Here is a 57,296-nt window from a genome sequence, read left to right as displayed (position 1 = left end):
GGGGTAAGCTTTTACCCAACTGTTGATAAAATACACTGACTGCACCACCACCTACAACTACACGAGCATTAGAATTATATTTTTGGGCACGCTTTAAACCGCGTTTGATTAAACCCTGATTACGCCATAACTCTACATAGTAAGCAATGAAGATTCGTAAACCGCCCAATCCGCCCCGTAGTTTCAAAAGAGGATTTTTAGCATAGTAAAATTCAAAAGCGTTTTGCAGTGGGTTGCCACCACGTCCACCAACTGGAGCATAAATTTGAATATCCCGCCAAGAAAATACTAGCAGTGTCGGTTTAAATTCATCGATACAGCGATCCAAGGCAAAAGTGTAATCTAAAGGTGGCACTGTTCCCAAATCAAAAATGCGCTGTTCGATATTAGGAAACTGTTTGTGAACGTGATCGCTCAGGTAGACAACCCCAATGGGAAAGATAGGGTTACAAGGAAGGCGAACGTAAAGAATTCGATTTTCCATCATCGGTGTTTTGACTTCCATCTTGCCAATCTTTGGGGAAAGCGAAATAAATTCCAGTTTTAAGGCGTGTTTTTGTTTTGGCTACTCTTAATCTCTTAAATTTGGCTTGACATTTTAGCCAATTATTGATATGGAAACTTTTGATCACAGATGCAGGAATCAATAAAATTGCTTTGTATACCAAATGCAGGGGATCAAGAGAGGCTTTATGAAGACATTTTTCATATAGCTTTACGATAACATTGAGTTCATTCATTAAGCGATGATCCCAGGATGGAAAGCCTGGGATATATGAAACACAAAAATACACTCCTTAATTAGGCTCAAGCTAAAGGGATCTTTGCCATACCTACCCTGTAATTATCTGCCCTAAAGAAGTTAAAACCTTTTTAGGGCAGATATTAAAAACTTAAAAATGTTCACATAGTGTAAAATTGTAGACAAAGCGTAAATATTTACAAGATTTTTAGAACCTACGATATATCTTTAGGTAGAAATTATCTACAAAGAGTTAAGTTGGTAGTCGGAGCTACAGCAACTGGGGATCAGCCAATGCTAGGCTTGGAAAGTGTAATGTAAAATTGTGGCGTAAAGCTCCTCAGCAGTTATGGCTCAAATATTAGATCCTCTACCACCTGAGCAATCGGGAAAAATTCTCTGCTGCTACATTAATGCCACGAGCAAAATACAGGTAGCTCGCATCTCCAATATTCCCAACTGGTACTTTGAAAGGGTTGTTTTCCCTGGACAACGTTTAGTATTTGAAGCTCCGCTAAAAGGTCAAGTGGAGATTCATACAGGGATGATGGCAAGTGCAATTTTATCCGATAAGATTCCGTGCGATCGCCTGATGCTCGAAGAACCTAGTGCTTATGAGTTTGATACAGACTCATCAGATGGAAAAGACCCTATTAATACCAAACTAATGGTGCAGCAAATTAATACAAAAACCGAAGATACTACAAAACCTTTACAAATGGCTAGTTTAGCTTCTGTTGATTAAAAAAAACAATTTGGCTTAATTTCAGGGTTGCTAAATTTAGCAGCCCTTTTTGTTTACTATTTATGTGGGGCATTGGAAATTGGGCATTGGGGAGCCAGCGCCGTGGTGTTAGCGCAGCGTTAGCGTTAGCGAAGCGGTAGCGATAGCGCAGTGTTAGCGAAGCGGTAGCGATAGCGCAGCGTTAGCGACGTAGGAGCGTCGGAACGAGCGTCCGTAGGAGCGTCGGCAGTCCGGTCTTTTCCCATTCGTGAGAGGCTAGCGCCTGCCGTAGGATGCCCGTAGGGCTGTAGGGGGTTTCCCCCAGGAGGAACTGCCGTGCATGGTTTCCCGACTTGAGGCGACTGGCGTCATTGGACATTGGGTATGGTTATTTTCCTTGTCTCCCTTGTCTAGTCCCTGCTCCCCTACCCCCTGCCTCCTCTGCTCCCCCATCTCCCCCTCTCTCGATCTACAATCATTCTTATGAATCTGCCTTCATTTCTTTGGTTGTGGAAAATAGCCGCCTGGTCGATGGGGTTGTCCCTGCTGGCATATCTGATGTTAACAGTCACCGGCATTTGGATGTTTCGGACGAGAACTTCGCAGCAATTCCCTTTTATCACCCCATTTCTGGGTGGAAATAGAGAGGTGCGATCGCTCCACTATACAATGGGCATCAGCATGGTAAGTTTAGTGCTGCTACTTCTGTTAATTGGTATTGTTGGCACTTGGGGACACTTTGGTTCTTTAGGGCACTCGTCACACTTGGTCGCTGGATTGATAGTGGTAGCATTAGTTTTACTGTCTGCTTTTAGTGCTACGCAAATTAGTGCCAGACGGCCTTGGGCTAGACCTTTACACATCGGCGTAAATATTATTCTGTTTGTCGGATTTGCTTGGGTGTCCCTGACTGGTTGGATTGTAGTGCAAAAGTATTTACCCTAAACCGATTTTAAATTTTAGATTAAGAAGTGCCTTGCATGACAATCTATTGAACCATCAGGGCAATTTAAAGAAAGTGTTTCTCTGGAAGCTCTATTGGCATGGAGAAAATAAAAACATCAACAAGTATTCGTGTTTGTCTACCTGAATGCTTGCCTGGTTCCCAGTTAGTATGAATTTAAAGCCAATAATCGTGATTGAGCCGTGACAGCAAACTTAGCCAATACCTCAGCTTCTGTTTTTCGTCTGTCTCCTTTGATTCGGATAACGCTGCTGAGTCTATATATAGCACTCACAGTCCCATTACCCTTCTTATCGCAGGTAACAGTTGCACCCGTACCCCCAGAATTATTGTGGATAGGGATTAGCATCGGCTTAGTTGCCTTGTATGCTGTATTGACTGAACAAGTCATGGTAGATGACCAGGGAATTCAGGTTACTTACCCCGCTTGGGTGCCTCGCTTTTTTCGTAAAGGCTGGTTCTTACCTTGGTCAGAGGTGAAAGAGTTAAAACCCCGCACCACTGGTCAAGGAGGGCTAGTTTATTACTTCCTCAGCCAGGATGGGAAAGCTTATTTACTACCAATGCGTGTAGCCGGATTTGCCCGTTTCGTCCAAATTGTCCAAGCAAAGACAGGCATTGATACTACAGATGTTCGCCCTTTAGCCCAGGCGTGGATGTACTTGATTTTACTACTACTCACACTGCTGTTACTATTGGTCGATGGCTGGGCGATCGCTACAGCCTTAACTACTGCACAATTAACTTAAAATAGGGTATTGGGCATGGGGCACTTGTACTGAGCTTGTCCTGAGCGTAGCCGTAAAGCCTGCGGCATAGCTACGCTTAGAGCGCAGCCTCTCCAAGAGTTGTATTGGTTATTTCTCCCCCATCTCCCCAGTTCCTAGTCTCCATTGCCCCCAATCCCCACTCCCCTTGAATACAGCAAAAGCCACGCTCAGGCTAGAGCAAGTTAATCTGTTTACAAAGCTGAAAACCCAACTTCCCGGTAATCAGCAGGGATACCCTATATTGCAGGATATATCCTTAGAAGTATTCCAGGGCGATCGCATTGCCATTGTAGGCCCAGTAGGCGCTGGTAAAACTTCGTTACTGCACCTCCTCAACCGCCTAATTGAACCCACAAATGGTAAACTGTATTTAGAAAATCAAGAATATCGCCAAATTCCTGTCATTCAGTTACGCCAGATACTTGTACTTGTATTGCAAGAATCCAAGCTGTTGGGGATGACAGTTCAGCAAGCTTTGGCTTATCCTTTAGTTTTGCGTGGTTTGCCCAAACAGACAATTCAGCAACGAGTCAATCACTGGATAGAACAACTGCACATTCCCAGTGAATGGTTAGGGCGAACAGAGGTACAACTTTCTGCTGGACAACGACAACTAGTAGCGATCGCTCGTGCCTTAGTCATCCAGCCTAAAATATTATTATTAGACGAGCCAACCTCTGCTCTAGATGCTGGTACAGCTTCTCATCTAATGCAAGTCTTAACCCAGTTGAGTCAAACTCATCAAACCACGATTCTGATGGTAAATCACCAACTGGAACTAGCCCAAATGTTTTGCACTCGGTTATTACACCTGCAACAAGGTCATTTATTCGCAAATCAAAGAGTCTCTGAGATAAACTGGGTTGAATTACGAGAAAGCTTAATTAAAGCAAAAGCTCAAGACGATTTTGGATTTTAAATTTTGCATCAGTCAGGAAATAGGAATCAGGAGTCGTTTTCTTACTCCCCCTCACCCCAATGCCCTGTTTGCAATGTTTGGGCCATTTACACTTGACTACTACTAAGTGTTGAACGTTGATTACTAAATCTCTCTCTAACTAACTTTGTTGTTTGTGACTGTGAAATATTGATATTCAAAATTTCCATGTTAAAACGGTATCCTACATTGCGGATAGTTTGAATCAAGTTAGGTTGCCGGGGATCAAGTTCAACCTTTTTCCGCAGCGACAAAACGTGAGTATCAATGGTTCGAGGGTTATCGATAGCGTCAGGCCAAGCACGACGCAGCAATTCTGACCTACTCAGAGGCACTCCCCCAGCTTGTGCCAAAACGTACAGCAAACTGAATTCTTGGGGCGTTAAGTCGATAAACTCCCCCTGGAAGCGGACGCGGCGCTGAACTAAATCGATTTGCAAAGTGCCATAATCCAAATAAGCTGGTGCAGTAGGTGTACGCTTCCGGCGAATCAGTGCCTCTACCCGTGCCAAAAACTCTTGCATCCCAAAAGGTTTGCTCAGATAATCATCCGCACCCGCCTTTAAACCTGCGACGATATCACCTTCACTATTACGGGCAGATAGCATTAAAATAAGAGGTTGCTGCTGACGATGCAACCAACGACAAAACTCAATGCCGTCACCATCAGGCAGGTCTGCATCCAAGACTACCAGTGTTGGTTGATGGCTTAAAAATACTTCCCTTGCTTGATAAATACTGGCAGCTTGATGCACACGGTATTCCAGTTGTTGCAAGTGCCAACCCAACAACGACCTCAGATGGGGATTCCCCTCAATGATTTCTATACAAACCGAACCCACGGTGGCAAGATCCCTTAGCGTCGATGCCTTTCAAAGTAACAAGCCCATCTCTAAGGTTTTGTAGCCTTTGTTACTTCAATTGCTATTAGCTTTACATTTCCTCATAAAAAGCGTGGCAATATCTTTAATTTATGCCTTGCCAAAAGGCGATTAGAAATATTATTAAATTTTTATTAAGTTTATCGAAAGTGTTACTAAATTTATTAAAAGTTCTTTTAGCTTAATATTTTGCTTTCAGATGGGTGGAATGTGGGAAATATCTATAACCCAACCAGCTAGCCGTTACTACAACAGCTTTTTAACCTGATGGTGAAAGAAGATTTTTTCGCAAAAATTTAGTGCCCACATCCACGAACATAACACCAATATAATTGGGCTGTTGAGTGTGAAAATTAGAAAAATAACTTAGCAGATAAATAGAATCGATGTTTTCTGGAATAGGATTAAAGTAGCTTGTAGCTGCTATGAGGGTACTGCCCAAAGTAGATGTATTGACTTTGAGTTGATGCCAAAGTGAAATTACAGTTCACATTTGAGCGTGAATCATTTACAATTCTCATTCCAAAGAGATTAATACAGCAGTTATGCTCCAAGACACACAAACCATCCGCTATTACCAAAGACTCACCGACGCCTTCGTCGAGTTATGGAATCGCGGTTATCGCACGGATGATATGCGGATGTATTTGGATGGATATCTAGCCGCACTGCGACATGGCAACATCATTGAACCTTTTCTAATTCATCGCTTAGAAGAGGAAGCCAGCCGCTACTTGCACGATGGATCAAATTTTACAGTGCCGCAACCACTGCCACAACGCGATTACTACTAAGTACCATTTACCTGGCCATTGATAGTAACCCTTAATTACCGCAGATTATTATAGCATATTATCTGTATTCGTCAATGGGTTGCTGTGGTGTGAGATTTTGGAGATATTGTATTGAGAAAACGCATCCCCTCAGCCCTAAACTTGGTCTTGCCAATTCGACTGAGGGGATTTTTGACTAGCCCTGAAATCAATTCCAAGATAGGTCAAGTATTTTTGTGAAAAACCGATTAAAAAACCCTTGAAAGGGCAGAGAAATAGTATCTCCCCTTTCAAGGACATTAAAAACGGCACATTGCCTTGATTGCGAAGCGCAAATTCAGCAGCATACCCTCTGGTTTGCGTAAAGAGATATTACGAGGCTAGTGCTACTTCTACCTTTTCCTGCAATTCACCTTTTTGATACAGTTCAATCAAGATGTCAGAACCGCCAAGGAATTCACCATTGATATACACTTGGGGAATTGTCGGCCAGTTAGAGTATTCTTTAATTCCTTGACGGATTTCAGAGTCTGATAGAACATCAACTGTCTCGAAGGGAACTCCCAAGGTATTGAGAATCTGCACAACGTTGTTGGAGAAACCACATTGGGGCATTAACTTGTTTCCCTTCATGAAAACTAAAATCTTGTTCTGTTGTAGCAAGTTATCAATTTTCTCTTTGAGTTCTGGCGTCATGGTATTTGTGTTTCCTATGTTGCATTCAACGATGACGAGTGAGAAGTTAAAAATTCATAACTCCTAACTCCTAATTCCTAACTCTATGTTTACGAAGCTGGTGTTGCTTGCCAAGCTTCGGGAGTATATGTTTTTACTGCCAAGGCATGAATCGCTTCAGTTGACATAGCTTGCCCCAAAGCACCATAAACTAACTGGTGCTGCTGCACAAGTCCCTTACCTGCAAAGTGCGATGAAACTACTGTTACCTGATAGTGGTCACCGCCACCAGTCAAGTCTTGCACCTGAACCTGGGCGTCTGGCAGTTCCGCCTTGATCATTGCCTCAACCTGCTGCGGACTAATCATCGCTATTCCTGAAAAAACTTACTTTTCTATTATTAACAGATATAGAGCAAATGCCTGTGCCAAGTTCAGGTTTTGGCAAGGCTGGGGATAAACTGCCTCTGAGGTATATTTTTGAGAACGCTGGGTCAAACGGCAGATAATCCTATCTTAGCACTGGGGCGTTCCAAGGTGCTGCTCAGGGAGAGAAGGATGTGAAAGATGGGGGAGATGAGGAAAAACAGGCAACGCCAATTTAATTTATTTTTTTGGGGGTGAGGAAGATAAACCACTACCTTCTCTGGGATAGGGAGAATCTACAAAACCTAATTCAAACAACTGCTTATAGGCTTTCTTGCCTAAATCCCGCGTCGGGTTTTGACTTTTAATTATTTGAATTAACAATGGTACAGCTAATTCTGGCTGATTTTGTGCCCGATGTACCAATGCTAACTGAAAGGTCGCTTCATCTCGCTTTTGGGCTGTTACTAGAGCTTTTTGACGCTGAGAATCAGAAACTCTATTGTCAATTCCCGAAAAGCTAGCGTTTAACTCTTGATAAAAATTAGATAGCTGATTATAAACCTGACGTGCTTCTAGCAGTTTCTTAGCAGCTAAGGGGTAGTTTTGAGCAGAAACGGCTTTTTCTGCCTCTTTCACAAGGCGATCGCCCCCTTCAATGCTCAAAAGGCTGCTATTTTGGGTTATAGGGCGAAGGTTATTGGGATTGTTAGGGTCAATGGGTTGTGGTTGGCTGGTAGTGCCTGGTGACTGTGATACCTGAGCATTCACAGGTGATAGCAGGCTGAGAACTGCTATGACTGATAAAACAGTACGGTGCATCAAGGTAACAGCGGCAGCAGTGTTCATGGGATCAATTAGTGCGACAACTATATAAAAAAGTTATGGAAACTTCGGGTATCTTAACTCTGTTTTGGTCTTGGACAAAGCAAAGACACATCCTAAGTATCTCTGATTTAGGACTGAAAATCGGTTTAATAGAGTTCCCATGACCCTTGTATAGTAATTAACTTAAATCGTCGTAATCAGTGATACCAACAGTGGACTGCGTTAACGTGTTAATTCCTTTGATTCTCCAATTATCGGTTTACTGGCAAGTAGCTTGGGAGTAGTTTTACAAGGCGGTGACGAAGAGTTGATTTGAGAAAAGAATTTAGACTGCTTCAGCATCTGTCTGACTACCGACTTTCCTCGCCAATAATTATCTGAGGTTAACTGGGATATTTGGCAGGAGAATCTTCCCAAAGCACTGCTTGAACTAATTCGCGTAGGCGTAGCCCGCCGTAGGCATCGCACCAAACCACTTAAACATGGCGATGTCCCTAGTCCGGGCTTCCCAAAATTTTATTTTTACCAGTCATGTTTACAAAATCAAGTAAAATCTAAAGACTTTCATTTAACTGTCTGACCAAATAGTAAGAATATTTCTCATCAACTAATTCAGTATGCAGACAATTATTAGCTGTTTGCTCAAAAAAATGCCAATTTGGCTGAATATCCCGTCAAGAAAAGGTAATCTATATATGTATACATCCTCAAAGGTTGCAAAATACCATTAATCTTTTGTGATTTCTTCAGGATGGATATAGCAGTTAGCAATTAGTGCCAAATTTTGAAAACGTACAGTTTCTGAATTATGTACGGTTAATAGTCAAACAATTTTGGATAATGGAATTGACGATAGCGTAGCGTAAAGCCTTCTCTACGAGAGGCTGCGCCAACGGCATGGCTTCTCTACAACACGCTACGCGAACGCTTAGAGCAAGTCATTGAGCGTCTTTTGGATTAACACTTCGGCAACTGTTAGAGACGCTCTTGGGTTCGCTCAGTGCTGACCCCGACCACGTTAGCGTAGCGGCACGAAGTACGGGTATGGGGCTTGAGGATAATGAAATTGACGATAATGGAATTGTTCCGCCCACGCTTGGACGGGGCATGAACCAAAAAAAATCTAAAATCTAAAATCGGCACGGTCAATGGTTAAAAGCCAGTCTTGGAACTTTTGACTAGATTAAGAATTAGTAATTTCTGCAAATGCGTGATTAGTAATTTTTGTTTCTTGATGGCTTAATTGTTGCAGTGCCTTTGCCAAATCAGCCGTCATGTTTTTGGAATCTTGTTTTATACAGCCATGCATGTAATCCGCTACTCTAATTGGGGAGCCAATGTGAATACTCACATCTGTACCCCAATTTGGATAAGGTTGGCTGTAATTAATGCCTATAGGTATGATTTTCACTCCCAGCCCGGAATTACTAGATTCAGCACTTAAAGCAAGACGAGCAATTCCCGGCTTCAACTGGTGAACTTGACCATCACGAAAAATATTACCTTCTGGAAAGATGACCAGGGTTTTTTTCTGTTGAAGTAGCTCAACTCCATGTCGTAGCGTGCGAATTGACGGATGCTTAGAATTTACAGGAAACCCCCCCAAACGTCGGACAAACCAGCCTTGCAAACCTTGACATTCGTCAATAGTCACCATGAATCGCAAGTCTTGTTCTTCCAGACAATCAGCCGTAGCATAGGGTACAAGTAATGCATCCCAACGCGCCCGATGGGTAGGCGCGAGGATCACAGGCCCAGTTGTGGGGATATTTTTTTGTCCGGTTATTCTAATTTGCCCAAAGAATAACGGTAATAGGCAGTGACGCCCTAATAAATATGCCAGAGGACTTAACCAAGGAGAAACCCTTGAGGTAGTACCAGCCACCTCAGAATTTGCTGGTGGGCGCTGACAGGTATCGGATGAAGAGTGAAATTCCATGATGACGGATGCAGCTGATTGACGGGTAAAAATTTAACGAAAAACCTGGTTAGTTACACCGTAGATTCTCTTGCGTGAGTTGTGTCCTACTAGATGGACAGTTTTACCTCTGTCCGTAGTTTACCCTACGCCGCTTAGTGGCAAACCAAGCCTGTAATTGCTGACGACAAGCTGACTCTAGAATGCCTCCGATTATTTGGAGACGGTGATTAGAAGCAGCGCTATCGGGTATGTTAATAACTGTACGAATTGCGCCAGTTTTTGTATCGTCTACTCCATATACAAGCAATCCTAGACGTGCTTGCAGAATAGCACCTGCACACATCGGGCAAGGTTCGAGAGTTACGTAGAGGGTGCATTCATTAAGATGCCAATTTTTTAAAGTTATTGCAGCTGTCTTGAGAGCGAGAATTTCCGCATGAGCGGTAGGATCTTTGTCGCGCTCTTTTCTGTTTTCTCCTTCTGCCAGCAATTTGCCAGTTGGATCAATGATAACAGCACCGACAGGGATTTCACCTGCATTTCCTGCTGCTTTTGCTAATTCTAGAGCATAACTCATCCATTGTTGATGTATAAGATATTCCGTATACTTAGTTAGCATATTCTGATCAATACGCGATCTGCAACTTAATATTCTGACCTCACTTCCATTCCTCTCTCCTAAAAGGAGGAAGCACTGCGTTGGGGAATCAGCGCAGTCTTCTCAAAATCCAAAATTGCCCAACATAGCATCACCAAGGCAACCGTTGAGGGTTAATTTGATTGCTAAATAGCGGACTGGGTTAGAAGGGGATCGAGTTGACTTTGTGTGTCTAGTTGATAGAGGTCATCGCAGCCGCCAATGTGCTGGTTATTGATAAAAATTTGCGGTACACTACGGCGTCCGTTAGCGCGTTCTGCCATTTTAGCTCTGGCTGCTTCGTCGCCGTCAATTTTATATTCAGTAAAATTTACACCTTTCCACCACAGCAGCATTTTGGCACGAATGCAGTAAGGACAAGTTTGCCATGTGTAAAGTTCGACGTTGGCTTTGACTCGCTCTGGATGGCGATTTAAGAGAGGATTAAGAAAGTCCAGCATATTTTCTTAAGCAAGGTTTTAACTATATCTCTAGCCTAGATCATTGCTGGCATTGCCTACTGCCTTGGGGCTGGAACCCACTTTTGAAAACTCTCTAAATGATTCCAGTAAGACAAATATCCAGTCAATGCCCAAATTAGAGCGGCTACTATCAGCACAGCTACGCCAATTAACCGCCAAGTTCGGTTGGTTTTCCAATAGAGAGTTGGGGCTGCAAAAATACCACCTAATCCAGTTAAAATAAAGCCGATTCCCGATAAAAGCGGTTGCTTTGTCAAATTCAAGTTGAGGATGCGGATACCCACTACGATCGCAACTACACCAGCAAAGAAGCCGTAAACTGCTATTGTCAATAAATCCCAACCTTGAGCAAGGGCGATCGCCGCTGCAATAAACAAGATTCCAAATAAGACAGTTGTTTCACCAAAGGCAATGTTAAAGCTACCGATTACTGGCCAGGTGAAGCTCATGTGTAAACCAGTTGTTAGTGCGATCGCACCCGTAATTCCAAACCCAGGAATCCACTGTCTTTGATTAGAACTATCTATACCACGATACACATAGTCAGCCAGTAGAAATAACCCAGCTACCATATTGATCAACATTAGTGTGATGTAGTCGATAAACACGATTCACCTCTTAATTTGACAAGCTCTTGACTCTGCGCCTCGTTTTTCGCTCATTCTTGAGTTTTTAGTGAATTCACTAGCTTTTTTCTTTATTATTTTATACCTAAAGATAAATACTGAAGAAAAGTAATGTTCTAGATATTCACTGCTACCTATTTGTGCTATTTCTTATTTTAGTTACTTTTGAACCCGCTTTATACTGGAGTAAGATAAGTGAAAAAGCAGGATGTCTTAAGTGGCACTTTTGTAACCAGTTAGCAGTAAAACTTAACTTTCCTCCACGTGTATCCGCCCTTTGGTAGACTTGAAAACTGAAATAGCTACATAAAACGACGTAAATTCAGGCAGCTGAGAGGGTAGACTTTGTGGAAAATACACTTGGGTTAGAGATTATTGAAGTAGTAGAGCAAGCCGCGATCGCATCCGCAAAGTGGATGGGTAAAGGCGAGAAAAACACTGCTGACCAGGTAGCAGTAGAAGCTATGCGGGAGCGGATGAATAAAATCTATATGCGGGGTCGCATTGTGATTGGGGAAGGCGAACGCGATGACGCGCCGATGCTATACATCGGGGAAGAAGTTGGTATTTGTACCCAACCAGATGCCAAAAATTTCTGTAACCCTGATGAATTAATCGAAATTGACATCGCGGTTGACCCCTGTGAAGGTACGAATTTGGTAGCATACGGGCAACCTGGTTCGATGGCTGTCTTGGCAATTTCTGAAAAGGGGGGATTATTTGCTGCTCCTGACTTTTATATGAAGAAGTTAGCAGCACCTCCCGCAGCTAAGGGCAAGGTAGATATCAACAAGTCAGCAACGGAAAACCTGAAGATTCTCTCGGAGGCTCTAGACCGGGGTATTGATGAACTTGTAGTAGTAGTAATGAAGCGCGAACGCCACAATGATTTAATTAAAGAAATCCGTGACGCCGGAGCTAGAGTACAACTAATTTCAGATGGTGATGTAGGTGCAGCCATATCCTGTGGTTTTGCTGGAACTAATATCCACGCGCTGATGGGTATCGGTGCTGCTCCTGAAGGTGTAATCTCCGCAGCAGCAATGCGTGCTATGGGTGGACACTTCCAAGGTCAATTGATCTACGATCCAGCAATAGTAAAAACAGGTTTGATAGGAGAAAGCAGAGAAGCTAACCTTGATCGTTTAAAGTCTATGAATATCAATGACGCCGATAAGGTCTATGATGCTCATGAATTGGCATCTGGTAAAACTGTTCTGTTCGCTGCTAGCGGCATTACCAGTGGTAATCTCATGGAAGGTGTGCGTTTCTTCAAGGGCGGGGCAAGAACTCAAAGCTTGGTAATTTCCAACCAGTCAAAAACTGCTCGATTTGTTGATACAATTCACATGTTTGGTGAACCTAAGACTCTCCAACTTAACTAATTTTTAGGGAATGGGGAATGGTAAAAGTAGGGGCAAAGCATTTGGAAAGAAATCTTTCTATAAAACGGAAAAATAGTCACCCAAATGCTTTACCCTTACAGTAGTTAGTAGTTAGTAGTTAGTGATTATTTGTTGGTTGGAAAAACTACCAACCAATAAACAAAAATCCCCCATTCCCAATTCTCACTCAATACCCTATTCCCAACTACCAACTAGTAACTACGATTTAGCAAATGAATATAGCAGTGGTGGGGTTAAGCCATAAAACAGCCCCAGTAGAAGTCCGGGAAAAACTGAGCATTCCAGAACCACAAATTGAAAGTGCGATCGCTCATCTGGTCAGCTATCCCCATATTGATGAAGTTGCAATTCTTAGCACTTGTAACCGTTTAGAAATCTACATTGTTACCAGTGAAGCAGACCAAGGTATCCGAGAAATAACTCAGTTTCTTGCAGAATACAGCAAATTGCCTGTTATTTCCCTGCGACGACACCTGTTTATGCTGCTGCATGATGATGCAGTAATGCATGTCATGCGAGTAGCGGGTGGTTTAGATAGTCTGGTACTTGGAGAAGGTCAAATTCTGGCTCAGGTGAAGACTACTCACAAACTGGGGCAGCAATATAACGGTATAAAAACCATTTTGAATCGATTATTTAAACAAGCGCTGACAGCTGGTAAGCGGGTTCGCACTGAAACTAGTATTGGTACTGGCGCTGTCTCTATTAGTTCAGCAGCTGTGGAATTAGCGCAGATAAAAGTGGCAAATTTTGCTGCTTGTCGAGTAGTAATTCTGGGTGCTGGTAAAATGTCGCGGCTGCTGGTGCAACACCTACTTTCTAAAGGTGCTGTGCAAATTAGTATTGTAAATCGCTCTCGTGAACGTGCCCAAGAATTAGCGAAGCAGTTCCCTCAACAATCTATCCAAATTCATCCGCTATCGGAAATGATGGCAGTAATTGCCGATAGCGATTTAGTGTTTACAAGTACTTCGGCAACAGAGCCGATACTTGACCGGGCCAAATTGGAAATGGTTTTAGAAGTTCAGCGCTCTCTGATGTTATTTGATATTTCTGTGCCGCGTAATGTTCATGCGGATGTGAATGAGCTGGCAAATGTGCAGGCGTTTAATGTGGATGATTTGAAGGCAGTAGTAGCACAAAACTACGAAAGCCGTCGCAAGATTGCACAGGAAGCAGAGCGACTTTTAGAGGAAGAAGTGGAAGCCTTTGATATTTGGTCGCGCTCTCTTGAAACTGTTACCACTATTAGCTGTCTGCGGAATAAAGTCGAAACCATCCGTGAACAAGAATTAGAAAAAGCTTTGTCGAGATTAGGTTCTGAATTCGCTGAAAAACATCAAGAGGTGATTGAAGCATTAACACGGGGAATTGTCAATAAAATTTTACATGACCCGATGGTGCAATTGCGATCGCAGCAAGATGTTGAAGCTAGACGGCACTGTATGCAAACTCTGCAAATGCTGTTCAACCTGGATGCAGGGGAGCAGTTTAGTTAAACTTAACAACAAGATCCCTGACAACTTTTACGAAGTTGGGGATCTAAGCTTTTTAATTAGATATACTTCTAATTAGATATCTATCTAATTAGAAGTTAGTTATGCAACCAGAGCAATTTAACATCTTATTGCGCTTTTTCAAGGCATTAGCAGACGATAGTCGTTTGAAGATTGTAGGTATTTTGGCGAATCAGGAGTGTAGCGTCGAAGAATTGGCGGTGCTACTGCAACTCAAGGAACCGACGGTATCCCATCATTTAGCGAAACTTAAGGAGCTAAATTTGGTGACAATGCGCCCTGAGGGTAATAGCCGTCTGTACCAATTGGATAGCGAGGCTTTACAAAGTATCAGTAAGGAAATTTTCACACCTGAGAAAATAGGATCTTTGATAGAGGATGTGGATACTGAGGCTTGGGAAAGCAAAGTATTGAAAAACTATTTTGAGGGCGAATGTCTCAAAGAAATCCCTGCTAGCCGCAAAAAACGTCTAGTTATTCTCAAGTGGTTAGCAAACCAGTTTGAAGTGGGAGTCAACTACTCTGAACGCCTGGTAAATGACATTCTCAAACGCTACCATCCTGATTGCGCCACCCTACGACGAGAGCTGATTGCTTCCCAGTTAATGCAGCGAGAGAATGGGGTTTATTGGCGGACAACATAGATATAGGAGATATAGGACTCATATTTGATTTTTGAAATACACGCAGTAGCTTTCCTTCTCCTAAAGGGAGAGGCTAACGCCAAGGGAGAAGACTCGCTAACGTAATTCATAATTATGACCTCTGAATCAGGAGTAGCTAGCTAAACAGTTTATTTAGTTACTCTTTGAAAACAGCCTAAAGCGTTTTCTAAATCTTAAGAGGTAGTTTGTTGAAATCTTTGATAAATCAGTTTAGCTATCAGATCAATTTTTTTGTGGATTACTCTAAGGGTATTAAAGTATGAAAATAAACAACAAGTTTAGATATAGATATTTTGTCCTACTTCCGTTATTGATGGCGCAGGCTGGATTAGCTCAAAACCAACAAAAAGAACTGATATCGCAGCTAAAGGTTCCTGAGAACTTGAAAGTACCAACAGGACAGACGCTTGTGCAAAAGGTAAGTGGTAAAGGGACGCAAATTTATCAGTGTAAGGCTAAGGCTGACAATCCCAACGAGTTCGAGTGGACTTTAAAGGCACCACAGGCTGATCTATTCGACGATAAAGGGCAGAAAATCGGCAAGCACTATGCTGGCCCTACTTGGGAAGCAAATGATGGCAGCAAAGTTGTAGGTCAAGTTAAATCGCGTGCCAACTCACCAAACCAGAGTGCCATTCCTTGGTTGCTCCTTGAAGCAAAATCAAATGAAGGTAATGGTATATTCAGCAAAGTGAAATACATCCAACGGGTAAATACTATAGGAGGTAAAGCGCCTACTACAAGATGTGACAAAACTCACACAAATTCTCAATTATCAGTTAATTACAGTTCTAATTACTACTTTTATGAAGCGATGCCTTAGGGACTTCCAGTTAAAAATTTATAAGTCAGCCTGTTTGATTTGCTGTACTACCGGGTCTTGTTTCCCCTTGTGGCAAATTCAAAGTTCGTTTCCAAATGACCCCCTTTTTTTAAGTACCTGCCTTAACCAGTCAGGACTTAATTTTACGGAGCGTTCTTGTTCTAATTTTTGAGCTAACTGAACACTGTTATATGTACGTGGCTCAAGCTCCAAACATTCTTCTAAGAAAACCATGTCAGCTTCTGCCCACCTTGATTTTCCTCCCCGCCCTGGTTTCTCCCAAAGCCCCTCTAAGCCTAACTTTTGCCATCTATGCAACACTTCTCTCACGTTTGGGCAGTCCAGTTAAAGTGTGCTGCTATCTTCTCTACATACCAACCATGTGCGCTCAATCTAATCACTTCGGCTCTGTCTTTCACCTTCTGGGGTACATCTGCCGCTCTCAGGTTCAAAAGAGTTCTATTTTGCTCTCTAGTCAGAAATACTCTTAAATGACTGCCCATATCGCGTTACCTTTGGGACACATTGTACGTATATACTTATCTTTACATAGTTTGGTTTTTTCACCTCGTTCTACTTAGTATCAGCTGTTGTTCACTAGAACAAGCAAGTGTGTATCTATTGTGGTTAACTTTTTTTGAGATTGTTATTTGCCTAAATAAGCTTCCAGAACTTTTGGATTAGTTTGAATTTCTGCGGGTGTACCGTCAGCCAAATTTTGCCCTTCGGCAAGCACCCAAACGCGATCGCACAAGGACATAATCACATCCATATTGTGTTCAATAATCAAAAACGTCATTCCATCTTGACGGTTCCAAGTGAGAATGCGATCGCAAATATCATCAATCAGTTTCGGATTCACCCCAGCTGCTGGTTCATCCAACAAAATTAATTTGGGATTAGTCATCAGTGCCCGTCCCATTTCTAGCAGCTTGCGTTGTCCACCAGACAAGCCACCAGCATAATCGTGTGCTTTTTTTGCCAAGCCCACTGATTCTAACAAAAACATTGCCCGCTCTTGGAGTTGCTTTTCTTCCTTCGCTACGATGTGTGGCTGCAACTGCACTAGCCAAAAATTTTCACCCGTTTGTTTTTGAGCCGCCAGCAGCATATTTTCTAACACCGACAACCGCGAGAGAGTTCGTGCTACCTGAAAAGTGCGGATTACTCCCTGCTGGGCGATTTGATATGGTTGCAAATTGTGAATAGGTTCACCGTCAAAAATCACTCGTCCCTTATCAGGGCGGATGAAGTTCGAGAGGAGGTTAAATAAGGTGGTTTTACCAGCACCATTGGGGCCAATCAAGCCAGTAATGCTGCCTTTGGCAACTTCGATTTTCGCCTCATTAACTGCTTTAATACCACCAAAGCTTTTAGAAAGTCCAGTAGCCACCAAAAGGGGAAGTGAGGATGACTGGTTATTTACCAAGAGTGAGTTCCTCCTTTTTCCCTAAGATACCTTGAGGTCGCCAAATCATCAATACCATCAAAATTAGTCCGATTACCATGATCCGAAATGCACCCAAACGGGCTTCATCAAGGGGAACGATTCTGGGTAATACTTCCCGCGTCAGCGCATCGTAAGCAAAGAAAATTACCGCCCCTAAGATTGTGCCAACATTATTCCCAGAACCACCTAAAATCACCATGATCCAAGTGTCAAAGGTAATCTGCGGTTGGAAATTATCAGGGTAAATCGCGACCAGTTGCCAAGCGAAGAAAGCACCAGCGATACCCGCGATCGCACCTCCAAGCATGAGAGATTGTAATTTATACCAAAAGACATTTTTTCCCAATGCCTTGGGAATTTCTTCATCTTCACGGATGGCTTTGAGAATTCTACCCCAAGGCGATCGCACCAAAATTTCTAACCGCCAGTATACAAATGCTAAAACCAATAGCAGCACCAGCATTAAACCTGCTTTTGGGTTGTAATTATACAGTTCGATCACTCCAGAAATATAAATTGCTGCCGCCAAAACTGCTAATACAATTCCCACACCCAAACGCGACGCAAATTCTTGCTTGTTAGTCATCCTCTGGCCCAAATCAGTAGTCCGAGACATTTGGGTGATGCGAATCCACCGCCATAACGTAAAAAAAGTTATAGCAGCCAACAGCGTCAGCAGCCCAATCATCACAAATCTGACAAACAAATTCGGCTCTGTGGATAAGGGTATGCGATAACTTTGCACACCAAATGCCCCAGAAATCCAGGTGTCACCCACAGGTAAATCCTGATTATTTACTACCAAACGAATTAGTTCGCCCGTACCGATGGTGACAATTGCTAGATAATCTTCCCGCAAGCGTAGAGTTGCAAAACCAATTACTAAACCCAGCAAGGCGGCGACAATTGTCCCAGCTACTGCCGATATTAGTAGGGGGACGCCCTTCAAACTTAACAATATGGTTGTATATGCTCCTAGAGTCATGAAAGCAATATGACCAAAGTTAATTAGCCCGGTAAAGCCCCATTGCAAATTGAGTCCTAGTGCGAATAGAGCGAAAAGTGCTGTAGAAATTGCTAAGAAAATAAGATATTCAACCATGTTTAGGAGTGGGAAGGTGGCAGTTAGGAATTTCTAACAAATAAATTATCCAATCTTCTAGAGTGGGCATCTGGCACCTGCTCAATCTCCCGCCAAGAAATAAATTTCACAGGCTAATAGCTTAAGTCCACTAAAGTAGACTGCCATCGATACCAGCTATTAATCGAGTTTAGTCCTCTTGAGAGGACTTAAGCTATTAGCCATAGGTTTCTAACCTATGGCGGTTTTTGCGACTGGTGTAATATCTCACTTAGGAGTCAAAAGTCGAGAATCAGCAGACAAGAGTTAAAAGTCAAGGCTCAACTTTCGAGTTCAAAGGCTCAACTTTCGAGTTCAAAGGCTCAACTTTCGAGTTCAAAGGCTTAACGTTCAGGTTCAAAGGCTCAACGTTCGAGTTCAAAGGCTCAACGTTCAGGTTCAAAGGCTCAACGTTCGAGTTCAAAGGCTCAACGTTCGAGTTCAAAGGCTCAACGTTCAGGTTCAAAGGCTCAACTTTCGAGTTCGCGGACGCTCCCCTGCCCTCAACGCTTGGCGAATAAATTTTAGCGTAGCTTGAGCATAGTCCTACATTGCCGTTAACCTTTGCTAATTTTGTGGGAATACTATTTATTGTTGGTCTTGGGTTGTAGGAATAATTGACGTATGAATTTGCTGCGACTGAGAATGCATCACTTAATTGAGCAGTTAGCCGATGAGGATTTGCAAGACATTTGGGACGTTCTCGAAGGTTTACATTGTGACTTTTATATGCTCAAAGCGATACAACAAGTTAAGCGATCGCAGCAACCGTGGGATATCTTAACCCATGAAGAAGCGGTACGACTGTTGATGTTTTTCTGATTCAGTAGCGCTTTTAATAGTGCTTAGTAGTAGCCCATAGTTAAAGCTAAGGGATAACTTAGGAAGAAATTTGTTTATTATTCAGAGCTAAAGCCAGAGATTTAGACCCATATGCCCAAGTGTAAGTCTTAGTATTGCTTCTTGACTCAGCACCCACTACTTTCAACTCAGCCCTCTTTTGGTGTCGTCCCTCAAGTTTTGGTTAAGGTAACGCCTAGTGAGTCTGGAAATGCGCTATGCAAGGTCTTTTTTGCTAGACCTGAAGAATTTAGAACCTGCCGCCTACGAGCGGGTGCATGATTTTGTCTTTATTGAGTTAGCCCAAAAGTGGCAACTGAGTGATCTAAAAGAACTACGACACCTTGATAGTGAAGGCATTTTTCACCGCTTTACCCTAGATAATTATCTGATTGGTATAGAAATCAGGGGTGAAATTGTGAAATTTCTGCGTGTCATGCCTATGCCAGATGTTTAAGGATAAGAGTCAAGGGAACACTTAAAACTGTAAACTGTATAAGGCTAGGCAGGGATCGCTATAACCTTACATTAAACTGGTTTTGAAAAACACTTTATTTGAGATTTCCCTATGGATGCTAGGGCACTTTGGCAACGATACCAAAACTGGTTATATTTCCACGAGGGATTGGGACTGTACTTAGACGTGAGTCGGATACGGTTCGATGATGCCTTCGTAGATTCGTTGCGTCCGAAGTTTGACAAGGCGTTTGCGGATATGGCTCAACTCGAGAAGGGTGCGATCGCAAATCCTGACGAGAAGCGCATGGTTGGACACTACTGGCTGCGAAATCCTGATTTAGCGCCAGCTCCAGAACTTACACAAGAAATTGTCCAAACCCTAGAACAAATCGAAGCCTTTGCGGAAAAAGTCCAAACAGGTGCTATTCATCCTCCCAGAGCAAGCCGCTTCACGGATATTATCTCCATTGGAATTGGTGGTTCCGCTCTTGGTCCCCAATTCGTCGCTGAAGCCCTCGCTTCTGATTTCCCGCCCCTGAAACTTCACTTTATCGATAACAACGATCCGGCAGGTATCGATAGCGTTCTCAATCATCTGCGAAATAGCCTCGCCAGCACTTTAGTATTGGTGATCTCTAAATCTGGAGGGACGCCGGAACCTCGCAACGGCATGATTGAAGTTAAAAAAGCCTACGCCGGACACAATTTGGAATTTGCTCAATATGCGGTAGCAATTACCAGCGTTGATAGCAACCTTGATAACCTGGCCAAAGACGAAGGTTGGCTGGCCAGATTTCCCATGTATGACTGGGTAGGAGGACGCACCTCAGAAATGTCTGCTGTGGGGCTAGTACCAGCGGCATTACAGGGGATTGATGTTCGCGCCATGCTAGATGGCGCAAAAGAAATGGATGACGCTACCCGCGTCCCAGATGTGAAAAATAACCCAGCAGCCTTGCTTGCTTTGTCTTGGTACTTTGCGGGCAATGGAAAGGGCGAAAAAGATATGGTTGTTCTACCTTACAAGGACAGCTTATTTTTATTCAGTCGCTATTTGCAACAGCTGGTGATGGAATCCTTGGGCAAGGAAAAAGACTTAGATGGCAACGTTGTCCATCAAGGCATCGCCGTTTATGGCAACAAAGGCTCAACAGATCAACACGCTTATGTCCAGCAGTTACGTGAGGGTGTAGCGAATTTCTTTGCTACCTTCATCGAAGTGTTGGAAGATCGTCAAGGCCCATCCACTGAAATAGATCCCGGAGTTACAACAGGCGATTATCTTTCCGGTTTTCTCCAAGGAACCCGACAAGCGCTTTATGAAAATCACCGCGATTCGATTACAGTCACGATTCCCCAAGTTAACCCCCGAACTGTAGGGGCATTAATTGCTTTGTATGAACGTGCTGTTGGTTTATATGCTAATTTGGTCAACATCAACGCCTACCATCAACCAGGTGTAGAAGCTGGCAAAAAAGCTGCCGCCACCATTCTCGACTTGCAAACACGAGTCGTAGCAGTGCTACAAAAAGAAAAAACTCCCATTTCTCTTGACGAACTCGCCAACAAAGCAGGCGCATCAGATCAAGTTGAGGCAATTTACAAGATTTTGCGTCATATCTATGCCAATCAGCGAGGTGTGGTTTTGCAAGGTGATCTTCACAAACCCGACAGTTTGACCGTTTCTGCTAGCTGATAGCTCTAGTCTAAATATCACATTTTGTCCATAATTGTTGTATCAGCAACAATTTTTTATTGTGAAGCATCCTAGATAGAAGATATATCTTCCGTCTAGGATGCTTCACTGTATAATTCGTAATTCGTAATTAAGAAGACTTTTAAAACATCCTCTTAATTACGAATTCCTCGTTCCTATGCTCTGCATGAGAATGCTAGTGATTGGGGTGGGCTGCGCGATCGCTCGTTATTGCTTTCCATAAAATAAAGTTAAGGCAGCATCAATAAGTAGGATTAATGCTATGACTGAATCAACTGCAAAACAACCTGCGCGTCGAGGTAGAATTTTTCCAGAACGCACTTTACCACCAGAAGAACTTGCTAGACGCAAAGCTGAAGATGAAGTATTTTATCGGCGTTGTCGGGCAATTTTTGAGCGTGTGCGTCCCAATTTGATTAAGGAACACTATGGCTGGTATATTGCTGTGGAGCCAGATAGTGGTGATTACTTCATTGATGCAGATAAAGAAGTGGCAAGCCTAAAAGCTCGTCAAAAGTACCCAAATATCATCCACTTTATGTTTTGTCTAAATGAGACTGGAGCCACAGGCAGAATATGATTCAGGGTACGTTTGGTAATGAGGTGCAGCTATTTTTTGAAATTGAATTGATTACTGCTGATGGATTAAATCTGTCTGTGAATGCCATGTTAGATAATGGTTTTACAGGCTTTATGGCAATTAGTAAACAAGATTTAGACAGTCTTGATTGGTCTTTTATACGTCAGGAATAACTGCGAACTGCACAGGGAGAAGCAAGATTTTATATCTATTTGGGTAAGGTGCTGTTGGATGGACAGGAGTATGAAATTCCTGTTTATGCAGGGGATGAAATTACAGAAGTTTTGTTAGGTTCAGAGTGGCTAAAAATTCTACCATTGGTAGTTAATTACCTGGCTGGGATATTGAGTTTGGGCTAAGTACGTTCGCACTTCAGTTCTTTTGAAACGAACCGCTGAGGCGCAGAGAACGCAGAGGGAAGAAAAGAGATATATTATACTATCTTTAGTTAATGGGTAAATCACGGAGAAAGTAAAAGCGATCGCCTTTCCAATCACTACTTTTTATTCGTCCTAAATAGCCTGTTAAGGGTGAGGAAAGTTCTATCAATAAATCGTAAACTGCTTCATCATTTAGCTTGGGGTTATGAGTGGCATTGGCATTATAATGAACACGAGTTTCTGTAACTGTGAAGCTTTGATGTGTAGCTTTTGAACTTGGGTTATCTTGTTCAGAGAGTTCTTTGACTACTGTGATAATCTGCGATCGCAATTTAATCTCTCTTTCAGCTTTATCAATATATTCATCAATTCTATAGTCAATTTGCCCAGGTTGTAGATATTGCTGTAATTCAACTAAGTTAATAGTACCTGGATATTTTGCTTTGAATTCAACGAGTTTTTGTAAAGTCATAGCATTAATAATACTTACTTCCCATTCTTTACAGGCTTTTAATGTATCTGTAGATGGATTACCAGGGCCAATTACTAATTTAGCTGAAGTTAATAGTTGAGTTTTACCTAAGTGCATCCCACCAAGTTTGAGTAATTCTTCAACAGTACGACTCGGAATCAGCTTACCCGCCTTACACTCGCAAACAATAGGGTAAGGTTTTGAACAAAATAAATCTAAGCCTCCAGCGCCACCTTTGTAAGCATTTTCAACTTTGAAGCCTAAAAACTCTAGACTTTGACGTGCAATGTTTTCAAAATCTGTACCAGCTTGATAGTTGCTTTTGTTCTCATCTTGTTCGATGCTGCGATCGCCCAATTTTGCAATATCATTTATCCAAGCTAAATTTGGATCGGGTTGCTTAATTAGCTTGTCACTACTCCAACCCAGAAATATTTTGATATCGTCGTCTAATTGTTTCGCTGCTGGCTGGCTAATGGTTAAGGATGCGATCGCACTCTGTAATTCTTCTAGTTCAGGATGCAGGGGGGGTTCTAGTTTTTCTAATTGGTGCTTGCGTTGGGCGAAGGTGCGATCATTTAATACTGGGTTGTCTTCAGAAACCGTTAAGGAATTTGGCAAACTAACAAATTTTCCTAGCTTTTCCAGAATATTGGGATTTACTGGTATTTCTTGTAACTGAGATAACTGATAGACACGCAAGTAAGCCAAGAAAAGATACTGTTGTTGTCGTAGTATTTCCTTTAATACTTTTGGTGTCCATATTGTTAATTTAGACAAAATATCTAGTGGCTTAGTCTCGTCTAAAATTTGGCAAAGTTCACATTTAGCCCAAGCTTTAATTGAAGCTGAAGAATCAACAGGATAAAGTGTAAATCTCTGCCCAGGACGAATAAACATCCTGGGTAAAGCTGCAATTGTTCGCCCCTGTATTAAGGCTTCAATATCAAGGGCAGGTAGACACAGCGCTGTTGGAATTGAAAACTGCTGATTCATTTATAGTTAGCTATAGATTTAGAGCGATATTATCAGCATTAGGAATACTTTGAGGAATACTAATAGGTAATCCATCATCAGTTAAATTAGTAGGTTCTTGCCCAGAAGGATCACTGAGAATTTCTCGAATCAAAGGATTGTTGATTGCTAGTTGCTTCTGCTCAATAAAATCAGAAATTTGTTCTTTTGTCAGTTCATAACTTTGATGCTTATAGTAAACGAATAATATGGCCAACAGAGGTTTAATGTCTTGGCTTTGCAACCCTACCCATTCTCCACCCTTTTTTTGCAACAGTATTATCAAATGCTTTCTAGCTAATACTGCATTTGGACTAATTTTCTTTGAACGCACTAAGCAACCGCGAGTTAGATCAAATGTTTTGTAATCAATTAGTCGTCCCAAGGCAGCAGCTATAACCGTGCGGTCTTGCTGAACTACATCTACTCCAATCCTTACTTTTCTCTTATTGCCTATAATTTTAAAATCCATAAAGCCATTATTTGCTGCACTAGGCTCTACTTCTTCAATTGATTCGATTGTTACTCCCTCTACAGTTTCACCTATTAGACTATTGAAAGCAAGCAAAAGAGCATCAGTAATTGTTACTTCTTCTTCCATTAATGAATCAATAGAAGCCTCAACATTTGCGAATTCATTATCGAAGTATGCTTTAACTGGATGGATTGTTGTAGATGTCGATGCTGTTGTAGTATTTGTTGTTGAACTTTTAGAATCATCAATAATAGGCTCGTTAGGTATAAAATTCTCTGCACACCATTTCAAAACTGATCTAACTGTAGGTCTACTCTTACCAAGTTCTCTAAGTTTAGTTTCGTTAAATGGGTAGAGAGGATGAGGTGGTGTTTGTTGATGTTTCTCATAAAAATCTTGTAACCATTGACTAACTAAAGCAAGAATATCATCAGAATTTATAAAGCTTAATTTTATAGGCTGTCTGTCAGTTTGATCACTGACTAATCTATCTATAACTGCTTCAGCTTCTGGTAAAGCCTTGATTTGGTCTTCCCAGGTACGAGGATACATTGCTAATAGTAAAACACCTTGTTTGAGACTGTTATATAAATCCTTAACTAAGTTTGCAATAACTTGTGCTGCTAGAAATCCATTATCAGCAGCATCTGCAATATCTAATTCGTCAAAACAAATCACTGGAACTCTATAATAGCTAGTGATATCTAGAATTTGACGAACAGTGCTTAATGCTTCAGCTTCTCTATCCTCGCTTTTAGGATTTGGCAACCCCATCTCTTCAGCTTGTGATTGTGCTAATTCCAAACCAGATAACCAATAGCTTGCATAATTAATATGGTCTTGAGAAAGTGTCCACAAAATTGCTTTTACTATGTAAGGGTTGGTTATTTCAGGCTTGACTTTGAGAACACTTTCTGTCAAATGAACTATCGCCTTAGTTGAGTGTTGTCTCAACCAACCTGGATACATATTAGTATACTGTTGTGGCGTATATTTCCACTGTTTTGCTTCGTTAATTAAAGCTGCTGCAATTTACTGCCATTGCATTACTTTTTGACTACCAAAAGCTCTGAGACTAGAGGCGACACTTTGCAGAAATAGAGACTTAATTTGATTCAAGTTATCATACTTACTCATATAGATAAATAAGCTACCATCTTCTGTCTGTAATCGGTGGCGAATCCGACTAATAATATGGCTTTTACCTAACCCTTTCTCTGCTGTAATTGTGATACCTACGGTTTCACGTTTTCCTTTACGGACTTTATCAACAGCATCAAAAACTGCATTAGAAGCATGAGTATTAATTGAGGGAACATCAGGAAAACTTTTACCCCAGATTTGTTGCGGTCTGACGACAATATGGCCTGCAAATGGATTTTGATTTTTAATCAAATTATCAATGGTAGATGTGGTGAGAGTCATAGTGGTGTGAAGTTAATGTGTGAAGAGTCAAATAAGAGTTTAAGATTTCAGACGTGTGGCGTAGCAGCGTAATCCATCTAATTCTGTAGCTACCGAATCTTCAATTTTGTCGGGTGCGCTGTCTTCTACACTCCCCCCTTGCAATTGCAAAATATCGTCGGCTTGCGTTTCCAGCAGCCAATCATTAAACTCTGTACGACTAACCCGATCACCTATTGCTCTCCTGATGCGATAAATTGGCACTAGATTATTAAAGTTGTATTCATAGTTCAGCTTGTCGTAGACTTCCAACGCCACTGGCTTAAACTCGTCGTAAGATGCGATTCCTTCTCTTGGAGACGCTACGCGAAGGGAAAGCTCCGCTAACGCACTTTTCCCATTAACTGGTACATTTGCACTAGTTAGTGCAACATCTATCTGACTAATCCACTTCACTAGCGCATTTGCTAACCAATATCCGACATTGGTTTCAAATTTAAACTCGCCACTTCTCAAACCTTCACCCAATACCTCTAAACCCTTGCCAGATGTGAGAGAATATCCCTTTTTGGAAATTGCGATCGCACCCTGATTCTGTAATTCCTCGAATATGCCCTGATAATCTGCTACCTTCTTTGTTTTGGATACAATTCGGTCATGAAGTTGACGTTTGTTCACTTCCTGCTGCGTTCCTCCCAAATTCCACAAAGCCAAAAGGAGACGAGTTCTAATTTGGACTGTATTTTTTGATGTCATATTGAGTGTATTTTTTGACCATAATTATCGAAGTTGCTGTATCTTTTTAATTTATTTACCACCAAAAAATAACCGAGAAATTGCTGAATATTTCCGTGTTTGGGCTAAATTGAATAATAAAAAATCAACAAGATCAGGACTTACGCAGTGAAAATCTGAAACCTCGATTCCCTTTTAAAAAGGGGGGAACCAAAGACCCAATTTTTTAAGGGGGGATCTCTTCTGCGTAAGTCCTAAAAATATTTCCTTAGGATGAATGGAGTTTCTCTCAAAGGCAGGATGAAATACTTGAAAAGATCGATCATCATGACAGAGAAACGCTGTAGCTGTGCAGTTGTGCATTGAGTGGTATATGTTTTTTCGATTCCAGGGGAAATAACAGGAATTCCAACTTTGTTTTTGCAACAGCAAGGCTTTTAGCAAATACAGGTGATGACGAAATCCGATGAACACAATATATAAAGAACGTAAAGTAGTTTCGCGTCTATTTGCAGTGCTGCTTTCAGCATTGTTAACAGTACCCTTGCTGAGTAGCTGCGGAGGCGGTTCCCGAAATGCTTCTGTGCCACCACCTGTTGATGATAGTGTTGGTAGAACAGTGAGCGATCGCAACAATCGAAACCAACCTGAAGCTAAGAAGGGCTTCTCTACAGGGCAGAAAGTGGCGCTTTTGGCAGGAGCAGCAGGACTTTATTACCTCTACAACCAGCATAAGAATGCTTCACAAGAAGGAGCGCAAGGTAAGTACTATCTTTCCAAGAATGGGCGTGTATACTACCGCGATGCTGAACATCGCGCTCACTGGGTAACTGCACCAACAGAAGGAATTCGAGTACCGGAATCTGAGGCACAAAAGTATCGCCAATTCCAAGGCTATAACGGTAGTACTACTGGTCGCGATCTAAGTGGCATCACTTCATCGGCAGCTCCGGCTCTCTAGATAGCGAAGCGTGTGTAAATCATAAAGCGGGTTTCCCGGAGGATAACGCCGATCGCGCACGTCGGAAACAAGAACTAAAATCAGGAGACAGATTATGGTAGATGACTTTTTGCGAAAGGCGAAAGATTTCCTTTTGGGATCGAACGGCGATCAAGTTGACCAAGATGCCGAATTCCGCGATCGCAATGTACGTCCAGCCAGCGAAGACCCCTACGGCGACCCCGCAGATGCGGCATCTTACGGCAACGTTATTCCAGCCAGTCAAGACCCTTATGGCGACCCCGCAGATATCTCGTCTTACGGCAACGTTCGCCCAGCTAGTGAAGACCCTTATGGCGACCCCGCAGACCAAGGCGAGTTTGGTGACGTCCGTCCAGCCAGCGAAGACCCCTATGGCGACCCCGCAGATCAGGATTACCGCCGTTAACGCCAAACCTAACCCCCCAGCCCCAACCCTTGTAGTAAATGGGGAGAATTCAAAGCCTTTCCCCTAAAAGGGGAGAGGAATAGAAGTATGGAAGTGAGGTTTTTCACATTCGGTGAAAAGTGATAAATTTTGGAATAGTTAACAAATAAGGCAGCGGGATTTGAACCTACTGCCTTTTGTTTTTGCTGTGATTTTGAGGTTGCGAAAAAGTCAAACAATCTCACATTTAAAACATTATTGAATAACCTGAGCCGCCGTACTTCAGTACAGGGCAAGATATGGCTAACTGTAAAGATTTCAGTCTCAAGGCGTTTAATTATTTAAACTCTTCGAGTTGATCCACACGTAACCAAATATTAGGTGTTGGCACTTTCCCAAACTTAATCAGGGCGTAATCACCCTTGATATCTACAATTTCACCCTTGGTTTCAAACAAATAAGAAGGAAACCGAGTATCACTGGCTTTTGCTTCCAGACTGTTTTCCAGTTTCTCGCGGATAGCGCGAACCATATCTCCTTTTTTAATTGCCATGAATTCCCCTCTCAAATTTGTAACTTGTTTCATCTGCATTTTAAGAGAGTTAGGAGTTAGAAGTAAAAACTCCTAACTCCTAATTCTTAACTTCTAACTCCCCGTAGTGTTTGACACTGTAGGCAAAAATGACTAGAACGCCCAGCTAGCCTAATCCGTTGAATTGGTGTGCCACAAACTCGACAGGGTTCTCCAGCGCGGTTATAAACCCAGGCAACACCACCATAGTTACCGTTGACACCCTTAACACTTAAGAAATTACTAAAAGTCGTACCACCAGCTTCAATACTGGTTTCTAAAACTTGAATTATGGCTGTTCGTAAACGCTCAATTTGCTTTAGCTGCAAATCTATAGACAAGGTTTCAGGTAAAATTCCACTCTTAAACAATGCTTCATCGGCATAAATGTTACCTAATCCCGCCACCACCGATTGATCCAGTAGCACAGTTTTAATCGGACGGCGGCGGTTTTTAAGTTTGAGAGCTAGATATTCGACAGTAAATTCGGGCGAAAACGGGTCTGCTGCCAGTTTTGCTAAACCAGTCATAATACTTTCTACAGCAACACTAGGCGGAACCCACCAAATTTTACCGAAGGTACGCTGATCAACAAAACGCAATTCCTGCTGCTCCCCAAAGAATAATCTCACCCGCGTGTGCTTATGTAATGGTTCATCTCGATGCAGCCATAGTAGTTGACCAGTCATTCGCAGATGAACCCCTAGCCAACTGCTTGAGGAAGGGGAAGAGGAGGATGAGGGAGCGAGTTCGGCGAGGAGATATTTACCACGACGATGCCAAGTAGTGATGGCATTCTTTTTAATTCCATCAACAAACTCACCAATAGAAAACGGGTAGGCGATGGTGCGATCGAGCAATACATCTCCCCCCGTGATTTCTTGGTTGAGGGTCAATTGATTTAGACCCCTTCGGACTGTTTCAACTTCAGGCAGTTCAGGCATTCAAACTGATTAAGCAAGCAATTTTGATGTACTTGGGGGGGTCAATAAGTAAGATATCAGGTAGTATTTTAGACACTTGAAAGTGACTTGCCGTACTACCAAATAGAAACCGTAAATATCCGCAGGGCGGCTTCTCGTAGATTAGGGTAGGCTAGGATCAAGGATGAATGAACTGAAAGTTTCAGACTTCATACTTCAGACTTCCCTTCATCATCGCATCAAACAACCCCCTTGTAGCTTTGCTGCTTATTTTTTCGCCGGTTTAGCCTTTGGTGCTTCAACCTCCACTAATTCATCTTGGGCAAAATTGTTGGTATTGATACCAGAGTAATTTACCTTGTCAAAGCGGACAATTACAGGGTATTTGATGCCGCTTTGATCTATGGAAGCCACAATTCCTAGATCCTGAAACCAGTAGGATTCAGGGCGGAGAATACGTACTTTAGAACCACGTTGAACCATGATTATTTTCCCTTTTAGTTATCAATACGCCAATCTAGAGGGCTAATTGATTTCACTCTACAACCTGAAGGTCGCAGCAAGAGTCTTTGTTAAGTTATTTGTCTGAATTGGGCATTGGGCATGGGGGACAAGAGGCAGAAGGGCAGGGGGTATGCAAGGTGAGAATTAAAATTACCTCTTTCCTCTCTGCTCCCAGCAAGAACTGCTTCCCCGCTTTCACTCCCCTGGCACATCCCAAATTTGAAATGGTATTATATCCTACTTGACAAGGTACACATTATAGCGTACCTTCGTTCGCAACAGGATCTTTGCACAAACTTATGTTTTACTCAATACGAACACGCTGCCCTCGTTACCTCTGCCGATCCGCAGATCGTTATCTATATAAGTGATATCTAACCAGCCTTGCTGTTGATCACTTTTTATTGCAACATCAATCGCCGGAAATTTTCTACCTGCTTCAATTTGTTGGATAAAAGTTACCGGAGAATTGTATTCTATTAAACGTTGTAAGCCGATAATAGACCGCTCAAATTTCACTTGGACACGCCGCTCTGAAACTGGCTCAAATTTAGCAGCTACGCTGACTAATCCTGACAAATAAGGTAAGCCAGAAATCTCAGCTATGTTGTAAACGCTGGCAGTATCTACCCGGATACACTGATAGATTTGACCCAGTTTGCAAAAAGGAAAACGATCTAAGTTTAAAAGAGCCTTGCTAGTGGTGTATAGTAATCGCCAATTGCCATCTAGCAAATTACTAGCTTCCACCGGACGGGGTGTAGGATTAAAGTCTTCTAAATTGGCGATCGCAGCTAGGATAGTCTGTTTCTGTGCTTGGGTCGCCAATAAACCGCGATCAGTAAGTGCGATCGCATCTATAAGAGCCGCTTTTGCCATCATCGCCTGTCACCTCTAAAATCACTCAGTTTCCATCAGCATAAACAAGATATTCATGACCTATGTGTAGAGCCATAAAAGTTACTAATAATCGCTTGACCTAAGCCATATGCCTATTAAATAAAAAATTTCTATCGGAATGCGGATTTCTCAACTAAAGGGTTGAAAAGATAACTAAATTAATCCGTGTCAAGTGATAGACTCTAAATGTCAACTTACGTATACCTTTTCTTGTCCTCCTCGATATGTTGAACTCTCCATTACGTGAAGACCCCCGTAACCAACGAGCCGATGTCATCCCCTTAAAGCAAGAGTCCTCTTTGTTGGACTGGTTGCAAACCAATGGTCGGATCATAACGCGTGACGTTCACGAACCGGATTTTCAAGATGACGAAGAAGAAATAGACTCCCTAATGGGTGTAGAAGATGGAATTGGCTACGACCTTGATGATGATGACAATATAGGAATCGCCGAGGATTAGCCTTTTCAGGCTAGGGACTTGGTAGTATCCCTAGTTCCTGATATTTAGCTTTATTAAGTGTGGAGTGAAGGGAAACTTCTGTGGACGCTAAATTATCTCCTGAGCAAGGATTAAATATTTCTGGAATCGCTTTAGCCTCTTTATTAGCCATAGGGCTAGGTACAACAGCATTTTGCTTGGATTCAATGGCCAATCGGCTACCCTGGCAAAGTATGTCGTTGACCTTGCCACTACTATTGTGTGCGCTGGGTTCAGGTGCCGTGGGCTATTGGGTAATACCCCTGCTTCAAGCCCTCAAAACTGGACAAATAATTCGCGAAGATGGGCCCCAAGCCCATCTAAAAAAGGCAGGCACCCCAACAATGGGCGGTATATTTTTTATACCTGTAGGTGTGATAATTGCTTGCATATTGTCTAACTTTGCTAAAGACGTGCTTGCAGTTTCGGCATTGACAGTTAGCTATGGATTGATTGGCTGGCTTGATGACTGGCAAATTCTGCGCCGGAAGTCAAATAAAGGTATATCTCCCCAATTTAAACTGGCTTTGCAGGTGAGTTTTGCCGCAGTGTTTTGTCTATGGCTGATGTTTAATCAACCTTCTAATATTACAAATATTGCTTTGCCTTGGGTGAGCTTCACACTACCCTTAGGATTCCTATTTTGGCCTTTAGCAGGTTTTGTGTTAGTTGCAGAAAGTAATGCGACTAATTTAACAGATGGTATTGATGGCTTGGCGGCAGGAACAGTAGCGATCGCACTTTTGGCATTAGGTGCCCTGATTGCACCTACAGCACCTGGGTTGATGGTTTTCTGTGCTGCTTTAAGTGGTGGGTGTTTAGGTTTCTTAGCCCATAATCGTAACCCAGCCCGCGTTTTCATGGGAGATACTGGTTCTTTAGCACTGGGAGGAGCTTTAGCTGCTGTAGGGCTATTGACAAACACCTTAGTAGCTCTGTTCATTCTCAGTGGTATCTTCTTCGTAGAAACTCTTTCTGTGATGGCACAGGTAAGTTATTACAAAGCCACTAAGGGCCCTGATGGCAAAGGCAAGCGCCTTTTCAAAATGGCACCCCTACACCATCATTTAGAACTGACTGGCTGGTCAGAATTGCAAGTGGTTGGAGTATTTTATGTCATCGCTGCTATATTGGCTGCTATCTGCTTGGCGATCGCTCCATTCTGAATCGTTTGAAAAACTGCTCGAATACAAAATGACAACTCCCACATCTTCAGGGAGTTGTTTTTTTATACGGGAAATTTATGAGTTTCTGATTTCTATGCTGGAAAGTCTGACAGTTGATGCCAACTGAAGGGCTACCTATTTCACTGTTTATGGTGTTATGAATTATTAATTACAGGTATTTACATACTCCATAACCCGATTCTTTCCAGTTCGCTTTGCCTCAAGCATCGCTTGATTTGCCCGATTTAGAAAATCCTTAACCGTAATCCCTGGTTCTGATACAGCTATTCCAAAAGAAGCGGTGATGCTTTCGAGGATCTGATTGCCGTCCTTCAATTGCATTTGTTCAATATCTACCCTTAGTTGTTCTACTCGCATCCTGAGCGTTTCCAGCGTCATATTAGGCATCACAATCACAAATTCTTCACCACCCCATCTGCAAGCAATGTCAAAGGAGCGAATAGATTTTAACAGCAGCTTTGCTAATTCCTGGAGAACAATGTTGGCAGTCACATGTCCATAGCGCGAGTTGTAAGATTTGAAGTTATCGATATCAAGGAAAATAACACTAAGAGGTTGTCCTGATCGATCAGCTTCCGCTAGCCTCTGTTCCGTTATGGTTTGCATATAGCTTTGCTTGAATAGTTGGGTCATCCCATCCCGCAAGTTATCATAGGTTAGACGTTGTTTTATCAATAGATTACTCAGTGCAAAGCCTAAAATTCTAGCAATAATCTCAGCAAGTTGCTGAGATTCTGGGCTGATTTCTTCAAGGGCATGGACGTGTAAAATGCCAATTACTTCGCTTTGTCCATATAATGGAACACATAAATGTGCGCCGCTAACAGGCGATATTAAGTGGTTACATATCAGTCTTCCATTACCAAGTGAAGGTGATAAAAGGTTTAATTTTCCTCTCCGCAATGCCCAACAATCTGATAGTGAAAATACTTCTTTACTGCTTATTTTGCCTCCCCAAGTACTATTCATCTGAACATAATTTTTGGAATCAGCAATTATATTGATACAACCACTCATATTAGGAAACAGCCTCTCACAGGCTAAAGCGACCACTTGATAGACTTCATTTTCAGACTCGCAGGAATAAAGGATATCCGCCATATCTAAAAGATATATAAGTTCCCGTTTTTTTACCTCTAATTTCAGTGTTTTCTTTTCCAGCAGCTGATTTAGGTCAGTGAGCAATTGCTGTGATTTTATAGATTCTGTAATATCGATACTGATCCCACCGATGCGCCAAGCGCCCGTTGCATAATCGCTAAATGGAAACTTAAACGATAGCCAGTAGCACGGCTGATCATTACCAGCCATCTTTACCTCTTCAATCAGCTTCAAGGGGCGTAGAGTTTTTAAAACGATTTGATCGTTTTCCATTATCTCCCGCCCCTCTTCTGGATCTGGGAAGAATTCACTATTTCTTTTCCCCATCCATTCTTGTGGATCTAGCGAAAATCTAGACTGTAGCTCCTGGTTGTAGTAAAGAACTCTAGATTGCTCATCTTTGATATAGGCTCCAAACGGGCCCTGATCTAGAAATAGCTGTTGTATCTGCTGCCTGCATTGAAGTTCGCGGGTATCTTCTTGATATCTGGCGATCGCCTCTACAATTTGATAAGCGGTTGGCATCAGGTAAAGTAAGGCAAACAAGGAAATAAACGCCATTAGATCAAGTACACCTAAGTGCAGTAAAGACACTGCTTGATGTGGCTCAAAGACCGCCAAAAGGTGATGAAATCCGCAAAATAGTACGAATCCACCTGATAATAAAAAGGCTAACCAAAATTTAGATGGGATAGTTGCCTTAGTTTTGGCAAAGAAAAACCCTATTACTGTAGGGATACCAAAGTATGAAAATGCAGTGATGCCATGAGCAATTACGCAATTCCAGTAAAAAGGCTGCATTATTAACCTGATATGAAGCTGTCATTCCTTTTAGTGTAATTCTGGTTGGCTCCATATGTAAGAACAAAAGGAATAAGTAAGGGGTTGATGTATTTGTTTTACAAAAAGAGTTATCATAGGTAACTTTCTGAAAGCCTGCTCATTTCACCCCCTTACAAACCTGATTTACCAAGTGAGTGAGTTCGGGCACAATCAGTTTTTCCATTGCCAGGCGTACAGCATTACTAGAACCAGGAAGCGAGAAGATTAATTTATCTTGAAAAACACCAGCAACAGCGCGAGAAGCGATCGCCCGCGAACCAATTTCTTGATAACTTAAAAAACGAAATAACTCACCAAATCCTGGTAAGGTTTTCTCTAGTAATTTCTCAATGGCATCGTAGGTGGTATCTCTTGGTGCAATACCTGTACCACCATTGAAAATTACAGCATCCAAATTTGAGCTTTTAGCCAGACTTTCTATCTGCCCTTGAATTTGTGTTGGTTCATCTTTGATAATTGTGTAGGCTCCTACAGCATGGTTAGCATCAAGGAGTAACTGCTGAATTAGCTGGCCACTTTTGTCTGTTTCTAAAGTGCGTGTATCGCTGACAGTAACCACAGCACAAGTTACCATAATTCCAAGCAAATCTGGATGGGGTTGTTGTGTCATAGGTTAAACTTTTAACTTTTGATAATGGGCAATTGGGCACAGAAAATGGCGCATTGGACATGAAAAAATTACCTATGCCCAATGCCCAATGCCCTATGCCCTATGTCTTATTTTTCAGCTTTGCTAAGTCCGAGATCGTTTTCTTCAGCATACCGTTCCATGAAGCGCATAAAGCGATCCCATTCTTGGGCAGATTTCATCACGTAAACTGCTTCTAATGCTTCCGGTTTTCCGTTGACAAACTTACCCTTAACTTCACGGGTAATTATCTCCCCTTCTTCGTCAATCAAGTACATTCCGGTAATGTCTTCGGTGCTATTTTGATCTAAAATCTTCGGATTGGTAAAAATAAACGTCGCTGTACCACTTTCGCCACTGCGCGATCGCGTCAGGCGCACCTCTGGAGTTACTTCTTCGTCAAGACCTTTAGAAAACTGGATTTTCGCCATGATGAGTGAATTTAAACTTTTGTGATGGTTAATTTAATATTCTCTCATCAATTAGAACACGACAGTCTAGAGGCTACTGTTATTCCTCTTTTTGGTGTATATACTTAAACCGCTGATTTTTCAAGTAACAAAGTTACGGGGCCATCGTTTTCAATTGTAACTTGCATCATTGCACCAAATTGACCTGTTTCCACCTGCAAACCGCTAGCTCTTAACTTGGTAACAAAACGATTATACAAATCTTCTGCTGGTTGGGGAGCGGCTGAACGGTCAAAAGAAGGACGGCGGCCTTTGCGACAGTCCCCGTAAAGGGTAAACTGACTGACTACTAATAAATCGCCGTTAATTTCTTGTACAGATTTTTGCCAATGGTCGTCTCCTTCCTGGTCAGGAAACAGCCGCAATTCCAAGCACTTACGCACCATCCAGTCGATTTCAGCATCAGTATCGGTATTGGATATACCTACGAGTAAATTTAGCCCCCGCTCAATTTTGCCGACAATTTCACCGTTAACTGTAACTTGAGATGATTTAACTCGCTGGATAACAACGCGCATTTTAATCTAGACGTTGATCAACGTTTCAATTTTAGAGCAATGTCTACGACGGGCTACGCCTACGCTATTCTCTCATTTTCATTGCTCAAAATCGATGGCGGAGCCATTAAAAATGCATTCCCAGGTTCCACCTGGGAACGAGTACGAGGATTAAACTCTTAACTCCTCACTCCTAACTTTTATTTTCCAAAGCCTTTACCGCGAGAGGTTGAAGGTAGACAAATACAGTTTTCGAGTTGAGTAATTAAAGCCTCACGATCCAAATTTTGACCAATCAGCACTAGCTGGTTTTTCAATTTACCTTGCCATTCATCATCATCTAAGGTAAAGCGTTTACCACAAAGGTGGAAAATATGACGCTTCGGACTTTCATCAAACCACATAATCCCCTTTGCTCGGAAGATATTTGAGGGTAGCTGGTTATCTAAGAAATACTGAAACTTCCTAATAGAAAAAGGCTTGTCACTTTGGAAAGATATGGAAGTAAAACCATCATTTTCTAAATGGTCAGAATGATGGTGATGCTCGTGATGGTCATGGTGATGATCGTGATGGTCATGACCGCATGTTGAGTGGTCATGATCATCATGAGCGTGATGATCATGGTCGTGATGGTCGTGATCATCCACCACTGTGTCAAAATATTTATCAGACTCAAATAGACCAACACTCAGAATTAGAGGAAGTGGCACTTGCGATCGCGTGGAGCGGATAATTCTCGCTCCTTCCTTAACTTCGTTAATTTTTCTTTCTAACTCATTCAAAGTGGCTTCATCAACCAAATCAGTCTTGTTCAGCACAATTACATCGCCATAGGCAATCTGGCTGTATGCCGCCTCAGAGTTAAATAAATCTAGGCTGTAATTCGCCGCGTCTACTACGGTAATAATCGAATCCAAGCGGGTTAAATCCCGCAATTCTGTACCAAGAAATGTTAAAGCTACTGGTAGCGGATCTGCCAATCCAGTTGTTTCCACTACTAGATAATCTAGATTTTCTTGGCGTTCTAAAACTTTGTAAACTGCATCTACCAAATCATTATTAATAGTGCAGCAGATACAACCATTATTTAGCTCCACCATGTTCTCACCAGTGGAAACAATTAGCTCGTTGTCGATGCCAATTTCGCCAAATTCATTCACTAAAACAGCGGTTTTCAAACCCTGTTGGTTGTTGAGGATATGATTAAGTAAAGTCGTCTTGCCACTACCGAGAAACCCCGTAATAATTGTTACTGGCATTCCTTGTTTGGGCGTATCCATTGCGGAAGAATCGGGTGTAACTGCTGATTGCATAGCGCTGTTATCAAATAGTCAAAAGTAGTAATGTAGCGCAGATAGTCCAGAAAACACTAACATAGGGATGCTGGACTGTCATCCCAGCTGCCTTACCCTATTATTACGTATCTTCTTATTTCAGCATTACTCTGTTATGACCCTAACCCTTTACAATACTCTCACCCGTCGTCAAGAACCGTTTGAAACAGTCGAATCAGGCAAGGTTAAGATGTATTACTGCGGCGTGACGGTGTACGACTACTGCCATTTGGGTCATGCGAGAGCTTGCATTGTTTGGGATGTAATCCGCCGATACCTCCAGTTTATCGGCTATGAAGTCCGATATATCCAAAATTTTACTGATATTGATGACAAGATTCTGAATCGAGCCTGTGTTGAACATTCATCAATGGAAGCTGTAGCCGATCGCTTTATCAAAGCATATTTTGAGGATATGGCGCGGTTAGGGATTAAAGAAGCTGATGAGTATCCCCGTGCTACCCACACAATCAATGGCATTTTGCGGTTAATTCATGAGTTGGAAAATAAGGGTTTTGCTTACCCTGCTGACGGTGATGTGTATTATCCAGTACGAGAGTTTGCTGAGTATGGCAAGCTTTCTGGACGCAAGTTAGAAGATATGCAAGCCGGGAAAAGCGATCGCGTCAACGTCGATGATCCAGAATACCAGAAAAAGAAAGACCCCTTTGATTTTGTTTTATGGAAAGCAGCAAAACCGGGAGAACCTGCTTGGGAATCACCTTGGGGCGCAGGTCGTCCCGGGTGGCATATAGAATGCTCGGCAATGGTGCGCGATCGCTTGGGTGATACGATAGATATTCATGCTGGTGGTACTGACTTAATTTTTCCCCACCACGAAAATGAAATTGCCCAATCTGAGGTTGTGACAGGAAAACCCCTAACACGTTACTGGTTGCATAACGGCATGGTGACAGTAGATGGTGAAAAAATGTCTAAATCTTTGGGCAACTTTATCACTATTCGAGAATTGCTGGATCGAGGAGTTGATCCGATGGCAGTGCGGTTGTTTGTACTGACTGCTCAATATCGTACACCAATTGATTTTAGCGATGAAGCGATCACCGCAGCAACCAACGGTTGGCACACCCTTAAAGAAGGATTATTGTTTGGCTATAAATATGGTAAAGAACTGGGTTGGCCATTGGATACAGTAAATAATCCCATTCTCCATCCCAACAGTGAACTCTTTGAGGGACACGCTGAACAAGTTGGTTGGCCATCGGATACGAAAATGACTTCCAATCTCCACCCCAGCGCTGAAGGTTTTTGCGAAGCTCTCAACAAAGACTTTAATTTCCCTGGTGGATTAGCATGGCTATTTTTCGTGGCTAAGGATCTAATTGGTCAAGGAAATATCCTGATACATGAAGGGAAAACAAACCAACCAGCAGATGAATTACTTCAGGAATGGCAAACACTTGTGACATTGGCTGGAGTGTTGGGTTTAGAAGCTAACCCAGAAGTTGAAACGCCTGTGAATGATGGTTTAAGCGATGCGGAAATAGAAGCGCGAATTCAGCAAAGGCAACAAGCACGTCAAGCCAAGAATTTTGCCGAAAGCGATCGCATTCGTGACCAACTCCAAGCAGAAGGTATTACGCTAATTGATAGCCGTGATGGCACGCGCTGGCACCGGAATTAAAGGGTACTGGGAACTGGGGACTAGGAATTGAATTCTTCCCAATGCCCAATTCCCAATGCCCAATTTCCAATTTCCAATTCCCAATTCCTTAAATTATGTGGTCTGAACTTAAAAAAGCGATCGCTAGTTTCGACATTCCCGCTGATTGGATCGGTATTAGAGCCGTAAAGGAGACTTCTACTACCCGTTTAGTCCGTGACGCCTTACCCCAGATAAACGGCAAATCCTTCACTGTAGGAGCTATGCTGGAAGTTTTAGTTAATGGCTGTCTGGGTTATGCAGCTACTAACTCTCTGGAACTATCTTCCCTACAAGCCGCTGCTCAAACAGCCTATAAACAGGCACTAGCAGCCAGTGAATGGTGGATACATCCCTTCCGTGAAAGTGAGCGCCCTAAAGTCGTTGGTGAATATAAATCTCCATTTCTTGAGCCATTGGATGCTCTGAGTCCGGGAGAAATCAACGATTTACTGGTTCGCATTTGCCAAACGCTGAAAGTTGACGACAAAATTGTACAAACCATAGCCAGTGCCAGCACCACTGAGAGAGAATCTTGGTTTATTAGCAGCAACGGCTCAGAAGTCTATCAAAAAATACTATCTATAGGCACTAATTACGGAGCCACCGCCCAAGATGGAGCGGTTGTACAGCAGCGCAGCAACAACGGCTCACAATCAAACTGTTACCAAGGTGGACTAGAGCTTTTAAAACAAGAAGACTTATGGCATCGGGTGCGGCAAATTGGCGAACAAGCAGTAGAACTCTTGACAGCAGAAGAATGCCCAACCACCCGTACCAATTTAGTTTTAGCCCCAGACCAAATGATGCTGCAAATCCATGAAAGTGTCGGGCATCCCCTAGAAATTGACCGAATTTTGGGAGATGAGCGTAACTATGCTGGAGGCAGCTTCGTTAATAAAAGTGATTTTGGCAACCTAGTATATGGTTCGCCACTGATGAATATTACCTTTGATCCTACCGTGGCTGGTGAATTTGCTAGCTATGGCTTTGATGATACGGGTGCTGTAGCAACGCGGGAGTATTTGGTAAAAGAAGGTGTACTCCAACGGGGTTTAGGCAGTCTGGAGAGTCAAGCAAGAACAGGTGTACCAGGAGTTGCCTGTGCCCGTGCTTCCTCATGGAATCGACCAGCGATCGATCGCATGGCAAACTTGAATTTAGAGCCTTTAAACACTAGCTTTGAAGACATTATTGCTGAGATAGAACATGGCGTTTACATGGAATCTAACCGCTCTTGGTCAATTGATGATCGCCGCTACAAATTTCAATTTGGTTGCGAGTACGCTAAATTAATTGAAAACGGTAAACTCACCAAAACCCTCCGCAATCCTAACTATCGCGCCACAACACCAGAGTTTTGGCACAGCTTAATCCAAGTAGGAAATGCTGACAACTGGCAAATGTATGGTACTCCTTATTGTGGTAAAGGAGAACCAAATCAGGCCATTTGGGTAGGACACGGTTCACCTGTTTGTGTATTTGCTAATGTCGAAGTTTTTGGTGGAGGAAGTTAAAAGAGTGCAAAATTAGGAGTTAGGAGTAGAGACGCGATTAATCGTGTCTGTACAGGAGTTAGGAGTTAAAAGTTAAAAGTTTTGAATTAAAAAATTCTTCAATTTTTAATTTATAATTCATAACTCATCACTCCTAACTTTCTCTCTCTCACTATTACCTATTAATATTTAATATCTATGAAAATTGAGGAATTATCTGCGTTAGAAGTTAGCTTTAATCAACTGATTGGAAATCTCTTGAACAAAAAAGCAGAAAATGAACAATTCACTGTGAGACTAAGCAGTGAAAGAAGTCAATTTACTCGTTTCAATCATGCGAAAGTACGACAAACTGGTTGTGTTGCTGATGGTTGGATCGAACTAACTTTGATGGCAGACCAGCGCAGCAGTGTTCGACAGTTTCCCTTTACTGGAAATTGGGATGTAGATTGGCAGTTAGCATATACTGCTTTGCAAGAACTACGTGACGAACTTATTCTATTACCTATCGATCCATATCTAGTTTTACCATCAGGAACTAATACTAGCCGAGAAATACATTCTGGTAATTTATTGGTAGCAGAAGCAGTAGTACCAACTGTGCTAGAACTAGTTACAGAATTGGATTTTACTGGAATGTATGCAGGGGGAATAGTAATTAAAGCTTATGGTGATTCCAGTGGTCAGAAACACTGGTTTGCTACTGATTCTTTTACCTTAGATTATTCTCTGTTCTCTACATCTGGACAAGCAGTTAAGGGGACATTTGCAGGGAGTAATTGGGATGCATCTGCTTATATAGCCAAAATCAGCGAAGCCAAAAAGCAACTAGAATTGCTTTCTCGCCCAGCTAAAGAATTACCACCGGGACAGTACAAAACTTATTTTGCACCTGCTGCTGTTGGAGATTTATTAATGATGCTTTCTTGGGGGTCTGTGAGTGAAGCTGATATTCAGCAAGGAAACAGTGCTTTAGCTGCTCTATGGCGTCAAGAAAAACAACTTTCGACTGCATTTAGTTTGAAAGAAAACTTTCAGCGAGGATTAGTACCACGATTTAATGAATTAGGAGAAGTTGCAGCACCGGAGTTACCTGTAATAGAAAAAGGATATTTAGTAAATACTCTAGTGAATTCTCGAACGGCTAAGGAATATCAAAAAATTGCCAACGGTGCTAATGTTTCAGAGACTTTACGAGCACCAGAAGTGAGTCCGGGAAATTTGGTATTTGAGCAGATTTTTCCTAGTTTAAATACAGGATTATATGTATCTAATTTGCATTACTTGAATTGGAGCGATCGCCAAACTGGTAGAATTACAGGTATGACCCGTTATGCTTGTTTTTGGGTAGAAAACGGAGAAATTATTGCCCCCATTGAAAACTTACGTTTTGATGAAAGTCTCTATCGCTTTTGGGGAAAAAACCTCATAGATTTGACCAATTTTCAGGAGTTTATTCCCGAAGTAGGAACTTATGAAAGTCGTCAACTTGGAGGTAGTTTAGTTCCCGGTATGCTGGTGGAAGATTTTACATATACCTTGTAATTATGCGTTGACAAGCAATCAAAAGCCAACAGATAGAAATAGGCTCTATCGCTCCCTTTATAGTTCCTAATATTAAATCCATCATCTCAGTATTCTGTCTTAGGTTCAGGAACTACGCAAATCATTTACAAATTTTTACACGGTAACATTTCCATGACAGATTCTAACTACTAAGCGATGCAAAAGCTAATTAACCAATAGCGATCGCAGTGAAGCATATTGAGGATTAGAATTAGGTAGTTTTCTCATTAATCAGTACCTAATATTCTCCTCTTTCAATACAAATATTATTAAACCGCGTCTACCTTGAAAACCATAGTTTGTTGGAATTAGGGTAAAGCTCAGAACTCAAGCCACGACCAAATAATATACTCTGCTTAAAAACTCCAGGTTTCAAAATGGACGAGGTTTAATTAAATTTTCTTAAAGTTCTTCCTTCATAAAAATTGTTGGGTTTCGCTATTGCTTAACCCAATCGATAATTTTTTCTCATCTCTAGTTATAACCTCTATTTTTTCTTGCCAGGAGGTGAATTACGCTGGGTGAGGTTATCAATTTGCAATTGTTGCCGTCCGTTGGTGACAATTCGCAACATATCTTTGAGATCCTGCTCGATATTGCCTAAAATGCCATCGGCATATGCATCAGCACCATCTTCAATTTCTTGAGCCTGAGCGATCGCAGTTTGTCGCATTTGCTCTAACTCTTGCTGACAAGCATATCGCTTGCGGTCAATTTCGGCGAGAGTTTCTTGCATTATTGCTTCACACTCTTGTTGCACTTGTCGCCGCAGTTGTTCAGCTTCTTGTTCTGCCTGTTGAATAATATCGCTTTCAGCTAAAATTTGCGCTCTTTTTGCTTGCGCGGACTCAACTACCTGCTGTCCATACTCTTCCGCTTCTAGCAGAATTTCATCCTTTTGGTCGAGGATGGCTGCTGCTTTTTGAAAAAGTGATGGTAAAGCAAGCCGGATGTAATCAAGCTGATCCAGCAGCTTTTCTTCATCTATGAGAGTGCGTCCCGTCAGCGGAATCCTGAGACTAGAGAGAACCATTTCCTCTAGGCGGTTGAGTTCCTGCTGAATATCTATGCTTCCCTCTCCACTGAGATACTCTTCAGGGGGGGGATTGCTTCCGTTGAGATTGGGTTCAACATTGGAGAGTTGTGATTGTAGCATTGGTATATATCTAGGGCAATGTGTGGGGGAACGAGATGATCGATAGAGCCACCAAACCTTGCAATCTCTTTTACCACACTACTACTTAAAAAACTATACTCATTTGAGGTTGCGAGAAAAACTGTTTCTATTTGGGTAGAAAGAGTTTTATTCGTGTGAGCCATTTGTAGTTCCACTTCAAAATCAGACACAGCCCGTAAACCTCGGAGTAAAACTTGTGCTTGTCGCATTTGAGCATAGTTGACGGTAAGACCGTCGAAGCTGTCTACTTCTACATTAGGTAGATGTTGTGTAGAAAGACTGATCTGATCTAGCCTTTGCTGCACGCTAAAAAGTGGCATTTTGTTGGGGTTCCGTAGTACAGCGACAATCACGCGCTCAAACAGCCGACTACCGCGCTGGATGAGGTCAAGGTGTCCCAAGGTGATGGGGTCGAAGCTACCAGGATAAATAGCAATCACAATTTTAGATATATCAAAGTTGTTTAGGTGATTATATCGAAACTCTTTTGTGTAACTTACTCAAATTTACCATCTTGCGCTCTGAGTAAGAATGCTAAACTCAATTGTTTTAGTGGCACAAGTTATGCTCAACTAGGCGTTAGGAACTATAGCGGTTCTCACTTCGGTGCAATATAGTCGCAACCTCACCCCTGGAGTTTGCTAAGGAGAGGGGTTGGGGGTGAGGTTGAACAACGTATTTCATGCAAACGAAAACCGCTATAAACTCCTAAATATGGATGCTGGATTTTTACCTACGTCCCCATAATGTTGTGGAGGATTTAAGTGTAGTTCCAGTATTCGAGACGTAAGAAACTCCGTACTTAGCAAAGTGCGCGGGTAGTTAACGAACTTTTCTAGGTAATTTTTCATGGCACTGGATTTTTCCATCTTGCCCTTGGCGTTTCAATTTACTTCTCCAGGACCGATTCTGGTGAAAATAGGGCCATTAGCTATCCGGTGGTATGGCTTATTGATTGCCACAGCAGTGTTAATTGGCGTCATCCTTTCCCAGGATTTGGCAAAGCGCCGTAATGTTAATCCGGAGTTGCTAGGCGATTTGTTTTTTTGGTTGTTGATTGGGGCAATTCCTGGCGCACGGCTATATTACGTTTTCTTTGAGTGGTCAAAATATGCCCCGACTCCAGGAAAAATCTTTGCGATCTGGGAAGGAGGTATTGCCATTCATGGAGCAATTCTTGGTGGCGTTTTGGCTGCGTTAATCTTTGCCAAAATTAAGCAGGTTTCTTTTTGGCAACTAGCAGATTTAGTAGCGCCTTCGCTGATTTTAGGGCAGGCGATCGGACGTTGGGGCAATTTCTTTAATTCTGAGGCTTTTGGCGATCCTACTGATTTACCTTGGAAGCTGTATATTCCACCAGACCATCGTCCTCTAGAGTATGCTAGTTTCGATTACTTTCATCCCACCTTCCTGTACGAATCTCTGTGGGATTTAATGGTGTTTACGCTATTAATAACCTTGTTTTTCCGGTCTTTATCCGGTAAGCCACGCCTGAAAGTAGGCACGCTGTTTCTAGTTTACTGGCCAGCCTATAGCTTAGGACGCTTGTGGATCGAAGGTTTTCGCACTGATAGCTTAATGCTGGGGCCGTTAAAAATGGCACAAGTCGTCAGTAGTCTAGGAATTTTATTGGGATTAGTTGGATTAGCTTGGCTTTACTTACTCAAACGCCCTTTACCCGATGTAGTTCCTACTCCTAAGGGAAATGGCGAGAGTGGAAGATGAGGAAGCAGGGGAGAAAGAATAACTAATGCCCAATACAACTCTTGGAAAGGCTGCGCCCTAAGCGTAGCTATGCCGCAGGCTTTACGGCAACTCTTAGAGACGCACTCGCGTTCGCTCAGTACAAGTACTCAATGCCCAAAAAATAAAAAATGCCCCAGAGTATTCTCTAGGGCTTAACCAGGGTGCATCTACCATTACTCTCTACTAGGCAAAGAGGGTGAATCCGGAAAGATACTGAGAAAATACCAAAAAAGTTTTTTGAGGGATTGCCGTGTGTTCTTCTAAAAGTGAATATACAGAAAACCTAAGCTATAAAAAAACACTATATGCCATAGAACCATCTGTGTACATTGTCGGAGCAGGCCCTGGAGATCCGGATTTATTAACGGTGAAGGCGCAAAGACTATTAGCTGTTGCTGATGTGATTTTATTTGCTGATTCTTTAGTACCCGAAGAGATTTTAGAACTTTGCCGAAAAGATGCGGAGATAATTAGGACTGCAAATCAAACTTTAGAAGAGATTTTGCCGATTATGATTGATCGGGTGCGATCGCAGCACAAATCTGTAGTCCGTCTTCATTCTGGCGATCCTAGTCTTTACAGCGCCATCCACGAGCAAATGCACCTCCTAGCAGAGGCAAATATTCCTTTTGAAGTCATCCCAGGTATCAGCGCCTTTCAAGCCGCTGCTGCCAAACTTAAAGTAGAGTTGACTGTCCCTGGTTTAGTCCAAACCATCATTTTGACACGCATTAGCGGACGTACAGAAGTCCCCGTCGCTGAAGAATTAGCCACTCTTGCAGCACATCAGGCTAGCCTCTGCTTATATCTCAGTGCGCGTCACGTCGAAAATGCTCAAGCTAAACTACTCGAACATTACCCAGCCGAAACCCCGATTGCAATTTGCTTTCGCATTGGATGGCCCGATGAAAAAATCAGGGTTGTCCCCCTTAATCAAATGGCAGACTGCACTCATAAAGAAAAACTAATTCGCACTACACTTTATATCATCAGTCCAGCACTCTCGACAGCAACAGGGCGATCGCGTTTATATCATCCCGAACATAGTCATCTATTTCGCTCATCTCATCACTAAATGCTAGGGCATTGGGCATGGGGCATTGGGTATGGGGAAGGAGTCTTTGAGGTGGATGAACGAGTCTTTGAGGTGGATGAATGAGTCTTTGAACCAATGCTTTAGCGCTCTTCCATCACTCTGGTCAAAGAAAAATTTTAGCCAACTTTCAAACAAAAGACAGGAACTGGGTTTGGAGCTTTATTTTCTAACATTATAGCTAAAATCATCTATTTTGGCTGAAAGTCTTGTCCAGCAAGGATTATTGTTTTATGCTCTGGTGAGAGTGATGGAAGAGGGTTAGGGATTTGCAAGAAATAAATTATCCAAATAAACGAACCACAGAGACGCAGAGAACACAGAGAGGAGAAATAAAGAGGATTTTTGCGTCAGTTTTGGAATATTTTTTTATTTGGAAGTCCCTCAACTTTTAACTCTCCCTCATCCCCCTGCTTTCCCACTCCCCATCTCCCTAATCTTTATACTCTGTACTTCTGCGTTTCGATAAACTTAACAATGTGAATAAAATCAAAATTTCCAATTCGGTACTATGCCATTAATTAAAGTGCAAACTTCTGCATCTGCTCCTCAAAAAGCTGAAATTGAGTCAATGCTTTTAAACCTATCAGCCAAGTTAGCGAAACATTTGGGAAAACCAGAATCCTATGTAATGACTGCTTTTGAACCGGGAATCCCCATGACCTTTGCAGGGAATACAGACCCGGTTTGTTACATTGAAATTAAGAGTGTTGGCACGATGAAGCCAGACCAAACCGCAGCAATGAGTCAGGACTTTTGCCAGCAGATTAACCAAACTCTAAATGTGCCTAAAAATCGCATTTACATCGAGTTTGCAGACGCCAAGGGGGCAATGTGGGGCTGGAATGGCACAACCTTTGGTTAATTCCCCGTCTTTTTTGGTCAAGATTAACTTGAACTGGCAGGTGTAGGATAGAGATCCTACATCAATTCGTGATTTTTTTATGTCTGCTACGCCTCTTGTATCTCAGGTTGACTTACACAACCCAGAAAAATCAGAATTAATCCCTCCCCTTCTAGGTGCTTCTCTTGCAGAGTTAAGCACTTGGGTGCAGCAGCAGGGACAACCTGCTTACAGAGGAAAGCAACTGCATGAATGGATCTATGACAAGGGGGCGCGATCGCTAGCTGATATTTCTGTCTTTCCCAAGCAATGGCGCAAAGAAGTAGCAGAAATCCCAATTGGGCGCTCAATTTTACATTACCGCTCTGTGGCACCCGATGGCACAGTCAAATATCTTTTACGATTAACAGACGGTCAAATTATTGAAACTGTTGGCATCCCTACCTTGGGAGAAAGGGGAGAAGGCCCAAAATCTCGGCTGACAGTTTGTGTTTCTACTCAGGTGGGTTGCCCAATGGCGTGTGATTTTTGCGCTACTGGTAAGGGAGGCTACAAACGCAACCTAACACGCCACGAAATTGTCGATCAGGTGTTGACTGTGCAAGAAGATTTTCAGCAACACGGCAGTGGCTACAACGGGGGGAACCCCCGCAACGCGCTGCCTCGGGTTAGCAATGTGGTGTTTATGGGATTAGGTGAACCGTTGTTGAATACTGAGAATGTCCTAGCAGCGCTGAAATGCCTGAATCAAGATGTTGGTATTGGGCAGCGATCACTTACAGTTTCAACTGTTGGTATTCGCGATCGCATCCGTCAGTTCGCGCAAAACAATTTGCAAATTACTCTGGCTGTGAGTCTCCACGCACCTAACCAAGCACTGCGGGAAAAACTCATCCCCAGCGCCCGCGCCTATCCTCTAGAAGATTTGCTAGCTGAATGTCGAGAATATGTAGAAATCACTGGACGCCGCGTTACCTTTGAATATGTTCTCCTTTCTGGTGTCAACGATTTACCAGAACATGCATTAGAACTGGCGAAACGCCTGCGAGGATTCCAAAGTCATGTAAATTTGATTCCTTATAACCCTATTCAAGAAGTAGACTATAAACGCCCCAACCGCGATCGCATTCAAGCATTTGTCAACGTCCTTAAGCAGCAAAATATTGCCGTTACCGTCCGTTATTCCCGTGGTTTAGAAGCCGATGCTGCTTGTGGACAACTCAGAGCAAGTAAAAATTAAACCTCTTGCAGTCAATTTTATGAATAAATTAGGATTAGCCCTTTTAAGGTAAGTCATAAAATCTTAATTCTGGCGATAAAATCTCTACTTTACTCTCTGTGTTCTCTGTGCCTCTGTGGTTAAAAAGTAATTTATGGAACTACTCCAGACGCAGAGAACACAGAGATCAGAAAAATTCTTATCCAAAAATTTTACTCACCTTGAAAGGGAGCATCCCAAATGTGCAAAAACCTTGATAGCCCTCATCCCCTAACCCCGAATCCCAAGCTTGGGAGAAGAGGAATTTCTCCCCTCTCCCAAACGTGAGAGAGGGGCTGGGGGTGAGGGAAGAGAGTTAAAGTAGCCTTCATTGGAATGCTCCCCTTGAAAGGGCTAGTCCTGAACCTGAGAAATTATCTCTATTTATCTATAGTGTAAAACCGCCTGAAATCCTTTTTTTTAGTTACCTGCCGCAGCTAGGTGGATTACGGAAATCCGGCAAACCATGTAAAAAATTTAAATGTATAATTTAATTAAGATGAATATCTAAAAAAGGATATTTTTATGCAAAACCAAGATAATGCACTGGATATAACCTTGATTTAGGAAGCTATTCTCAATGCACTGATATTTAAAGAATGTTATGGACTGGAGATGCCGAAGGAATCGCGCAAGCCCATAACGGTGAATAAAGCATTAGCTTTAGTTAGCTATTTCAAGCCCCTGCATTTATGTATAGGGTAATTGTGAATTATGTTGACATTTTAAGGGTTTAGTGATCGCTCAACCCAACCTATAACAATTGAGGAAATAATTGTATGTTGAATCGCTTATTAATGGTTAAAGCATGGCTACTATTGATTGTGCTTGCAAAAGCTTTATCGATGAATTCTGCTGCATCTGCACAAGTAATTCAGACGAATCCTCAACAAACCGAGTCTTTTCAAGAAAGAATGAGACAACAACAAGAGGAGCGAAATCAGCAAACACAACAGCAGTTTAAGGAAACATGGCTACGGCAAAACCTTCAAGATCCACGACTACAACAACAACAACAGATAATACAACAGCAAGAATTTACACGACAACAGCAAGAATTGATACGCCAGCAACAACTGAGACTACAACAGGAAGAAACAAGACTACAACAGCAAGATTTTACACAACAGCAACAACTGAGAATACAACAGCAACAACTTAGACAAGATCAACAAATTAGACAACAGCAAGAATTTAGATTACAAGAACAGAGACTACAGCAACAATTCAGACAACAGAAGAATAAGCTGTGAAGTGTTCAAAATTTCTGATCAGTAATTTTATTGTTAAAAATTAGAGAAAACATTCTCCAATTTTTAATTTTTATTATCTAGCGATGTGCATAAATTCCTGGCGCATAAGCTTCAATGACTTTGCCAGTGCGAGTGCAAGTAATCATTAAGTAGTCACAACTAGGGCATTGTGTGCGAGTTAATTGACTATCAAAAATATAATAACGTTCTGCTTGTTGGCAGCCACAATTTGGGCAGTAAATCTTTTGTACTGTCTGCATTTTAAAACCCCTGGTTGTAATTATTTTTTATTTGAGAAAACTGCCAGTTAAAGTAGCAAAAATTTTGGTTTGACCCAACTTAACAAACGACCTTAATATTGGCTGATTATTTGAAACAAAATTTAAAGTTTGAAAAATTTTAGATATCTCTGTATATTATCCTAGAATTTAAGTGATATTACCCTCCTACTTTAGATACATAATTTGTTTTTTAATTAAATACTGCTTAGTGATTTACTGATCCCTATGACGAATCCCTTGAGAAAGCCTTCTTTATAGTCATTTCAGACGAATACAAAAAAAGCCGTTCTTGTATTCAAAAATTAAAGCCAAGAAAATACTGTATACTTAGTAACAAAATTTTCATCTTAAGATTTAGTTAATATTTGCTGCCAAGATTTATGAGATTAAGTTTTGGTGAGATAATTTCATCAAAACTGTCTCACTTATGAGAGACCGTAAATTTACGGTTTCTACACAGTTTAAATTCTCCCAGACAACTTTAACTGAATCATCTGTGAGAGTGGAACTACTATACTGTGGCGTCAGTTTACCTACCTTTAACAAGGGGATTTTGCCGCTTATCTTAAACTCTTATTGTTACCCACATCCGACGATAAGGGCTTCATTGCAATATTAGCCTTGAAATTCTATTCCAAGGCTAATATTGCATTGAGTGGACTTCGGCTATCAGCCGGCGGGATGTCGAGTGATATGAACACCATACTTTGACTGTTACAAAAATATGGTAATCACAAGGGGATTTTGCCCCAAGTTTTGTTAATTGAGATGGTAGCTAGATTTACGCGCCCGCTGTACTACTCTCCTCAAGTGGGATGAAAATAATCGTAAATTTCTTGAGCCAAACGCGGCCCAATTCCAGGAACCTCAGCGAGTTGTGGGGTTGTTGCTTGCCGAATATAATCAACTGAGCGAAAATGCCCTAGTAGCTGCTTTTGTCGATGATGTCCTAAGCCAGGAATTTCATCTAAACGCGATCGCTTCAATTTATCACTGCGCTGCTGACGATGGAAACTGACTGCAAACCGATGCGCTTCATCTCGCAACCGCCGCAACAACTGCACCCCTGGTTGTTCTGCATCAGTTGTTAAAGGTTTAGATTCTCCTGGTAAAAAAATCTCTTCTCGCTGCTTTGCTAAACTCACAACTCGTAAGTCTTCTAATAAATTCATCTCTTGCAAAATAGCAACAACTGATGATAACTGACCTTTACCACCATCGATCATGATTAAATCAGGCCAATCTGGATTACCCAAACGTGACAACTGTGGATCGTCGCCATACTTGCGAAACCGCCGTTGAATAACTTCAGCAAGACTAGCGAAATCATCTGAATGTCCCGCCGTCACCGTGGGATTTTTAATTTTGTAGTGGCGATAATGCTGTTTAGCGGGTAATCCGTCGATAAACACGACTTGCGAAGCTACAGCATTTGACCCTTGAATGTGAGAAATGTCATAACCCTCGATGCGGTGGGGTACATCTGGTAAATCAAGAATGGCGGCTAAATCTTGCATTGCTTGGTGATTGCGATCGCCAAATTTCTGCATTCTTTGCAATTCATACTGGGCATTTCGCTCTACCATTTCAATTAATTCTGCCTTAGTTTGCCGCAAAGGAGTCAAGATTGTGACTTTTTTCCCCTTGCGTTGAGTTAAGACATCCGCCAATATCTCGCTATCTGGTAACTCATGCTGCACCAAAATCTCTATGGGTATTTCCACTGAGTCAGCAGTTTGGTAATGTTCCTCTAAAGCTCGTTGTAAGATAGCTCCTGGTTCTGCGTGAGCATCCGCCACAAAGGCTAAACGTCCTACTAATTGCCCAGCGCGAATCTGGAATAGTTGAATGCAGGCGTATTCTTCGTTGGCTGCCAGTGCGATCGCATCCCGTGAAACTGTATCATCTGGTAAGGAAACTTTTTGATTGGCTGTCAGCGACTTTAACCCAGAAATTTGGTCACGAATCCGTGCTGCTGACTCAAAATTCAAGTTTTCCGATGCTGCGTTCATCTGTTGAGTCAAAATATCAATTAGTTCCTGAGTTCGCCCTTGGAAGACCATCGCTATTTTTTGCACAATTTTGCGATATTCTTCTGGTGGCATCATCTGTTGACACACACCAGGACAACGTCCTAAATCATAATTCAAGCAAGGACGATCTTTGAAAAGTGGTTGAGGTCGTTGTCGCTGTGGGAAGATGCGCTTGCATAGGCGGAGAATTTCTCGCAATAAACCAGCGTCAGTATAAGGACCGTAAAATTTATCCTTTTCTTTGCCGAATTGGCGTTTACGGGTAATAAAAATTCGCGGATAATCTTCTGACCAAGTGATGCAGAGATAGGGATATTTTTTATCATCTTTGAGCAGCACATTAAAGTATGGCTGGTGCTGCTTGATCAAGTTGGCTTCTAGCGCTAGCGCTTCGGCTTCAGTATCAGTGACGATGAATTCAATTTCTGTCACCAACTTGACCATCGTGGCGATGCGTTCACTTTTGTTGTAGCCATCCCGGAAATAGGAACGGACACGCGATCGCAACTTACGCGATTTACCTATATATATAATGCGATCGCTTTTGTCCCGCATGAAATAAACCCCCGGTTCCGGTGGAATTTCGGCTAGACGGTTTTCCAATCTTTCTGGCTCTTTAACCAGTGCTAGTATTTGAGTAGATATTGCCACAACCAAAATTAGGTAATCTTTCTCTATTTTAAGAAAAATTATTTTTTCGTGCCGATTTAACAGAGTAATTATCAAGTAAATATAAACTAGGTAGGCTTTTAGGCGGCACATAGAGAAGTCTGAGACTCGGTTTCTAACCTATAGCAATCCTAAATGAGTCGTGAAAATTTCCGATTCGTCTCTCTGCGCTACGGGCAGTTTGCTCAAGTCGGGAAACCCGCCCATGCAACTGCCCTCCTCTGTGCCTCTGCGGTTAATTTATTTTTACAAATGATTTAGGACTGCTATAGTACAGCATGGTCTCTACCATCTCAATTAACAAAAATTGGGGCTTACATCTATTTTCAGGTAAATAGACCACGCGGTAGGGGCGCAAGGCCTTACGCCCCTACGACAGATGTGGTTCAAATACTTGAATTCTGCTGTAACAAGGGATTTTGCTCCTTATTAAACTTTGGACACAGTGTACTAGACGCCCTGCTGCAAGCATCAGAACTTTGCAGCAGATGAGAGTTTGTTTAGTTGTCGGCTACTACTGTCACAATAAAAACTTGGCTTTTTGAATCTATAATTAACATTTTAAAATCGACAATGATTTCTTATTTAAATATTCATTTGTTTAAAAAAATTATTTTGTTATCTTAATTTTAGCTAAATTTATATTTGTATTATTAAATATAATTAAATTTTTCAATGTCACTTCGATAAAATTTAGATAATAAATTATTATAAAACAATAGTTTTGGGGTTGATTTTAACTTATAATATTAAGCGATTTAACGGATTTAGGAAGTTAAATTTACGAATATCATTAGGAATATAGCTATTACAAGAATTTCAGGCACGAGTTGAACTATGAATCTGCAAGACTTTGAAGCCCAATACCGGGAAGCTATGGCTGAAACCCTCAATGATCTGCAAACAGCAGTTTTGTTGTTAGCGCAAGTACAACATAAAATTTCAAAAATTGGCAGTTCTGTACAACATATTAGTGAGCGAGTTGAAGAGTTCATTGCAGACCAAAAAGCGGAATAAATGCACATCCAGTAAAAAAGTTTATCTGTGGCGACAAGTCAACTCTTCTTCAATTGTAAGTATAAGCTCCTTGAGTTTTAAAGGTTTAACAAAATAGCGACGTGCGCCCAAACTCAGAGCTAGTTCTTGATCTGCTTTAAAAGCAAAGGCTGAAACCACAATGATCGGTATTTTTGACAAATCAGGTTTTCGCTGGACTTGTTTTAAGAGCGAATAACCATCAATATCTGGCAATTTCAAGTCTAATAACATTAAATCTGGCTCAAACTTCTCTATAGTTGAGAAAAAAGTAGAGCCTTCTGATAAGCTTTGGACATCGTACCCAGAATAACTTAGATAGTCACTCAATAACATCCTATTGAGATCATGGTCTTCAACTAGCAAAATTCGTCTAACTGTGTGTGACCGTAATGGCTGATCTATATTGAATAATTGTACTGTCATTGCTACCTATTATCTTAAGTAAAAGCCAACAATTATGACCATAAACTAGAACGGGGGTGTATTTAAACTGTAAAACCTATAAAAACTTGACTTCTGTAATCTAGTCAAAGATATTAATAAATTAGATTTAGCTGCACTCAAATACTTAATAATAGTATGCTTGAATATAATCCTAATCAGATATTAAGTTTTTTTTAGCAATTTTGGGAAAATTTACAGTATTAAATAAACGACTAATTTAAAAAATCGAACTTGCCAAGTTGTATTAGTAAAACTACTTAAGTAATACTGGAACTAACGTAGACTAATTGCCCTTGCTAGAAAAAGTTTCATTTGGATGTTAGGTTAAGCAATACTATTTTCAGAAATTGCTGTTACAAATATATTGGTAGGGGCGTAGATATGTAGACCCTTCCAAACGATTCATTTGTTGCAAATATTTTTATAAATAGTATAACCTAGAAGATTAAATCATCTTATAGCTGGAAAGAAGTATTCATAAAAAAAGGGAGCTATTAGCTCCCTTACTTATTTGTAGTTTTGAACCTGCAATCTTAAATGGATGCTTTTTTAAATTTGCGTTGCGTCACAAAGACGCCAGCAACACCTAAAAGACCAATTATTATTGATGGTTCTGGCACTCTCTTTGGAGGAGCCGTGTATCCAGGTGTGTGCCAAGTGTAATACTGGGTGTTAGATATGCCGTCATCAGAGGCTGTAATTTCAGATGCAGTGGGGTTAAAGCTGTAGGCGTAGTAAGTATTATTGCCATTAACTACCTTGGCAATTTCACTAGCTCCGATTCCGCCTTGGTAGGCGTTTAATGCAGCTTGCACGCCAAGGAGGTCTTTGAATGATGTCAGTTGATCTATTTGAGCTTGTAGCGTTAGCTTTGTAGGAAGAGAGGTTAGAGGCGAGTTCAGCGTTAGTTGAAGTAATGAAATCTGAGTTTGAACTTCTGAAGCGCTTGGTAGAATTGTTTTTCCTGGAAATAGTGATGTCAATGTTTGGGTAAGTTTAGTAGAAACTGTATCTAAGAGTTTGGTTTTTACATCCACTTGACCAACCAATTTCAGTTCCACACCCCCATTTTCTCCGAATTGGAAGCTGCCAATGTTAGGGTCTCCTATTCCCAATAAAGGGAAAAAACTCGTTACTAATGATTGGGTACTCGGTGAAAACCCATTCCACACTGACTTAAATGGAGTATAAGTACCCAACAGATCACTCAGCCATTGCGAACCAAAAGTATTCCAGTCACTAGCAGTGACACTGGTAACGGTGGCACTGTAGTTTCCTTGTGTGGCGGTGAAACCAACGTTAGAAGTTGGGTTTTCAGTACTATACCAAAGCTCCACGTTAGAGGAGACATTATCATCACTCAAGGCTTTAGAGGCAGCTATAGTATCATTTGCAATAAACTTGCCATTTAACCCACCAGTATAAGTTTTAATTTCATTTGGGTTATTGAAACTAAAAGATGTAGCGTGTGCTGGAGCAGTGGCAAGAGCGCTTATACCAATAGCCATTGAGACAGCAATTACAAGTTTCTGAAAAGTCATCTTCATTGTTTTCAAGTCTCTGTTAGTTTGGAAGTTAAGTTTTAAACTACTGCTGTTTTTAGGCTTGGGCTGTATTGAATACAGGCTTTTTGGCAATACGGCTGCTCAAAAATCATCCCCGTATTTATTGAATCTTTAGTATCTTAAATGACACTAATAAGCTTAATAAACCCGGAGACTTGATTGGGTAAAGTTCCTGTTAATTATGAATAAAAAAATGAAGAATATTTTGAGACTTATATACGTCTAATTACTTATTTATTTAAAAAATTATAGTTATAAAAAATACTTAGGATAGATTTTGATTTGAGTATAATATAGTCATTCACAGGGGCGGATATCTGTATAGGTGTCAACTTAAGCCTTGGTGAATGGAATTCGCACGCCAGTTGCTCATAGGGAAAACCCCCAGACGCTCTCTATGAGACTAGAGGCAAAAGCAGACTCGTTGGCGCAGCCTCTGGTAAAGTTTTTTAACCAGCGCAGGCGGGTAAAGCCCAATACGCTTGGGTTAAGGACAGGACTTACACAAAATTAAGAAAGAACGAACCACAAAGGGCGCATAGACACGTTCGCAGAGCGTCTCGTAAAGCCTGCGGCATAGCCTCGCTTAGGGCGCAGCCTCTCTAAGGTTGAGAAGTGGCTGACCGCAGGGTAGGACACGTTCGCGCAGCGTCTCGCAGAGAAGAAATAAGAGTTCCAGAGAGTTTTTGCGTAAGTCCTTAAAGGTTTTTGGCGCTAACTGAACTGTATTAGGGTAAAGCCTCGTGTAGACGAGCCAGTGCGTTGGGCGGGCAATGCCCGACTTGTACCTCTATGGGAATCTTGCTAGCAAGAGCGTCTCTCAATGTAAGAAGCAACTGGCGTGCGGTTTCTAACCACCCTTTTCGCATTAAATTGACACCAATGCACAGCTGTGCGCCCCTACTGCGTGTTCCATTTGTAGACTTTGCAGCCAAAAATCCTTGGCGTTCAGCTTGAAAATAAATTTAATCAAGGAACTCAGCCATTCTTTCCACAGCAGTTTCTAACAAAACTGGCTCATGCACCAAAGCAAAGCGGACATACCCTTCCCCGGATTTGCCAAAACCAGCACCTGGGGAAGCGGCTACACCAGTTTGTTTGACTAGCTGGGTACAAAATTCTATAGAGTTTTGACTCCAAGGTGAGGGCAATTTTGCCCAGATATACATTGTGGCTTTGGGAGTAGGAACATTCCAGCCAATGCGGTGTAAAGCAGTAATGAAAGCATCACGGCGCTGCTGAAAAGTAGCAATCGCAGATTTTACCCCAATTTGAGGGCCAGTTAGGGCAGCGATCGCACCATTCAAAATCCCCCGATACTGATTAAAATCAACAGCGGCTTTTACTTGGCGTAAAGCGTTAATTAACTGGGCATTACCGATGGCGTAGCCAATGCGGAAGCCGCCCATATTGTAGGACTTGGAAAGGGTGAAAAATTCAATCGAGACGCTTTTCTCTGGATCAGCTTGCAGAATCGAGGGAACGAGGGATTTTGGATTGGGAAGATTTTTCTCCCAGTGCCCATTCGCCTCAAATACCAAATCTACGTAGGGGAAATCGTGAACCAAGGCAAGATTGTGTTGTTGACAAAAAGCGACAGCTTCTTGGAAGAATGATATTGGAGCGATCGCAGCGGTGGGATTGTGAGGATAACTTAATACCATCATCCGCGACTGAGCCAACACTGGGGCAGGAATATCAGCAAATACTGGTAAAAAAGCGTTTTCTTCCCGTAGTGGCATCGGGTAGATTTGACCACTGGCTAGGTAGACTCCCCCGGCATGAGAGGGGTAACCTGGATCGAGCAACAGGGCAAAATCTCCTGGATTGAGTAAAGCTAGGGGTAAATGGGCTGTGCCTTCTTGAGAACCAATCAGAGGTAGTACCTCAGTTTGGGGATCGACTTTGACGCCAAATTTTTGTTCGTACCAGTTGGCTGCGGCTTGGCGAAACCCAAAAGTCCCGTTAAACAACAGATAGC

58 protein-coding genes and 2 pseudogenes (2 of these 60 cut by a window edge) are annotated in these 57,296 nt (G+C 41.9%); 28 read left to right on the top strand and 32 right to left on the bottom strand.

Annotation, left to right across the window (positions count from 1 at the left end; genetic code table 11):
- Together V7K40_RS28615 and V7K40_RS28610 are read right to left on the bottom strand one after the other, a co-directional pair.
- On the bottom strand, positions 1–505 hold the 5' end (the start) of the coding sequence (locus V7K40_RS28615; protein ID WP_334965770.1) for a photosystem II high light acclimation radical SAM protein. The gene continues 1,088 nt to the left of window position 1, outside the view; the window shows 505 of its 1,593 coding nt (coding positions 1–505); the start codon lies at positions 503–505; its stop codon lies off the left edge, out of view.
- Positions 447–740, bottom strand: a complete 294-nt coding sequence (locus tag V7K40_RS28610) for a hypothetical protein (protein WP_334965768.1) — start codon at positions 738–740, stop codon at positions 447–449. The genes V7K40_RS28615 and V7K40_RS28610 overlap by 59 nt, the downstream gene beginning before the upstream one ends.
- A 351-nt stretch (positions 741–1,091) precedes the next feature.
- Here V7K40_RS28610 and V7K40_RS28605 point away from each other — a divergent pair, with 351 nt between their 5' ends.
- The 4 genes from V7K40_RS28605 (at position 1,092) to V7K40_RS28590 (ending at position 4,119) form a co-directional block, all read left to right on the top strand.
- Complete coding sequence (locus tag V7K40_RS28605) at positions 1,092–1,487, top strand: DUF1830 domain-containing protein (protein WP_334965766.1); 396 nt, start codon at positions 1,092–1,094, stop codon at positions 1,485–1,487.
- Between the two features lie 462 nt (positions 1,488–1,949).
- Positions 1,950–2,411 carry a DUF4079 domain-containing protein gene (locus V7K40_RS28600; protein WP_334965764.1) on the top strand — a complete coding sequence of 154 codons (462 nt, stop codon included), beginning with the start codon at positions 1,950–1,952 and terminating at the stop codon, positions 2,409–2,411.
- Positions 2,412–2,612: 201 nt separating this feature from the next.
- Positions 2,613–3,179, top strand: coding sequence for a hypothetical protein (locus tag V7K40_RS28595; protein ID WP_334965762.1), 567 nt, complete (start codon positions 2,613–2,615; stop codon positions 3,177–3,179).
- Positions 3,180–3,345: 166 nt separating this feature from the next.
- A complete protein-coding gene (locus V7K40_RS28590; protein ID WP_334965760.1) occupies positions 3,346–4,119 on the top strand; it encodes an ATP-binding cassette domain-containing protein in 774 nt (257 codons plus the stop codon).
- A gap of 86 nt (positions 4,120–4,205) precedes the next feature.
- On the opposite strand, the gene V7K40_RS28585 is transcribed toward V7K40_RS28590, so the two are convergent.
- Positions 4,206–4,979: a response regulator transcription factor gene (locus tag V7K40_RS28585; RefSeq protein ID WP_273763788.1), complete on the bottom strand. Its 774-nt coding sequence runs from the start codon at positions 4,977–4,979 to the stop codon at positions 4,206–4,208.
- 584 nt (positions 4,980–5,563) lie between these two features.
- Here V7K40_RS28585 and V7K40_RS28580 point away from each other — a divergent pair.
- Positions 5,564–5,812 (top strand): DUF6761 family protein, encoded by a 249-nt coding sequence (locus tag V7K40_RS28580; protein ID WP_334965758.1) that lies wholly within the window; start codon positions 5,564–5,566, stop codon positions 5,810–5,812.
- 351 nt (positions 5,813–6,163) lie between these two features.
- Here V7K40_RS28580 and grxD read toward each other — a convergent pair whose 3' ends face one another.
- The 7 genes from grxD to V7K40_RS28545 all read right to left on the bottom strand — a co-directional run bounded on the left by grxD (position 6,164) and on the right by V7K40_RS28545 (position 11,307).
- Positions 6,164–6,487: a Grx4 family monothiol glutaredoxin gene (grxD, locus tag V7K40_RS28575; protein WP_298918833.1), complete on the bottom strand. Its 324-nt coding sequence runs from the start codon at positions 6,485–6,487 to the stop codon at positions 6,164–6,166.
- Positions 6,488–6,576: 89 nt separating this feature from the next.
- On the bottom strand, positions 6,577–6,834 hold the full coding sequence (locus V7K40_RS28570) for a BolA family transcriptional regulator (protein ID WP_094332828.1): 258 nt from the start codon (positions 6,832–6,834) through the stop codon (positions 6,577–6,579).
- A 237-nt stretch (positions 6,835–7,071) separates the two neighbouring features.
- Entirely contained in the window at positions 7,072–7,680 is a 609-nt protein-coding gene (locus V7K40_RS28565) for a hypothetical protein (protein ID WP_334965756.1), read from the bottom strand.
- Between the two features lie 1,162 nt (positions 7,681–8,842).
- Positions 8,843–9,598, bottom strand: coding sequence for a 1-acyl-sn-glycerol-3-phosphate acyltransferase (locus tag V7K40_RS28560; RefSeq protein ID WP_334965754.1), 756 nt, complete (start codon positions 9,596–9,598; stop codon positions 8,843–8,845).
- 103 nt (positions 9,599–9,701) lie between these two features.
- The gene (tadA, locus tag V7K40_RS28555) at positions 9,702–10,199 is read right to left on the bottom strand and encodes a tRNA adenosine(34) deaminase TadA (RefSeq protein WP_334965752.1); all 498 of its coding nucleotides are present in this window, start codon (positions 10,197–10,199) and stop codon (positions 9,702–9,704) included.
- 164 nt (positions 10,200–10,363) lie between these two features.
- The gene (gene grxC, locus V7K40_RS28550; RefSeq protein WP_334965750.1) at positions 10,364–10,678 is read right to left on the bottom strand and encodes a glutaredoxin 3; all 315 of its coding nucleotides are present in this window, start codon (positions 10,676–10,678) and stop codon (positions 10,364–10,366) included.
- Between the two features lie 56 nt (positions 10,679–10,734).
- A complete protein-coding gene (locus V7K40_RS28545; RefSeq protein WP_334965748.1) occupies positions 10,735–11,307 on the bottom strand; it encodes a DUF981 domain-containing protein in 573 nt (190 codons plus the stop codon).
- 365 nt (positions 11,308–11,672) lie between these two features.
- Between V7K40_RS28545 and glpX the strand changes: the two genes are divergently transcribed.
- The 4 genes from glpX (at position 11,673) to V7K40_RS28525 (ending at position 15,736) form a co-directional block, all read left to right on the top strand.
- Positions 11,673–12,710, top strand: a complete 1,038-nt coding sequence (gene glpX, locus V7K40_RS28540; protein ID WP_334965746.1) for a class II fructose-bisphosphatase — start codon at positions 11,673–11,675, stop codon at positions 12,708–12,710.
- A gap of 233 nt (positions 12,711–12,943) precedes the next feature.
- Positions 12,944–14,230, top strand: a complete 1,287-nt coding sequence (locus V7K40_RS28535; RefSeq protein ID WP_334965744.1) for a glutamyl-tRNA reductase — start codon at positions 12,944–12,946, stop codon at positions 14,228–14,230.
- 101 nt (positions 14,231–14,331) lie between these two features.
- Complete coding sequence (locus tag V7K40_RS28530) at positions 14,332–14,892, top strand: metalloregulator ArsR/SmtB family transcription factor (RefSeq protein ID WP_334965743.1); 561 nt, start codon at positions 14,332–14,334, stop codon at positions 14,890–14,892.
- A gap of 280 nt (positions 14,893–15,172) precedes the next feature.
- Positions 15,173–15,736, top strand: a complete 564-nt coding sequence (locus tag V7K40_RS28525; protein WP_334965741.1) for a DUF3455 domain-containing protein — start codon at positions 15,173–15,175, stop codon at positions 15,734–15,736.
- A 646-nt stretch (positions 15,737–16,382) separates the two neighbouring features.
- Here the strand turns inward: V7K40_RS28525 and V7K40_RS28520 are convergent.
- From V7K40_RS28520 to V7K40_RS28510, 3 genes are all read right to left on the bottom strand, one after another.
- Entirely contained in the window at positions 16,383–17,165 is a 783-nt protein-coding gene (locus V7K40_RS28520; protein WP_334965739.1) for an ABC transporter ATP-binding protein, read from the bottom strand.
- Positions 17,155–18,288 (bottom strand): branched-chain amino acid ABC transporter permease, encoded by a 1,134-nt coding sequence (locus V7K40_RS28515; RefSeq protein ID WP_334965737.1) that lies wholly within the window; start codon positions 18,286–18,288, stop codon positions 17,155–17,157. The genes V7K40_RS28520 and V7K40_RS28515 overlap by 11 nt, the downstream gene beginning before the upstream one ends.
- Before the next feature lie 292 nt (positions 18,289–18,580).
- Positions 18,581–18,772, bottom strand: a complete 192-nt coding sequence (locus tag V7K40_RS28510; RefSeq protein ID WP_334965735.1) for a hypothetical protein — start codon at positions 18,770–18,772, stop codon at positions 18,581–18,583.
- A gap of 158 nt (positions 18,773–18,930) precedes the next feature.
- Here V7K40_RS28510 and V7K40_RS28505 point away from each other — a divergent pair, with 158 nt between their 5' ends.
- The 5 genes and pseudogenes from V7K40_RS28505 (at position 18,931) to V7K40_RS28485 (ending at position 22,261) form a co-directional block, all read left to right on the top strand.
- Positions 18,931–19,128, top strand: a complete 198-nt coding sequence (locus tag V7K40_RS28505; RefSeq protein ID WP_273763769.1) for a hypothetical protein — start codon at positions 18,931–18,933, stop codon at positions 19,126–19,128.
- A gap of 217 nt (positions 19,129–19,345) precedes the next feature.
- Complete coding sequence (locus tag V7K40_RS28500; protein ID WP_273763768.1) at positions 19,346–19,603, top strand: cytotoxic translational repressor of toxin-antitoxin stability system; 258 nt, start codon at positions 19,346–19,348, stop codon at positions 19,601–19,603.
- 111 nt (positions 19,604–19,714) lie between these two features.
- Positions 19,715–21,301 carry a glucose-6-phosphate isomerase gene (locus V7K40_RS28495; protein ID WP_334965733.1) on the top strand — a complete coding sequence of 529 codons (1,587 nt, stop codon included), beginning with the start codon at positions 19,715–19,717 and terminating at the stop codon, positions 21,299–21,301.
- A gap of 283 nt (positions 21,302–21,584) precedes the next feature.
- Positions 21,585–21,902, top strand: a complete 318-nt coding sequence (locus tag V7K40_RS28490) for a hypothetical protein (protein WP_334965731.1) — start codon at positions 21,585–21,587, stop codon at positions 21,900–21,902.
- A pseudogene (locus V7K40_RS28485) lies at positions 21,899–22,261 on the top strand (aspartyl protease). The gene V7K40_RS28490 and the pseudogene V7K40_RS28485 overlap by 4 nt, the downstream one beginning before the upstream one ends.
- Before the next feature lie 85 nt (positions 22,262–22,346).
- Here V7K40_RS28485 and V7K40_RS28480 read toward each other — a convergent pair.
- The 3 genes and pseudogenes from V7K40_RS28480 to V7K40_RS28470 form a co-directional block, all read right to left on the bottom strand.
- Positions 22,347–23,750 carry a DUF1802 family protein gene (locus tag V7K40_RS28480; protein WP_334965729.1) on the bottom strand — a complete coding sequence of 468 codons (1,404 nt, stop codon included), beginning with the start codon at positions 23,748–23,750 and terminating at the stop codon, positions 22,347–22,349.
- 10 nt (positions 23,751–23,760) lie between these two features.
- A pseudogene (locus V7K40_RS28475) lies at positions 23,761–25,668 on the bottom strand (hypothetical protein).
- A 39-nt stretch (positions 25,669–25,707) separates the two neighbouring features.
- Positions 25,708–26,403 (bottom strand): hypothetical protein, encoded by a 696-nt coding sequence (locus V7K40_RS28470; protein WP_334965727.1) that lies wholly within the window; start codon positions 26,401–26,403, stop codon positions 25,708–25,710.
- Positions 26,404–26,848: 445 nt separating this feature from the next.
- Here V7K40_RS28470 and V7K40_RS28465 point away from each other — a divergent pair, with 445 nt between their 5' ends.
- Together V7K40_RS28465 and V7K40_RS28460 are read left to right on the top strand one after the other, a co-directional pair.
- A complete protein-coding gene (locus V7K40_RS28465; RefSeq protein ID WP_334965725.1) occupies positions 26,849–27,343 on the top strand; it encodes a hypothetical protein in 495 nt (164 codons plus the stop codon).
- 94 nt (positions 27,344–27,437) lie between these two features.
- Positions 27,438–27,770 (top strand): translation initiation factor, encoded by a 333-nt coding sequence (locus tag V7K40_RS28460; protein WP_334965723.1) that lies wholly within the window; start codon positions 27,438–27,440, stop codon positions 27,768–27,770.
- A 316-nt stretch (positions 27,771–28,086) separates the two neighbouring features.
- Here V7K40_RS28460 and V7K40_RS28455 read toward each other — a convergent pair whose 3' ends face one another.
- The 4 genes from V7K40_RS28455 to V7K40_RS28440 form a co-directional block, all read right to left on the bottom strand.
- Positions 28,087–28,302, bottom strand: coding sequence for an NAD(P)H-quinone oxidoreductase subunit O (locus tag V7K40_RS28455; protein WP_334965721.1), 216 nt, complete (start codon positions 28,300–28,302; stop codon positions 28,087–28,089).
- A gap of 86 nt (positions 28,303–28,388) precedes the next feature.
- Entirely contained in the window at positions 28,389–29,264 is an 876-nt protein-coding gene (locus V7K40_RS28450) for a DNA-formamidopyrimidine glycosylase (RefSeq protein WP_334965719.1), read from the bottom strand.
- A gap of 246 nt (positions 29,265–29,510) precedes the next feature.
- Positions 29,511–29,726, bottom strand: coding sequence for a photosystem I reaction center subunit IV (locus V7K40_RS28445; RefSeq protein WP_334965717.1), 216 nt, complete (start codon positions 29,724–29,726; stop codon positions 29,511–29,513).
- A 318-nt stretch (positions 29,727–30,044) separates the two neighbouring features.
- The gene (locus tag V7K40_RS28440; RefSeq protein ID WP_334965715.1) at positions 30,045–30,629 is read right to left on the bottom strand and encodes a PAP/fibrillin family protein; all 585 of its coding nucleotides are present in this window, start codon (positions 30,627–30,629) and stop codon (positions 30,045–30,047) included.
- 242 nt (positions 30,630–30,871) lie between these two features.
- Between V7K40_RS28440 and V7K40_RS28435 the strand changes: the two genes are divergently transcribed.
- Together V7K40_RS28435 and mraY are read left to right on the top strand one after the other, a co-directional pair.
- A complete protein-coding gene (locus tag V7K40_RS28435) occupies positions 30,872–31,108 on the top strand; it encodes a DUF3134 domain-containing protein (protein ID WP_273763753.1) in 237 nt (78 codons plus the stop codon).
- Between the two features lie 80 nt (positions 31,109–31,188).
- Positions 31,189–32,292: a phospho-N-acetylmuramoyl-pentapeptide-transferase gene (gene mraY, locus V7K40_RS28430; protein WP_334965713.1), complete on the top strand. Its 1,104-nt coding sequence runs from the start codon at positions 31,189–31,191 to the stop codon at positions 32,290–32,292.
- Between the two features lie 165 nt (positions 32,293–32,457).
- On the opposite strand, the gene V7K40_RS28425 is transcribed toward mraY, so the two are convergent.
- The 5 genes from V7K40_RS28425 to V7K40_RS28405 form a co-directional block, all read right to left on the bottom strand.
- On the bottom strand, positions 32,458–34,215 hold the full coding sequence (locus V7K40_RS28425) for a diguanylate cyclase (protein ID WP_334965711.1): 1,758 nt from the start codon (positions 34,213–34,215) through the stop codon (positions 32,458–32,460).
- 139 nt (positions 34,216–34,354) lie between these two features.
- Positions 34,355–34,867, bottom strand: a complete 513-nt coding sequence (locus V7K40_RS28420; protein WP_334965709.1) for a MogA/MoaB family molybdenum cofactor biosynthesis protein — start codon at positions 34,865–34,867, stop codon at positions 34,355–34,357.
- A gap of 107 nt (positions 34,868–34,974) precedes the next feature.
- On the bottom strand, positions 34,975–35,316 hold the full coding sequence (psb28, locus tag V7K40_RS28415) for a photosystem II reaction center protein Psb28 (RefSeq protein WP_273763746.1): 342 nt from the start codon (positions 35,314–35,316) through the stop codon (positions 34,975–34,977).
- A gap of 104 nt (positions 35,317–35,420) precedes the next feature.
- A complete protein-coding gene (gene dtd, locus V7K40_RS28410) occupies positions 35,421–35,873 on the bottom strand; it encodes a D-aminoacyl-tRNA deacylase (RefSeq protein ID WP_334965707.1) in 453 nt (150 codons plus the stop codon).
- 179 nt (positions 35,874–36,052) lie between these two features.
- Positions 36,053–37,168 carry a GTP-binding protein gene (locus tag V7K40_RS28405; RefSeq protein WP_334965705.1) on the bottom strand — a complete coding sequence of 372 codons (1,116 nt, stop codon included), beginning with the start codon at positions 37,166–37,168 and terminating at the stop codon, positions 36,053–36,055.
- A 136-nt stretch (positions 37,169–37,304) separates the two neighbouring features.
- Here V7K40_RS28405 and cysS point away from each other — a divergent pair, with 136 nt between their 5' ends.
- The 3 genes from cysS (at position 37,305) to V7K40_RS28390 (ending at position 41,893) form a co-directional block, all read left to right on the top strand.
- Complete coding sequence (cysS, locus tag V7K40_RS28400; protein ID WP_334965703.1) at positions 37,305–38,834, top strand: cysteine--tRNA ligase; 1,530 nt, start codon at positions 37,305–37,307, stop codon at positions 38,832–38,834.
- 95 nt (positions 38,835–38,929) lie between these two features.
- Complete coding sequence (locus tag V7K40_RS28395; RefSeq protein ID WP_334965701.1) at positions 38,930–40,369, top strand: TldD/PmbA family protein; 1,440 nt, start codon at positions 38,930–38,932, stop codon at positions 40,367–40,369.
- 177 nt (positions 40,370–40,546) lie between these two features.
- Positions 40,547–41,893 carry a TldD/PmbA family protein gene (locus V7K40_RS28390; RefSeq protein ID WP_334965699.1) on the top strand — a complete coding sequence of 449 codons (1,347 nt, stop codon included), beginning with the start codon at positions 40,547–40,549 and terminating at the stop codon, positions 41,891–41,893.
- A gap of 508 nt (positions 41,894–42,401) precedes the next feature.
- Here V7K40_RS28390 and V7K40_RS28385 read toward each other — a convergent pair.
- Entirely contained in the window at positions 42,402–43,070 is a 669-nt protein-coding gene (locus V7K40_RS28385) for a DivIVA domain-containing protein (RefSeq protein ID WP_334965697.1), read from the bottom strand.
- On the bottom strand, positions 42,980–43,531 hold the full coding sequence (gene coaD, locus V7K40_RS28380) for a pantetheine-phosphate adenylyltransferase (RefSeq protein WP_273763736.1): 552 nt from the start codon (positions 43,529–43,531) through the stop codon (positions 42,980–42,982). Before coaD ends, V7K40_RS28385 begins: the two co-directional genes overlap by 91 nt.
- A 409-nt stretch (positions 43,532–43,940) precedes the next feature.
- On the opposite strand from coaD, the gene lgt reads away from it, so the two are divergent.
- From lgt to V7K40_RS28355, 5 genes are all read left to right on the top strand, one after another.
- Positions 43,941–44,816 (top strand): prolipoprotein diacylglyceryl transferase, encoded by an 876-nt coding sequence (gene lgt / locus V7K40_RS28375; RefSeq protein WP_334965695.1) that lies wholly within the window; start codon positions 43,941–43,943, stop codon positions 44,814–44,816.
- A 271-nt stretch (positions 44,817–45,087) separates the two neighbouring features.
- On the top strand, positions 45,088–45,912 hold the full coding sequence (gene cobM / locus V7K40_RS28370) for a precorrin-4 C(11)-methyltransferase (protein WP_334965693.1): 825 nt from the start codon (positions 45,088–45,090) through the stop codon (positions 45,910–45,912).
- A 529-nt stretch (positions 45,913–46,441) separates the two neighbouring features.
- Entirely contained in the window at positions 46,442–46,795 is a 354-nt protein-coding gene (locus V7K40_RS28365) for a phenylpyruvate tautomerase MIF-related protein (protein WP_298905176.1), read from the top strand.
- A 79-nt stretch (positions 46,796–46,874) separates the two neighbouring features.
- Positions 46,875–48,014: a 23S rRNA (adenine(2503)-C(2))-methyltransferase RlmN gene (rlmN, locus tag V7K40_RS28360; protein WP_334965690.1), complete on the top strand. Its 1,140-nt coding sequence runs from the start codon at positions 46,875–46,877 to the stop codon at positions 48,012–48,014.
- 797 nt (positions 48,015–48,811) lie between these two features.
- A complete protein-coding gene (locus V7K40_RS28355) occupies positions 48,812–49,285 on the top strand; it encodes a hypothetical protein (protein ID WP_334965688.1) in 474 nt (157 codons plus the stop codon).
- A gap of 77 nt (positions 49,286–49,362) precedes the next feature.
- Here the strand turns inward: V7K40_RS28355 and V7K40_RS28350 are convergent, their stop codons facing one another.
- The gene (locus tag V7K40_RS28350; RefSeq protein ID WP_334965686.1) at positions 49,363–49,545 is read right to left on the bottom strand and encodes a replication restart DNA helicase PriA; all 183 of its coding nucleotides are present in this window, start codon (positions 49,543–49,545) and stop codon (positions 49,363–49,365) included.
- A gap of 827 nt (positions 49,546–50,372) precedes the next feature.
- Positions 50,373–52,250, bottom strand: coding sequence for an excinuclease ABC subunit UvrC (uvrC, locus tag V7K40_RS28345; RefSeq protein ID WP_334965684.1), 1,878 nt, complete (start codon positions 52,248–52,250; stop codon positions 50,373–50,375).
- Positions 52,251–52,403: 153 nt separating this feature from the next.
- Here uvrC and V7K40_RS28340 point away from each other — a divergent pair, with 153 nt between their 5' ends.
- Together V7K40_RS28340 and V7K40_RS28335 are read left to right on the top strand one after the other, a co-directional pair.
- On the top strand, positions 52,404–52,529 hold the full coding sequence (locus tag V7K40_RS28340) for a hypothetical protein (RefSeq protein WP_334965682.1): 126 nt from the start codon (positions 52,404–52,406) through the stop codon (positions 52,527–52,529).
- A gap of 576 nt (positions 52,530–53,105) precedes the next feature.
- Positions 53,106–53,285: a hypothetical protein gene (locus V7K40_RS28335; protein ID WP_298905168.1), complete on the top strand. Its 180-nt coding sequence runs from the start codon at positions 53,106–53,108 to the stop codon at positions 53,283–53,285.
- Positions 53,286–53,306: 21 nt separating this feature from the next.
- Here V7K40_RS28335 and V7K40_RS28330 read toward each other — a convergent pair whose 3' ends face one another.
- The 3 genes from V7K40_RS28330 to V7K40_RS28320 form a co-directional block, all read right to left on the bottom strand.
- The gene (locus tag V7K40_RS28330) at positions 53,307–53,729 is read right to left on the bottom strand and encodes a response regulator (protein ID WP_334965680.1); all 423 of its coding nucleotides are present in this window, start codon (positions 53,727–53,729) and stop codon (positions 53,307–53,309) included.
- A gap of 554 nt (positions 53,730–54,283) precedes the next feature.
- On the bottom strand, positions 54,284–55,291 hold the full coding sequence (locus V7K40_RS28325) for an NF038130 family PEP-CTERM protein (protein WP_334965678.1): 1,008 nt from the start codon (positions 55,289–55,291) through the stop codon (positions 54,284–54,286).
- Between the two features lie 989 nt (positions 55,292–56,280).
- Positions 56,281–57,296 carry the 3' portion of an LL-diaminopimelate aminotransferase gene (locus V7K40_RS28320; RefSeq protein ID WP_334965677.1) on the bottom strand. The gene runs 187 nt beyond the window's last position, so the window shows 1,016 of its 1,203 coding nt (coding positions 188–1,203); its start codon lies beyond the right edge, outside the window; its stop codon occupies positions 56,281–56,283.

Source organism: Nostoc sp. (assembly GCF_036917195.1).
Lineage (GTDB): Bacteria > Cyanobacteriota > Cyanobacteriia > Cyanobacteriales > Nostocaceae > Nostoc.
Note: the sequence above shows the minus strand (reverse complement) of the source record. Positions and strands in the feature narration are given on the sequence as shown.

Bases quoted from the DNA above. Each gene is read 5' to 3' on its own strand.
- V7K40_RS28405 (WP_334965705.1), bottom strand. From the start codon at position 37,168: ATGCAATCAGCAGTTACACCCGATTCTTCCGCAATGGATACGCCCAAA.
- V7K40_RS28580 (WP_334965758.1), top strand. From the start codon at position 5,564: ATGCTCCAAGACACACAAACCATCCGCTATTACCAAAGACTCACCGAC.
- lgt (WP_334965695.1), top strand. From the start codon at position 43,941: ATGGCACTGGATTTTTCCATCTTGCCCTTGGCGTTTCAATTTACTTCT.
- V7K40_RS28495 (WP_334965733.1), top strand. From the start codon at position 19,715: ATGGATGCTAGGGCACTTTGGCAACGATACCAAAACTGGTTATATTTC.
- V7K40_RS28480 (WP_334965729.1), bottom strand. From the start codon at position 23,750: ATGAATCAGCAGTTTTCAATTCCAACAGCGCTGTGTCTACCTGCCCTT.
- V7K40_RS28420 (WP_334965709.1), bottom strand. From the start codon at position 34,867: ATGACACAACAACCCCATCCAGATTTGCTTGGAATTATGGTAACTTGT.
- V7K40_RS28385 (WP_334965697.1), bottom strand. From the start codon at position 43,070: ATGCTACAATCACAACTCTCCAATGTTGAACCCAATCTCAACGGAAGC.
- V7K40_RS28350 (WP_334965686.1), bottom strand. From the start codon at position 49,545: ATGCAGACAGTACAAAAGATTTACTGCCCAAATTGTGGCTGCCAACAA.
- V7K40_RS28455 (WP_334965721.1), bottom strand. From the start codon at position 28,302: ATGGCAATTAAAAAAGGAGATATGGTTCGCGCTATCCGCGAGAAACTG.
- V7K40_RS28390 (WP_334965699.1), top strand. From the start codon at position 40,547: ATGAAAATTGAGGAATTATCTGCGTTAGAAGTTAGCTTTAATCAACTG.
- V7K40_RS28610 (WP_334965768.1), bottom strand. From the start codon at position 740: ATGAATGAACTCAATGTTATCGTAAAGCTATATGAAAAATGTCTTCAT.
- V7K40_RS28425 (WP_334965711.1), bottom strand. From the start codon at position 34,215: ATGCAGCCTTTTTACTGGAATTGCGTAATTGCTCATGGCATCACTGCA.
- V7K40_RS28460 (WP_334965723.1), top strand. From the start codon at position 27,438: ATGGTAGATGACTTTTTGCGAAAGGCGAAAGATTTCCTTTTGGGATCG.
- grxD (WP_298918833.1), bottom strand. From the start codon at position 6,487: ATGACGCCAGAACTCAAAGAGAAAATTGATAACTTGCTACAACAGAAC.
- cysS (WP_334965703.1), top strand. From the start codon at position 37,305: ATGACCCTAACCCTTTACAATACTCTCACCCGTCGTCAAGAACCGTTT.
- V7K40_RS28565 (WP_334965756.1), bottom strand. From the start codon at position 7,680: ATGAACACTGCTGCCGCTGTTACCTTGATGCACCGTACTGTTTTATCA.
- dtd (WP_334965707.1), bottom strand. From the start codon at position 35,873: ATGCGCGTTGTTATCCAGCGAGTTAAATCATCTCAAGTTACAGTTAAC.
- V7K40_RS28470 (WP_334965727.1), bottom strand. From the start codon at position 26,403: ATGACATCAAAAAATACAGTCCAAATTAGAACTCGTCTCCTTTTGGCT.
- V7K40_RS28560 (WP_334965754.1), bottom strand. From the start codon at position 9,598: ATGGAATTTCACTCTTCATCCGATACCTGTCAGCGCCCACCAGCAAAT.
- V7K40_RS28465 (WP_334965725.1), top strand. From the start codon at position 26,849: ATGAACACAATATATAAAGAACGTAAAGTAGTTTCGCGTCTATTTGCA.
- V7K40_RS28605 (WP_334965766.1), top strand. From the start codon at position 1,092: ATGGCTCAAATATTAGATCCTCTACCACCTGAGCAATCGGGAAAAATT.
- V7K40_RS28440 (WP_334965715.1), bottom strand. From the start codon at position 30,629: ATGATGGCAAAAGCGGCTCTTATAGATGCGATCGCACTTACTGATCGC.
- V7K40_RS28325 (WP_334965678.1), bottom strand. From the start codon at position 55,291: ATGACTTTTCAGAAACTTGTAATTGCTGTCTCAATGGCTATTGGTATA.
- V7K40_RS28395 (WP_334965701.1), top strand. From the start codon at position 38,930: ATGTGGTCTGAACTTAAAAAAGCGATCGCTAGTTTCGACATTCCCGCT.
- V7K40_RS28535 (WP_334965744.1), top strand. From the start codon at position 12,944: ATGAATATAGCAGTGGTGGGGTTAAGCCATAAAACAGCCCCAGTAGAA.
- V7K40_RS28340 (WP_334965682.1), top strand. From the start codon at position 52,404: ATGAGTCGTGAAAATTTCCGATTCGTCTCTCTGCGCTACGGGCAGTTT.
- V7K40_RS28365 (WP_298905176.1), top strand. From the start codon at position 46,442: ATGCCATTAATTAAAGTGCAAACTTCTGCATCTGCTCCTCAAAAAGCT.
- V7K40_RS28525 (WP_334965741.1), top strand. From the start codon at position 15,173: ATGAAAATAAACAACAAGTTTAGATATAGATATTTTGTCCTACTTCCG.
- V7K40_RS28600 (WP_334965764.1), top strand. From the start codon at position 1,950: ATGAATCTGCCTTCATTTCTTTGGTTGTGGAAAATAGCCGCCTGGTCG.
- grxC (WP_334965750.1), bottom strand. From the start codon at position 10,678: ATGCTGGACTTTCTTAATCCTCTCTTAAATCGCCATCCAGAGCGAGTC.
- V7K40_RS28335 (WP_298905168.1), top strand. From the start codon at position 53,106: ATGAATCTGCAAGACTTTGAAGCCCAATACCGGGAAGCTATGGCTGAA.
- rlmN (WP_334965690.1), top strand. From the start codon at position 46,875: ATGTCTGCTACGCCTCTTGTATCTCAGGTTGACTTACACAACCCAGAA.
- V7K40_RS28435 (WP_273763753.1), top strand. From the start codon at position 30,872: ATGTTGAACTCTCCATTACGTGAAGACCCCCGTAACCAACGAGCCGAT.
- V7K40_RS28445 (WP_334965717.1), bottom strand. From the start codon at position 29,726: ATGGTTCAACGTGGTTCTAAAGTACGTATTCTCCGCCCTGAATCCTAC.
- V7K40_RS28570 (WP_094332828.1), bottom strand. From the start codon at position 6,834: ATGATTAGTCCGCAGCAGGTTGAGGCAATGATCAAGGCGGAACTGCCA.
- V7K40_RS28530 (WP_334965743.1), top strand. From the start codon at position 14,332: ATGCAACCAGAGCAATTTAACATCTTATTGCGCTTTTTCAAGGCATTA.
- psb28 (WP_273763746.1), bottom strand. From the start codon at position 35,316: ATGGCGAAAATCCAGTTTTCTAAAGGTCTTGACGAAGAAGTAACTCCA.
- V7K40_RS28505 (WP_273763769.1), top strand. From the start codon at position 18,931: ATGAATTTGCTGCGACTGAGAATGCATCACTTAATTGAGCAGTTAGCC.
- V7K40_RS28490 (WP_334965731.1), top strand. From the start codon at position 21,585: ATGACTGAATCAACTGCAAAACAACCTGCGCGTCGAGGTAGAATTTTT.
- V7K40_RS28515 (WP_334965737.1), bottom strand. From the start codon at position 18,288: ATGGTTGAATATCTTATTTTCTTAGCAATTTCTACAGCACTTTTCGCT.
- V7K40_RS28450 (WP_334965719.1), bottom strand. From the start codon at position 29,264: ATGCCTGAACTGCCTGAAGTTGAAACAGTCCGAAGGGGTCTAAATCAA.
- V7K40_RS28330 (WP_334965680.1), bottom strand. From the start codon at position 53,729: ATGACAGTACAATTATTCAATATAGATCAGCCATTACGGTCACACACA.
- V7K40_RS28355 (WP_334965688.1), top strand. From the start codon at position 48,812: ATGTTGAATCGCTTATTAATGGTTAAAGCATGGCTACTATTGATTGTG.
- tadA (WP_334965752.1), bottom strand. From the start codon at position 10,199: ATGCTAACTAAGTATACGGAATATCTTATACATCAACAATGGATGAGT.